48 protein-coding genes, 1 tRNA gene and 1 pseudogene are annotated in these 51877 nt (G+C 63.6%); 27 read left to right on the forward strand and 23 right to left on the reverse strand.

The annotated features are described in order from the left end of the window. The first annotated feature begins 418 nt into the window (after positions 1-418). The 3 genes from WH265_RS10990 to plsY all read left to right on the forward strand — a co-directional run bounded on the left by WH265_RS10990 (position 419) and on the right by plsY (position 2849). Positions 419-1480, forward strand: a complete 1062-nt coding sequence (locus WH265_RS10990) for an aldo/keto reductase (protein WP_339558313.1) — start codon at positions 419-421, stop codon at positions 1478-1480. A 177-nt stretch (positions 1481-1657) separates the two neighbouring features. Next, positions 1658-2149, forward strand: coding sequence for an aminoacyl-tRNA deacylase (locus tag WH265_RS10995; RefSeq protein WP_116926894.1), 492 nt, complete (start codon positions 1658-1660; stop codon positions 2147-2149). 67 nt (positions 2150-2216) lie between these two features. Further along, positions 2217-2849, forward strand: a complete 633-nt coding sequence (gene plsY / locus WH265_RS11000) for a glycerol-3-phosphate 1-O-acyltransferase PlsY (RefSeq protein WP_182340780.1) — start codon at positions 2217-2219, stop codon at positions 2847-2849. Positions 2850-2948: 99 nt separating this feature from the next. Here plsY and WH265_RS11005 read toward each other — a convergent pair whose 3' ends face one another. Continuing rightward, positions 2949-3659, reverse strand: a complete 711-nt coding sequence (locus tag WH265_RS11005) for a retropepsin-like aspartic protease family protein (RefSeq protein ID WP_339558314.1) — start codon at positions 3657-3659, stop codon at positions 2949-2951. A gap of 274 nt (positions 3660-3933) precedes the next feature. On the opposite strand from WH265_RS11005, the gene WH265_RS11010 reads away from it, so the two are divergent. Beyond that, positions 3934-6075 carry a TonB-dependent receptor gene (locus tag WH265_RS11010; RefSeq protein ID WP_339537863.1) on the forward strand — a complete coding sequence of 714 codons (2142 nt, stop codon included), beginning with the start codon at positions 3934-3936 and terminating at the stop codon, positions 6073-6075. Positions 6076-6150: 75 nt separating this feature from the next. Here WH265_RS11010 and WH265_RS11015 read toward each other — a convergent pair whose 3' ends face one another. Further along, positions 6151-6636 (reverse strand): YajQ family cyclic di-GMP-binding protein, encoded by a 486-nt coding sequence (locus tag WH265_RS11015; RefSeq protein ID WP_021026760.1) that lies wholly within the window; start codon positions 6634-6636, stop codon positions 6151-6153. A 65-nt stretch (positions 6637-6701) separates the two neighbouring features. Between WH265_RS11015 and murB the strand changes: the two genes are divergently transcribed. Next, the gene (gene murB / locus WH265_RS11020) at positions 6702-7802 is read left to right on the forward strand and encodes a UDP-N-acetylmuramate dehydrogenase (protein ID WP_339558315.1); all 1101 of its coding nucleotides are present in this window, start codon (positions 6702-6704) and stop codon (positions 7800-7802) included. Positions 7803-7826: 24 nt separating this feature from the next. Here murB and WH265_RS11025 read toward each other — a convergent pair whose 3' ends face one another. From WH265_RS11025 to WH265_RS11050, 6 genes are all read right to left on the reverse strand, one after another. Then, complete coding sequence (locus tag WH265_RS11025) at positions 7827-9056, reverse strand: MFS transporter (RefSeq protein ID WP_339558316.1); 1230 nt, start codon at positions 9054-9056, stop codon at positions 7827-7829. A 138-nt stretch (positions 9057-9194) separates the two neighbouring features. Then, entirely contained in the window at positions 9195-9971 is a 777-nt protein-coding gene (locus tag WH265_RS11030; protein WP_021026757.1) for an ABC transporter ATP-binding protein, read from the reverse strand. 19 nt (positions 9972-9990) lie between these two features. After that, complete coding sequence (locus tag WH265_RS11035) at positions 9991-10704, reverse strand: ABC transporter permease (RefSeq protein WP_339558317.1); 714 nt, start codon at positions 10702-10704, stop codon at positions 9991-9993. Then, positions 10701-11387, reverse strand: coding sequence for an ABC transporter permease (locus tag WH265_RS11040; RefSeq protein WP_339519553.1), 687 nt, complete (start codon positions 11385-11387; stop codon positions 10701-10703). The genes WH265_RS11035 and WH265_RS11040 overlap by 4 nt, the downstream gene beginning before the upstream one ends. A 211-nt stretch (positions 11388-11598) precedes the next feature. Then, positions 11599-12360, reverse strand: coding sequence for a transporter substrate-binding domain-containing protein (locus WH265_RS11045; RefSeq protein ID WP_116926885.1), 762 nt, complete (start codon positions 12358-12360; stop codon positions 11599-11601). Between the two features lie 281 nt (positions 12361-12641). Further along, the gene (locus WH265_RS11050; protein WP_339558318.1) at positions 12642-13148 is read right to left on the reverse strand and encodes a hypothetical protein; all 507 of its coding nucleotides are present in this window, start codon (positions 13146-13148) and stop codon (positions 12642-12644) included. Positions 13149-13535: 387 nt separating this feature from the next. On the opposite strand from WH265_RS11050, the gene WH265_RS11055 reads away from it, so the two are divergent. The 3 genes from WH265_RS11055 to WH265_RS11065 all read left to right on the forward strand — a co-directional run bounded on the left by WH265_RS11055 (position 13536) and on the right by WH265_RS11065 (position 17944). After that, positions 13536-15080 carry an acetolactate synthase large subunit gene (locus tag WH265_RS11055; protein ID WP_339558319.1) on the forward strand — a complete coding sequence of 515 codons (1545 nt, stop codon included), beginning with the start codon at positions 13536-13538 and terminating at the stop codon, positions 15078-15080. A 49-nt stretch (positions 15081-15129) separates the two neighbouring features. Continuing rightward, complete coding sequence (locus WH265_RS11060; protein WP_339558320.1) at positions 15130-15561, forward strand: DUF2946 family protein; 432 nt, start codon at positions 15130-15132, stop codon at positions 15559-15561. A gap of 208 nt (positions 15562-15769) precedes the next feature. Then, positions 15770-17944, forward strand: coding sequence for a TonB-dependent copper receptor (locus WH265_RS11065; RefSeq protein ID WP_339558321.1), 2175 nt, complete (start codon positions 15770-15772; stop codon positions 17942-17944). A 70-nt stretch (positions 17945-18014) separates the two neighbouring features. Here WH265_RS11065 and WH265_RS11070 read toward each other — a convergent pair whose 3' ends face one another. Beyond that, complete coding sequence (locus WH265_RS11070; RefSeq protein ID WP_339558322.1) at positions 18015-18485, reverse strand: CopD family protein; 471 nt, start codon at positions 18483-18485, stop codon at positions 18015-18017. 79 nt (positions 18486-18564) lie between these two features. After that, a complete protein-coding gene (locus WH265_RS11075; protein WP_339558323.1) occupies positions 18565-19062 on the reverse strand; it encodes a flavodoxin family protein in 498 nt (165 codons plus the stop codon). A gap of 119 nt (positions 19063-19181) precedes the next feature. Here WH265_RS11075 and WH265_RS11080 point away from each other — a divergent pair, with 119 nt between their 5' ends. Next, complete coding sequence (locus tag WH265_RS11080; protein WP_339558324.1) at positions 19182-19607, forward strand: PaaI family thioesterase; 426 nt, start codon at positions 19182-19184, stop codon at positions 19605-19607. Positions 19608-19663: 56 nt separating this feature from the next. On the opposite strand, the gene WH265_RS11085 is transcribed toward WH265_RS11080, so the two are convergent. After that, positions 19664-20452: an enoyl-CoA hydratase/isomerase family protein gene (locus WH265_RS11085; protein ID WP_339519566.1), complete on the reverse strand. Its 789-nt coding sequence runs from the start codon at positions 20450-20452 to the stop codon at positions 19664-19666. Positions 20453-20507: 55 nt separating this feature from the next. Further along, positions 20508-21497: a Bug family tripartite tricarboxylate transporter substrate binding protein gene (locus tag WH265_RS11090; protein WP_339558325.1), complete on the reverse strand. Its 990-nt coding sequence runs from the start codon at positions 21495-21497 to the stop codon at positions 20508-20510. A 212-nt stretch (positions 21498-21709) separates the two neighbouring features. Here WH265_RS11090 and WH265_RS11095 point away from each other — a divergent pair, with 212 nt between their 5' ends. Then, complete coding sequence (locus tag WH265_RS11095; RefSeq protein ID WP_339558326.1) at positions 21710-22504, forward strand: crotonase/enoyl-CoA hydratase family protein; 795 nt, start codon at positions 21710-21712, stop codon at positions 22502-22504. Positions 22505-22519: 15 nt separating this feature from the next. On the opposite strand, the gene pdxR is transcribed toward WH265_RS11095, so the two are convergent. Further along, on the reverse strand, positions 22520-23962 hold the full coding sequence (pdxR, locus tag WH265_RS11100; RefSeq protein WP_339558327.1) for a MocR-like pyridoxine biosynthesis transcription factor PdxR: 1443 nt from the start codon (positions 23960-23962) through the stop codon (positions 22520-22522). A gap of 109 nt (positions 23963-24071) precedes the next feature. Here pdxR and WH265_RS11105 point away from each other — a divergent pair, with 109 nt between their 5' ends. From WH265_RS11105 to WH265_RS11115, 3 genes are read left to right on the forward strand one after another with little or no spacing between them, the layout of a single operon-like run. Continuing rightward, positions 24072-24509 carry a carboxymuconolactone decarboxylase family protein gene (locus tag WH265_RS11105; protein ID WP_339558328.1) on the forward strand — a complete coding sequence of 146 codons (438 nt, stop codon included), beginning with the start codon at positions 24072-24074 and terminating at the stop codon, positions 24507-24509. Positions 24510-24542: 33 nt separating this feature from the next. Further along, on the forward strand, positions 24543-25268 hold the full coding sequence (locus WH265_RS11110; protein ID WP_339558329.1) for an NmrA family transcriptional regulator: 726 nt from the start codon (positions 24543-24545) through the stop codon (positions 25266-25268). A 58-nt stretch (positions 25269-25326) separates the two neighbouring features. After that, positions 25327-25962 carry an FMN-dependent NADH-azoreductase gene (locus tag WH265_RS11115; RefSeq protein ID WP_339558330.1) on the forward strand — a complete coding sequence of 212 codons (636 nt, stop codon included), beginning with the start codon at positions 25327-25329 and terminating at the stop codon, positions 25960-25962. Between the two features lie 394 nt (positions 25963-26356). Here the strand turns inward: WH265_RS11115 and WH265_RS11120 are convergent, their stop codons facing one another. Both WH265_RS11120 and lexA read right to left on the reverse strand, forming a co-directional pair. Then, entirely contained in the window at positions 26357-26947 is a 591-nt protein-coding gene (locus tag WH265_RS11120) for a hypothetical protein (protein ID WP_339558331.1), read from the reverse strand. Between the two features lie 144 nt (positions 26948-27091). Then, positions 27092-27808 (reverse strand): transcriptional repressor LexA, encoded by a 717-nt coding sequence (gene lexA, locus WH265_RS11125; RefSeq protein ID WP_021024923.1) that lies wholly within the window; start codon positions 27806-27808, stop codon positions 27092-27094. 114 nt (positions 27809-27922) lie between these two features. On the opposite strand from lexA, the gene WH265_RS11130 reads away from it, so the two are divergent. Further along, complete coding sequence (locus WH265_RS11130; protein ID WP_339558332.1) at positions 27923-28948, forward strand: asparaginase; 1026 nt, start codon at positions 27923-27925, stop codon at positions 28946-28948. Between the two features lie 96 nt (positions 28949-29044). Here WH265_RS11130 and adk read toward each other — a convergent pair whose 3' ends face one another. From adk to WH265_RS11165, 7 genes are all read right to left on the reverse strand, one after another. Further along, positions 29045-29701, reverse strand: a complete 657-nt coding sequence (gene adk / locus WH265_RS11135) for an adenylate kinase (RefSeq protein WP_021024925.1) — start codon at positions 29699-29701, stop codon at positions 29045-29047. Between the two features lie 217 nt (positions 29702-29918). Then, a complete protein-coding gene (kdsB, locus tag WH265_RS11140; RefSeq protein WP_021024926.1) occupies positions 29919-30713 on the reverse strand; it encodes a 3-deoxy-manno-octulosonate cytidylyltransferase in 795 nt (264 codons plus the stop codon). A gap of 185 nt (positions 30714-30898) precedes the next feature. Further along, positions 30899-31495, reverse strand: coding sequence for a hypothetical protein (locus tag WH265_RS11145; protein ID WP_339558333.1), 597 nt, complete (start codon positions 31493-31495; stop codon positions 30899-30901). 163 nt (positions 31496-31658) lie between these two features. After that, on the reverse strand, positions 31659-31856 hold the full coding sequence (locus tag WH265_RS11150; RefSeq protein WP_027010813.1) for a Trm112 family protein: 198 nt from the start codon (positions 31854-31856) through the stop codon (positions 31659-31661). Positions 31857-31864: 8 nt separating this feature from the next. Beyond that, positions 31865-32986 (reverse strand): tetraacyldisaccharide 4'-kinase, encoded by a 1122-nt coding sequence (gene lpxK / locus WH265_RS11155; RefSeq protein WP_339558334.1) that lies wholly within the window; start codon positions 32984-32986, stop codon positions 31865-31867. 55 nt (positions 32987-33041) lie between these two features. Beyond that, positions 33042-33458 carry an ExbD/TolR family protein gene (locus tag WH265_RS11160; RefSeq protein ID WP_021026537.1) on the reverse strand — a complete coding sequence of 139 codons (417 nt, stop codon included), beginning with the start codon at positions 33456-33458 and terminating at the stop codon, positions 33042-33044. Between the two features lie 19 nt (positions 33459-33477). Then, positions 33478-34098 (reverse strand): MotA/TolQ/ExbB proton channel family protein, encoded by a 621-nt coding sequence (locus WH265_RS11165; RefSeq protein ID WP_021026538.1) that lies wholly within the window; start codon positions 34096-34098, stop codon positions 33478-33480. Here WH265_RS11165 and WH265_RS11170 point away from each other — a divergent pair. From WH265_RS11170 to WH265_RS11230, 13 genes and pseudogenes are all read left to right on the forward strand, one after another. Then, positions 34088-34384: a hypothetical protein gene (locus WH265_RS11170; RefSeq protein WP_339558335.1), complete on the forward strand. Its 297-nt coding sequence runs from the start codon at positions 34088-34090 to the stop codon at positions 34382-34384. The two genes, WH265_RS11165 and WH265_RS11170, sit on opposite strands and share 11 nt — an antisense overlap. Before the next feature lie 328 nt (positions 34385-34712). Then, positions 34713-36068, forward strand: coding sequence for an exodeoxyribonuclease VII large subunit (gene xseA / locus WH265_RS11175; RefSeq protein ID WP_339558336.1), 1356 nt, complete (start codon positions 34713-34715; stop codon positions 36066-36068). Between the two features lie 216 nt (positions 36069-36284). Next, positions 36285-36866 carry a superoxide dismutase gene (locus WH265_RS11180; protein ID WP_021026539.1) on the forward strand — a complete coding sequence of 194 codons (582 nt, stop codon included), beginning with the start codon at positions 36285-36287 and terminating at the stop codon, positions 36864-36866. 240 nt (positions 36867-37106) lie between these two features. Beyond that, on the forward strand, positions 37107-39359 hold the full coding sequence (locus WH265_RS11185; protein ID WP_339558337.1) for a TonB-dependent receptor: 2253 nt from the start codon (positions 37107-37109) through the stop codon (positions 39357-39359). Positions 39360-39388: 29 nt separating this feature from the next. Next, positions 39389-39946: a sigma-70 family RNA polymerase sigma factor gene (locus tag WH265_RS11190; RefSeq protein WP_339519596.1), complete on the forward strand. Its 558-nt coding sequence runs from the start codon at positions 39389-39391 to the stop codon at positions 39944-39946. 10 nt (positions 39947-39956) lie between these two features. Next, on the forward strand, positions 39957-40964 hold the full coding sequence (locus WH265_RS11195) for a FecR domain-containing protein (RefSeq protein ID WP_339558338.1): 1008 nt from the start codon (positions 39957-39959) through the stop codon (positions 40962-40964). A gap of 164 nt (positions 40965-41128) precedes the next feature. Further along, positions 41129-43606, forward strand: a complete 2478-nt coding sequence (locus tag WH265_RS11200; protein ID WP_339558339.1) for a TonB-dependent siderophore receptor — start codon at positions 41129-41131, stop codon at positions 43604-43606. Positions 43607-44801: 1195 nt separating this feature from the next. Beyond that, positions 44802-46214: an insecticidal delta-endotoxin Cry8Ea1 family protein gene (locus WH265_RS11205; RefSeq protein ID WP_339558340.1), complete on the forward strand. Its 1413-nt coding sequence runs from the start codon at positions 44802-44804 to the stop codon at positions 46212-46214. A gap of 290 nt (positions 46215-46504) precedes the next feature. Beyond that, positions 46505-47485: a protein-methionine-sulfoxide reductase catalytic subunit MsrP gene (gene msrP / locus WH265_RS11210; protein WP_339537891.1), complete on the forward strand. Its 981-nt coding sequence runs from the start codon at positions 46505-46507 to the stop codon at positions 47483-47485. A 13-nt stretch (positions 47486-47498) separates the two neighbouring features. Further along, positions 47499-48137 (forward strand): sulfite oxidase heme-binding subunit YedZ, encoded by a 639-nt coding sequence (locus WH265_RS11215; RefSeq protein ID WP_339519603.1) that lies wholly within the window; start codon positions 47499-47501, stop codon positions 48135-48137. A gap of 111 nt (positions 48138-48248) precedes the next feature. After that, positions 48249-48959: a response regulator transcription factor gene (locus WH265_RS11220; RefSeq protein ID WP_339558341.1), complete on the forward strand. Its 711-nt coding sequence runs from the start codon at positions 48249-48251 to the stop codon at positions 48957-48959. Beyond that, positions 48956-50440: a sensor histidine kinase gene (locus WH265_RS11225; RefSeq protein ID WP_339558342.1), complete on the forward strand. Its 1485-nt coding sequence runs from the start codon at positions 48956-48958 to the stop codon at positions 50438-50440. The genes WH265_RS11220 and WH265_RS11225 overlap by 4 nt, the downstream gene beginning before the upstream one ends. A 98-nt stretch (positions 50441-50538) precedes the next feature. Beyond that, positions 50539-51487: pseudogene (locus WH265_RS11230) on the forward strand (IS481 family transposase). Positions 51488-51612: 125 nt separating this feature from the next. Here the strand turns inward: WH265_RS11230 and WH265_RS11235 are convergent. Next, positions 51613-51703 (reverse strand) — tRNA-Ser (locus WH265_RS11235). Positions 51704-51877: the final 174 nt, after the last annotated feature.

Genomic DNA, 51877 nt, shown 5'->3' on the forward strand with positions numbered 1-51877 from the left:
CGCGCCTGTGCCCGCGCGCGGCGGGGGGGCCCCTCCCCACGCCCCCCCGGGCCCGGCCGCCCGCGCGCCGCCGGGGGGGGGGGGGGGGGGGGGGGGGGGGGGGGGGGCGGGGGCGGCTGGAACATCGTGGGCTGTTGCTATAACTGTATTGAACGGATTAATGAATTCGATAGTTTTTTATAAATAATAAAAGATGAAGCTTCGGCAGAACTTACGGGAGATTGGCGGCTGATGCGGATCAAAAGAGCGATGAATAGCGCTTGACAGCGCCTCGATCTGCTGCGCTGTGCTGCCTGGGTGGCGGTGATGCCGGTGTCGATGGGCATCTCTGCCTGGCGCGCATGGCGGCCATGGCCAGCGAGGTGTCAAAAAATGCTTTTACACTTGGTTTTTTGACCGACACCGCTGAATTTTTCTTATGCAAGACATCCAACTTGGCCGCAGTGATTTGAAGGTATCGCCCATTTGCCTGGGCACGATGACGTTTGGCGAGCAAGTGAGCGAGGCGGATGCGCATGCCATGCTCAGCCATTCGCTGGAGCGTGGCGTGTACTTCTGGGACACAGCCGAGATGTACTCGGTACCCGCCCGCGCCGAAACCTATGGTGCGACGGAAACCATCATCGGCAACTGGTTCAAGGCCAACCCGGGCCAGCGCGACAAGGTGGTGCTGGCCAGCAAGGTGGCAGGCCCATCGCGCGGCATGCCCTGGGTGCGCGAAGGCAAGGGCATGACGGCGGCCGACATCGTGGCCTCCTGCGAGGCCAGCCTGCGCCGCCTGCAGACCGATGTGATCGACCTCTACCAGATCCACTGGCCCGAGCGCCATGTGCCCGCCTTTGGCAATCTGTACTACGACCCGAAAAAGGAAATCAGCGAGACGACGATTGGCGAGCAGCTTCAGGCCTTGGCGGGCCTGGTCAAGGCCGGCAAGATCCGCCACATTGGCCTGTCCAACGAGACGCCTTATGGCGTGCATGAGTTTGTGCGCCTGGCCGAGCAGCATGGCCTGCCGCGCGTGGCCAGCGTGCAAAACCCGTACTGCCTTATCAACCGCAGCTGGGAAAACGGCCTGGATGAAACTTGCGACCGCCTGGGCGTATCGCTGCTGGCGTACTCGCCCCTCGCCTTTGGCCTGCTGACCGGCAAGTATGACGACAGCGGCATTACCGGCCCCCAGGCGCCGCAGGGCGCGCGCATTGCCAGTTATGAATCGGTGCGCAAGCAGCGCTGGGGCCGCCCCGAGGCGCTGGATGCCGCCAAGCGCTACAACCAGCTGGCGCGCGACCATGCTCTGACCCCATCCGCGCTGGCCCTGGCGTTTTGCTACAGCAAATGGCAGGTGGGCAGCACCATCATCGGTGTGCGCACGATGGAGCAACTGGACGAAGACCTCAATGTCTGGGGCACGCAGCTGTCCGAGGACTTGCTGCAGGAGATTGACGCACTGCGCTGGGCGCTGGGCGATCCGGCGCAATAAGTCTCCAACAGGTTCTGAGGTCCCTGAGGGGCTGATGAAAGGCGCTGACCTGCAGGCCCTGGTGCAAACCAGGGCCTTTGGCGTTGCCAAGACCGCTATGCTTGGCGGCGCCCTCCGCTTATTTTTCGAGACAATAGGGGCAGATTTTGGGTGGCGCATGCCGCCACCCCTCCAGCCATGAGCAAAAAAAACCATATCAGCGAAACGCCTGCCACCCAGTTTCTGAAGGCGCACAAGGTGGCATTTACCGAGCATCCCTACGACTATGTGGAGCATGGCGGCACGTCCGAGTCGGCCCGCCAGCTGGGGCTCGATGAGCATGTTGTCGTCAAGACCCTGGTGATGCAGAACCAGGATGCCAAGCCGCTCATTGTGCTGATGCATGGCGACTGCAAGGTGTCGACCAAGAGCCTGGCGCGGCAGATTGGCGCCAAGAGCGTGGAGCCCTGCACGCCCGAAGTGGCCAGCCGCCACAGCGGCTACCTGGTGGGGGGCACCTCACCGTTTGGCCTGCGCAAGGCCATGCCGGTCTATATCCAGGAGACGATTCTGGCGCTGCCGCGTATCGCCATCAACGGCGGGCGGCGTGGTTTTTTGGTGCAGATCGACCCCAAAGCATGCGTGGAGGTGCTGGGCGCCCAGCCGGTGCAATGCGCGCTGGCAGAATGATGCCTGTTTTTGACCTAGATATACCAGTGCGCGCCGGCCGCCCAGGCGCGCAGACAAGGGGAGCAATTTGAGTACCGTTTATTCCATCCTGGCCACCATCCTGGCCTACCTCATCGGTTCGCTGTCGTTTGCGGTGATCGTCAGCCGCACGATGGGCCTGAGTGACCCGCGCACCTATGGCAGCAAAAACCCGGGTGCCACCAATGTGCTGCGTTCGGGCAGCAAGGCAGCGGCCGTGGTGACCTTGCTGCTCGATGCCGCCAAGGGCTGGCTGCCGGTGGCGCTGGTGGTCTGGTTGGGCAAGCCCTATGGCCTCGAAGAAGGCACTGTCGCTCTGGTGGGGATTGCGGCATTCCTGGGCCATTTGTGGCCGGTGTTCTTCAAGTTTGAAGGCGGCAAGGGCGTGGCCACCGCACTGGGCGTGCTGCTGGGCTTTAGCGGTTGGCTGGGTCTCTTGGTCTTGCTGGCCTGGGTGGCGGTCGCTGCCATCTGGCGCTATTCGTCGCTGTCGTCGCTGGTGGCGGCGGTGCTGGCGCCGGTGTTCTACATCCTTATCGGCGGCGAGCTCTGGGATTTCCATGCCGAGATCTTTGTCGCGATCCTGGTGATGTCGGCCTTGCTGGTCTACCGCCACAAGCTCAATATCCAGCGCCTGGTGGAAGGCAAGGAATCCAAGCTGGGCCAGAAGAAAAGCAAGTGATGCAACGCGCTGCCCATGGGCAGACTCGGCAAAAGGGCTGAACCCCCATGGCGGGTTCAGCCCTTTTGTTTTGCCCGCGTTCGGCGCTGCTGCGCGCCGCTATTTGATCCGGTCCAAGGTCATCTGCGGACCGGCGCGCTTCATCTCAAAGGCATTGAGAAAGCTGTTGCCCAGCAGCACATAAGGCATGTTGGCCGAGGTGACCACGGCATCGACATTGCGCAGCTCCACATCGGAGATGCGCACGCTGCTCAGCTTCAGATGCCAGCCGTTGCTGACGCCATTGGCCGTGCCCATGCGCACTGCACGGCCCTGTTTGTAGTCAATGCCCAGCTTGAGCGCCTCGCTCATCCCCAGGCTCACGGTGGTGGCACCGGTATCGACCAGAAAGCGCGTCGCCTTGCCATTGATCATGCCGGCCGTCATGAAGTGGCCGCTGGCATCGGCCGCCAACACAATGCGGCCCGTGTTGCTGACGGGCAGCGCCGCATCGGCCACGCTGACCGGCGACTCGCCCATGCGCAAACTGTGCAGGGCGCCCGCGATGCTGACCTGAGCCTGCCCATCCTTGACGCTGACCACCTGCACCTGCTGGTAGCTGCTGCCCGCTGCCACGGCCTTGGGCGCCCGGCCGTCGATGACGAGCAAGGCCTTGTCGCCCAGAATGCCGGCCAGCGCCACCGAGCGGGGGCCTTCGGCAGCCTCCTGTGCATGGGCCGCCCAACTGGTGCTGCCGCACAGGGCCAGTGCCAATGCCCAGCGGTGCAGGCGGGTAGGGGTGGGGCAGGGCTTGGGGACTGAAAGCTTCATAGGTCGCGGGGCAGCATGGTGGTGCATACGGGCAGGGCGGTGCCGCGTCTAGCGCGGGTCACAGGCAGGTCGGCTGCTTTACATCCTAAAGCATGCGAGCCGCAGCAAAAGCTGCGATTTATTTTTTTGACCCAAAGTCTAGCCCGTTGTTTTTTTGATAAGTAAACACCCGCTTAAGGTTAATATATTGCTATTGATAATCGTTATCATTAGCATCCCTGACTCAAATTTACAAGCCGTTTACCAAGCGGAATTATTGTTTCAGGAGTTTTCAATGATCCAAGCCCTTCGCAGCGAGACGCTCGCGCGTACAAGAGGCGAGCGCGCCGGCCTGTCGGTCGCCGCGCTGTTGATGATGGCCGCCGTGCCAGCCATTGCACAAGAGCACACCTTGCCAACGGTCCAGGTGTCTGCCGACCAGTTCGATCCCGATGATGTGCGCCCCGAAGGCGTGACCACGGCGACCAAGACCTATATGGCGCCCAAGGACATTCCGCAGACCATCGACACCTTGGAAGTCAACAAGTACAAGAGCTATGGCATCAATGACCTGTCGGTCATGCTCGATGGTGTGCCGGGCGTCAACACCAGCTATGACATGCGCGGCGAGGGCGTGATGATCCGTGGCTTCAATGCCGACAGCGGGGACATCTACCGCGATGGCGTGCGTGAATCCGGCCAGGTGCGCCGCAGCACCGCCAATGTCGAGCGCATCGAGATCCTCAAAGGCCCGGCCTCGGTGCTGTACGGCCGTGGCGCGGGCGGCGGTGTGGTCAACATGGTCAGCAAGCAGGCGCGCTTTGATGGCGTCAGCAGCGTGACCTTGCGCGGTGGCTCCTGGGAGAACGTGGGTGGCACCATCGACATCAACCGGGTGATCAGCCCCAATGTGGTCATGCGGCTGACGGCCGACCGCGAGCAGGCGCACAGCTTTCGCAGCGGCATCCGCAACCGCAACGAGATGGTCTCGCCCAGTATCCTGGTGGATACGCGCACGGGCCTGCGCTGGACCGGCCAGTACACCTATGACAATGTCTGGCGCGTGCCGGACCGGGGGCCTTCCTACGACCAGATGCCGCCGGGCATGTCGCTGCGCCAGGGCTTTGCCCAGCCGGGCGACTTTGTCGAAGACCGCCTGCGCGTGCTGCGCTCGGACCTGTCCTATGAGTTCAACAAGGCCTGGAGTGTGCGCTGGGTGGCCAGCAAGCGCGAGGCCAGCCAGGACTTTGACCACTACTTTGCCGGTACCTACTGCAACCCCCAGGGCCTGACCCCGGCGGGCGCCAAGTGCGCCAACCCCGGCCTGCTGCGCCAAAGCTATGCCTGGCAGCAAACCGAGAACCGCACCACCACCCACACCGTGGACTTGACCGGCAAGCTGGACCTGGCTGGCATGCGCCATGAGTTGCTGCTGGGCGTGGAGCACAGCGAGGAAGAGCGCGCGCCGCGCCTTTTCAGCACCGCCAACAGCAATGGCTATATCGACCCGAACAACCCGGTGTTCGATGCGGTGCGCCCGCCCCAAGGCGCGCCATCGCAGCAGAATCTGCACAAGGGCACGGCCCGCGCGCTGTATGTGCAGGACTTGATCAGCCTGAGCGACCAGTGGAAGCTGCTGCTGGGCGCGCGCTATGACAACTTTGACTTCAACAGCACCAACCAGCTGACCAACGCCAGCCGCAGCACCGATGGCAACTCGGTCAGCCCCCGTGCGGGCCTCGTTTGGCAGCCGGTGCGCGAGCACAGCCTGTATGCGTCCTGGAGCCGCAGCTTCTCGCCCTATGGCGGGCGCGGCATTCTGTCGGTGGATACCGGCGCTGGCGCGGTGCTGGACGACGAGCCCCAGCATTCGCAGCAGTTTGAGATGGGGGTCAAGAGCGATTGGCTGGACGGCGCGCTGTCCACGCAGCTGGCCGTCTACCAGCTGGAGCACTACAACATCCGCTACCGTCCCGATCCGGACAACGACCCCTTCACCTGGGCCGTGCGTGGCAAGGAGCGCTCGCGCGGCATCGAGTTCAGCGCATCTGGCCGTGTGGCACCGTTTTGGTATGTGCGCGGCGGCGTCGGCATCATGGCCGCCAAGGTCACCGAGAACAAGGCCAACCCCGCGCTGGAAGGCAACTACCTGGCCAACACCGCGCGCCGCAACGGCAATGTCTTTCTGCGCTATGCGCCTGCGGGCAACTGGTATGCCGAGCTGGGTGTGACCCACACCAGCGCGCGCTACACCAATGACGCCAACACCAGCCGTGTGCCCGGCTACACCCGCTGGGATGGCCTGGTGGGCTGGCGCGCTGCGCCCTGGACCGTTACCCTGGCAGTGTCCAACCTGACCAACAAGGAATACTGGCGTTCCAGCAGTATGCCCGGCACGCCGCGTGGTGCGCTGCTGAGCGCGAACTACCAGTTCTAAAAGGGTAGGCACCATAAAAACAGGCCGCGCTGCAATCCCTGCAGCGCGGCCTGTTTGTGTTTGATCGAGTGCGGATCAGTCGCGGAAGTTGTTGAACGACAGCGGCACGTCGGTCACGTCTTTTTTCAGCAGCGCCATCGCCGCTTGCAGGTCGTCGCGCTTGGCGCCGGTGATGCGCACAGCATCGCCCTGGATGGCGGCCTGCACCTTCATCTTGCTGTCCTTGATGAGCTTCTGGATCTTCTTGGCCAGCTCCTGCTCGATGCCATTGCGCACCTTGATCACTTGCTTGACCTTGTCGCCGCCGACCTTTTGCACATCGCCCTTGTCCAGAAAGCGCACATCCACATTGCGCTTGGTCAGCTTGTTGCGCAGGATGTCTTCGACCTGCACCAGCTGGAAGTCGGCATCGCCGTACATGATGATCTCTTTGTCCTTGAGCTCGATCCCGGCCGACGTTCCCTTGAAGTCGAAACGGGTGCCAATTTCCTTGGCGGAATTCTCAACAGCGTTTTTCACCTCGACGAAGTCGGCTTCGCAAACCGTGTCAAACGATGGCATAAATACTCTCCTTGCAGGCCAGGCTGAGCGCCTGAGTGGGTCGCGACAAGTGCGACAATCTAGCGATGTTAGTCGAGAAAAATGCCCCGCTGCAGCAATACAACACCTTTGGCATCATGGCGCGGGCCATGAACCTGGTGCGCGTGCAGGCCCCGCAGGATATCCGTGATTTTTTGGCCCAGCCCCCGTTGGGCGCCAGCCGCCAGGTGGTGGTGCTGGGGGGCGGCAGCAATATCGTCATCACTGGCGATGTCGAGCCCACCGTCTTCAAGATGGAGATCATGGGCAAGCGCCTGGTCGAAGAGACCGACAAGCACTACATCATTGAAGTGGGCGCCGGTGAAGTCTGGCACGAGGTCGTGGCCTGGAGCCTGGCCCAGGGCTACCCCGGGCTGGAGAACCTGGCGCTGATCCCCGGCACCGCAGGTGCGGCGCCCGTGCAGAACATTGGCGCCTATGGCGTGGAGCTGCAAGACCGCTTTGACTCGCTCGACGCGATCGACCTGAGCAATGGCGAGCACTTCAGCCTGCAGGCGGCGCAGTGCGCGTTTGGCTACCGGGATTCGGTCTTCAAGCATGCGCCGGCCGAGACCATGCCGCTCACCATGATTGCCCGCGCCACCGGCGTGGCCGAGCCCCGGGGCATGGGGCTGGCGGGCCGCGCCGTGATCACCCATGTGCGGCTGCGCCTGGCCAAGGATTGGAAGCCCGAGCTGGGCTACCTGGACCTGGCCCGCAAGCAGGCCGAAAAAGGCATTGCGCAGCCCACGGCCCAGGACCTCTTTGACTGGGTGGTGGAGATCCGCCGCGCCAAGCTGCCCGATCCAGCGCAGATCGGCAATGCCGGCAGCTTTTTCAAGAACCCACAGGTCACTGCCGACCAGTGCGAGGACATCATCGCGCGCGAGCCCAAAATTGTGCACTACCCCATGCTGGACGGCAGCATCAAGCTGGCTGCGGGTTGGATGATCGATGCGTGCGGCTGGCGCGGCAAAAGCATTGGCAAGGCCGGTGTCTATGACCGCCAGGCCCTTGTGTTGGTCAACCTGGGTGCGGGCGAGGGCAGCGTGACCGGCGGCGAGGTGGTGACCTTGGCGCGCGCGATCCAGACCAGCGTTTATGAGCGCTTTGGCATCCAGCTGGAGCCCGAACCCGTCGTCTGGTAGCTGCGTTAGCGCGGGCTGAAGTGCTCAGCGCTTGGCCGGCGGTATCCAGCGCGCCAGCGCAGCCGCCGCGCCCCAGGCCAGCAAGCCGATGCAGGCGATGCCGCTGGCCAGCGACAGGCTGCCTGCCAGAAACGACAGCAGCGCTGGCCCCAGCGATGAGCCCAGGTCGGCCGCCAGACGCCATAGCCCGAGAAAATGCGCCCGCGCATGGCGCGGTGCGTGGTCGGCCCCCAAGGTCATGATCAGGCCCGAGCCAATGCCGTTGCCAAAGCCCAGTGCCATGGCCGCCAGCAGCAAGGTCGTCACGCTAGCCGTCAGCGGCATCAGCAGCATGGCTGCGCCCATCACCAGCATCGATGGCACGGCCACCCAGCGCCGGCCTTTGAGATCCATCAGCTTGCCCGCAGGGTAGAAGACCAGCATATCGATGGCGCCTGCCAGCCCGTAGACCAGCGAGGCGGCAGCCGGTGCCAGCGCAAGATGGTCGGCCCACAGCGGAATCACCACCTGGCGCGAGGCACGCACGGCGCTGACCAGCAGCACGCCCAGGCCCAGCGTGAGAAACAGCCGGTGGTGATCGCGCAGAATGCCGGCGATGGACGGTGCCTCGGTGGGCAGCGGCTGGCCTGGCAGCGCGGCGGGCGCCGCCAGATCGGGCACGCGCAGGCCAATGGCTGCAGCGCAGAGAACGCCCACAATGCCCACCGCAAAAGCGGCATGCAGGCCCCAGCTATGCATGGCCCAGGCGCCGATAAAGGGCCCGATGAACATGCCAATGCGCATCACCCCACCCAGGGTGGACAGCGCCCGCGCGCGGTAGGACACCGGCACGGCCTCGGTCAGATAGCTTTGCCGCGCCAGGTTGTAGACCGCCTGCGACATGCCCACCATCAGGCAGCCCAGCGCAAACAGCCACAGCTGCTGGGTGGCCAGGCAGATGGCCATGCCGATGGCGCTCCACAGGCCAGCGGCCACAATCGCCCAGCGCTCACCCCAGCGGGCTGTTATCAGCGATGCCGGGATATTGCTCAGCAAGGAGCCAATGCTGACCAGCCCCACCACCAGCGCGGCGATGGAGACTGAGGCGCCCAGGTCCCGCGCCATCAGCACGATCACCGGCAGCACCGCACCTTCGCCAATGCCAAATAGCAGCGAGGGCCCAAAGGCCGCCACGGCAATGCGGCGCAGCGAGAATGCTGCGTCACTGTCTAGGGCCGGGTCGGATGCGGGAGGAGGGGAGCTGGGCGTGCCCATGGTCGCGGTAAGGTGGGTATCAATCTGCGCTGGTTGCCTGGGGTGCTGTGTGGATCAGCACCTCAAGCGCAGATTGTGCGCCTGCCCGGCGCTTGGATAGCAGTGATCCTGTCGCGGGCAGAACTCGGCCTGCGCGGCTTATTTGAGGCTGCCCGAGAGGAAGCGTGCCAGGCGTTCACTCTTGGGGTTGGCCAGCACCTCGCGCGGCGGGCCTTGCTCTTCGATCAGGCCCTGGTGCAGGAAGATCACATGGTTGGAGACCTCGCGGGCAAAGCCCATCTCATGCGTCACGACCAGCATGGTTCGGCCTTCCTGGGCGAGGACCTGCATCACGCGCAGCACCTCCCCGACCAGCTCGGGGTCGAGGGCAGAGGTGGGCTCGTCAAACAGCATCACCTCGGGCTCGACCGCTAGCGCACGCGCAATGGCCACGCGCTGCTGCTGGCCGCCACTCATATGGTTGGGGTAGCTGTCTTCCTTGTTTTCCAGGCCCACCAGCTTGAGGTACTTGCGGGCGCGGGCGACGGCCTCGTCCTTGCTGATGCCCAGCACATGCACCGGCACTTCGATGATGTTCTGCATCACCGTCATGTGGGCCCAGAGGTTGAAGTGCTGGAACACCATCGCCAGCTTGCTGCGCAGGCGCTGGAGCTGCTTGGGGTCCACCGCGTCCAGCGCGCCATTGCGGCCGGTGCGCAGCTGCAGGCTTTCGCCAGCCACGATGATCTGGCCTTGCTGGGGCTGCTCCAGCAGGTTGATGCAGCGCAGAAAGGTGCTCTTGCCCGAGCCGGAGCTGCCGATGATGCTGATCACGTCGCCAGCGCAGGCGTTGAGCGAGACGCCCTTGAGCACCTGGTTGCTGCCATAGCTCTTGTGGATGTCCAGCGCCTGCAGTTTGTAGTTGGATGCGTTCATATCTCGATGCTCGAATGTCTTAGGCTTTGCGCGGGGCCAGGTAGCCCAGGAAACGGCGCTCGGCGAGGCGGAAGATGCCAATCAGGATAAAGGTGATGCTCAGGTAGATGGCAGCTGCCGCGATATAGGCTTCAAACGGCAGGTAGTAGTCCGAGTACACCCGGCTGGCAGCGCCGGTCAGGTCCACCAGCGACGGCACGGTCGAAGCCAGGCTGGTCGAATGCAGCATCATCACCACCTCGTTGCTGTAGGCGGGCAGGGTGCGGCGGATGGCACTGGGCATCACGATGCGGCGCATCAGCTGCCAGCGGCTCATGCCCATCGCGCGGGCCGCTTCCACTTCGCCCTTGTAGGTTTCGCGGATCGAGCCAGCGAGCATCTCGGCCGTGTAGGCCGCGTTGTTCAAGGTGAAGGCGAGGAACGCGCAAAAGAATGGCTCTTTGAAGTAGGTCCAGGGCCAGACCGCATCCCAGCGCGCCTGCACCCATTCGAGCTGCGAGAAGCCGTAGTAGATCAGGTAGACCTGGATCAGCAGCGGCGTGCCGCGCATGAAATAGGTGAAGGCGCCCACCGTTTTGCGCAGCAGCCAGGAGCGGCTGACCAGCGCGAGCGCGCCCAGCAACGCCAGCACAGCGCCAATGGCCAGGCTGGACAGCAGCAGCTTGAGGGTGGTGACCAGGCCCTCACCGTACAGCGCAAGGGTGTCGGGCTGAAAAATGACTTCCCAGTTCATAGCTGCACCTTTTCGGTTCCCAAGCTGTAGCGGGCATTGAGACGGCCCAGCGCCCACAGCGATACCGACGTGTAGACGAGGTACAGCGCAGCGGTGAAGAGGAAAAAGATAAAGGGCTCGCGCGCAGCGGCGCTGGCCTGCTTGGCCAGGTAGGTCATGTCTTGCAGGCCGATCAGGCTGACCAGCGCGGTGGCCTTGATCAGCACCAGCCAGTTATTGGTAAAGCCGGGCAGCGCATAGCGCACCATCTGCGGCAAGGTGATGCGAAAGAAGGTCTTGACCGGACTCATGCCGAAGGCCCAGGCCGCTTCCATCTGGCCCTTGGGGATCGCCAGGATCGCGCCCCGGAAGGTTTCGGTCATATAGGCGCCGTAGATAAAGCCGATCGTGAACGAGCCGGCTACAAAGGGGTTGAGGTCAACCGAGCTTTCGCTGCCCATCTTCTCGAGCAAGGTATTGAGGCCGATGGCGCCGCCGTAGAAGACCAGCAGCATCATCACCAGCTCGGGGATACCGCGCACGATGGAGGTGTAGAAGGTTGCCAATACCACCAGCGGTCGGCGGCCTGAGAGCTTGGCACTGGCGCCCAGCAGCCCCAGCACGGTGGCGATGGCAGCCGATGCCAGCGAGACCGCCACGGTGAGCAGCGAGCCCATCAGGATCGATTGAAAATAATCACTCATAGTTTTTGGCCTTAGGCGCCGTGATTGCGGTGCGCAATCGGGCCCATGGATGGCCTGGTGTTTGCCTTGGGGGGGCGCTGCAAAAAGGCTTGGCACCATGGAATTGCGGCGCGATTCATCCAGTATGAAGACTCTGGAGCAGCGCGCCGCTTGGTGTTAGCCCTGATCGAGGACGCGGTGGCGCCAGGGGCGCGACCGCGTTTTGCAAAGATCAGTTGCCGTAGGGGTCGAAGTCGAAGTACTTCTTGGCAATCGTGGCATAGGTGCCATTGCTGCGGATGGTCTTGATCGCTTCGTTGATCTGCTTTTTCAGGTCGCCCTGGTTCTTGCGCAGCGCAATGCCGATGCCATCACCGTAGTACTTGGTCTCGTACTGGTCCGGGCCCTTGTAGCCGTAGTCGGCGCCTTCGGGCTTGCGCAGGAAGCCGCCGTTGACTTCGACCTTGTCAGCCACGGTGCCGTCAAGGCGGCCGGACTTGATGTCCAGGTAGACCTGGTCCTGGGCTTCATAAGGCACGATGGTCGCGCCTGCGGGCTTGAGCTCGCCATTGGCCCACTTCTCTTGGGTCGAGCCCTTGAGCACGCCGATCTTCAGGCCCTTGGCCGAAGCCGGGCCCTTGTATTCCACGCTTTTCTTCAGCACCACGGCGCTGGGCGTCTTGTAGTAGCGGTCGCTGAAATCGACCACGCGGCGGCGCTCGTCGGTCATCGACATGGAGCTGACGATGACGTCGTATTTCTTGGCTTGCAGGCCGGGGATCATGCTGTCCCAGACCTGCTCGACAAACACGCACTTGCGCTTGATCTGCTCGCATACCGCCTTGGCGATGTCCACATCAAAACCGGTGACTTCGCCTTGGGGCGTCTTGTAGGTAAACGGTTCGTAGGTCGGGTCGACAGCTACTTTCAGGTCTGCAGCAAACGCAGGGGCGGCGATAGCGGCCACTGCCAGTGCGATCAAGGTTTTACGCATAGTGAATCCTCGGATCCGAATGTTGATAAGGTGGCTAGCATGCTAGTGCTTTTGCTGCCCGCCGTCGGGGTCTCAAATCGGCTTGTGGCGACCCGGCGACAGCTCTGTGCTGTGCTTTGTGGCAAAGCGGCGAGCTTGTGCGCATTATCACCAGCCTAAACGGCCATTGAGCGCAAAAATCGACGTTGAAGCGTCAATTTTTACGCCCTATCCAGGGAAACACTAATAAGTATGGGTTGTGACGGTCGATTCGATCGTCTATTTTGTCGAAACGTCCGCGCTTACTTCTTCCAGTAGCCTGGGCGAATCAGCAGACTGTGGACACGGTAGGGTGCCTTTTCCTCGATGCCGATGTCCATCGGTACATAGGCCTTGTCACACTGCAGCAGGTAGCTGGTGATGTAAGGGGTCGGGCTGGTCATCTGCGCGCCGACCTTGCAGCTGCCCACGCTTTGGTGCACATCGTTGAACACCTGCTTCATCTGGTCGGACGTAACCTGCTTGTTGAAGTCTTCGGTAAAAGTCTTGGCATCGGGCACAGCGGCCTTGCCTTCAAAGGCGGCGAGCAGCGCCTGGAAGCGCTGGGCCAGCGCCTTTTCAGCAGCCGGGTTGGGCGCAGGGGCCTGGGGCGCTGCCTCGGCTGCGGGCGGCGTGGCTGCCGCTGCTGGATTGGCCGCTCCCTGGCTGCTTTGGGCCTGGGCCGCCAAAGCGGCGCAGGCCAGCGCGGTGGACAACAGGGCGTGGCGGGACATACGGTGCATGCGGGTTTCCTTGGTGTGGTTTTGCATCGGGCCATCCTAGGCGCAGTGGGCGCGCTGGTGGTAACACTTGGTGTTCAGATGCTGGGGGATGAAAGGGGCTGCAGATGGCTTTTTTGGGGCCTGCCATGCAAGCCATCAAGGGTGAGCAGCGCAGTTGCTGCGCTTGCCGCCTTGCTCGGGTGCCCCACTGTGCACCTGCGCACCCCGACCCGCATGCCATCCAAGGCCGTAATAGCGCTTGAGAATTGGCCTACATGGTGGGTCGATGCAAAGCCGGGCAAGGCCTGTATCCATGCGCTTGTGCGGCGCGCGGCGGTGGCCGGGGCGGGCCCGCTTTCATCTTGGCGACCCGGTTTTGGCGCCGTTGCAGCTAAGGTGTCGCGCAGTGATAGGCAACCGTTTAAGGATATAGAGATGAATGGCGCACACAGTCTGGTCAAGACTTTGCTGGCTGCAGGGGTGGATACCTGCTTTGCAAACCCTGGTACCAGCGAGATGCACTTTGTAGCAGCTTTGGACCAGATCCCCGGCATGCACTGCGTTCTGGGCCTGCAGGAGAATGTGGTCACCGGCATGGCCGATGGCTACTACCGCATCGCCCGCAAGCCCGCCTGCACCTTGCTGCACTGCGGCCCGGGCCTGGCCAATGGCCTGGCCAATTTGCACAATGCGCGCCGAGCGCGCAGCGGCATTGTCAATATCGTGGGCGACCAGGCCACCTACCACCGGCCTTTTGATGCGCCGCTGACGGCTGATACCGATGGCCTGGCGCGCGCCGTATCGGGCTGGGTGCATACCAGCACGCACAGTGCGGACCTGGGCCAGGATGCGGCGATGGCGGTGCGTGCGGCCTCGACCTTTCCCGGTCAGATCGCCAGCCTGATCCTGCCGGCCAATGTGTCATGGGACGAAGGCGGTGTGGTGGCGCAGCCGCTGCCTGTGCCTGCGCCGCCCGCAGTGTATGGCCATGCGATCGATGAAGTGGCAAAGCTGCTGCGCCAGGCGGGCGGCAAGGCCTTGATTCTGCTGTCGGGCGCGGCGGTGTTTGCGCCGGCCCAGGCGCTGGTATGGCGGCTCGCGCAGGCGAGCGGCGCTGCCGTGCTGGCCGAGTACGGCGCATCGCACCTGCAGCGCGGCCAAGGCCGCATGGCGCTGGAGCGCGTGCCCTATGGCATGGAGGCCGCGATCCAAACCCTGGCCCGGTTTGAGCACATCATCCTGGTGGGCGCCAAGCCGCCGGTGGGCTTTTTTGCCTACCCCGGCCTGCCGTCGACCCAGTACCCGGCAAGCGCCCAGTTGCATGTGCTGACGCGCCCAGAGCAGGAGCCGCTGGCTGCGCTGCAGGCCCTGGTCGATGCGCTGCAGGCGCCGCAGGCCGCCATCCCCGATGCGGGCCCCCGGTCCGAGGCAGCGACTGGCGCGCCCACGCCCGAGGGCCTGGCCCGCACCGTGGCTGCGCTGATGCCCGAGGGCGCCATCGTCTCGGACGAGAGCATCTCCTACGGCCGGGGCTTTTACCCGCACACCCATGCCGCGCCGGCGCATGACTGGCTGCACCTGGCCGGCGGCGCGATTGGCGATGGCATGCCGGTGGCGACCGGCGCGGCCATTGGTGCGGGCAAGCAGCGCCGGGTGATCAATCTGCAGGCCGATGGCTCTGCGATGTATTCGTTGCAATCGCTGTGGACGCAGGCGCGCGAGCAGCTGCCTGTCACCACCGTCGTGCTGAACAACAGCCGCTACAACATCTTGATTGGCGAATACAAGGGCGTGGGCGCCACGCCGGGCGCCACCGCCATGCAGATGCTGGACCTGGGCAACCCGTCGATTGGCTGGGTGAAACTGGCCGAAGGCATGGGTGTGGAAGCGGCGCGCGCTACCAGCATGGAGGAGTGCGCCCGGCTGATGCAGGCCAGTTTTGCTAGATCCGGCCCCTTCTTGATTGAACTGATAATTTAATAAATTCTGAACATACAGGTTTGGAAGTCACCTACACTGCTGCCTGACCATGCTCCAACGCCTGCGCAGCCGCCCCCGCTTCTCCGCCGTCATCACGGCGGTTTTTGCGTTGCTGCTGCTCGTGGCATCGCTGGCAGGTGTGCAGGTGCGCGTGCTGGCGCAGCCGATTGCCGCCGTGCTGGCAGCCGATGTCTGCAGCGTCAATGCACCGGCACTGGAGTTGGCGCATGGCGAGCACCAGACCTCGGATGATCTTCTTGGCGATGGCAGCGACCCCTATGCCAGCCACAGCGCGCACAGCGCCCATGGCGCCGATTGCGTGCTGTGTATTGCGATGGCGCTGCCGCTGGCCTTTGCCGCCGATGTGCACCGGCCAGCTGCCCCTGCCTTCCACCCGCAGTGGCAGGCCCAGGCGGCTCACCGCCCCCAAGCGCCGGGCGCGCCACTGCCCGCGCGCGGCCCGCCTCCCGTCCTTGTCTAACGCACTTATGCCGCAGTGATGCTGCCGCTGCTCTCCGCGCCCATCGCGCGCGGGGAGGGCAGCCGCGCAGTCTCTGCGGCCCATGGGCCGCTTCGTCATGTCTGCTTAAGCCGCCTTCGCTGCGGCCGGCTGGGCATGGCTGCGTGCGCCCCCACCACCCATTGATGCAAGCCGCTGCGCCCAGCAGCGCTTGCTGCGAGAGACATTGATGACTTCCTACTTTTTGGAGGCAGCGCCGGGCCTGCGCCTGCCTGCCCCGCCGCGCGCCCGCTTGCAGCGTCCGCAGATGGCGCTATCCGCACTGGTCTTGGCCACCAGCGCTGCCTGGGGGCAAAGCCCTGCTGCACCGTCGCTACCTGCGGCCAGCGTGCCGGAGATCAGCCTGCAGGAGACCGTAGTAACCGCAGTGCATGAGCATTCGCCGCTGCAGGTGGTGGCTGATCCCAAGCAGCCGCGCCAACCGGTGCCGGCGAGTGACGCGGCCGACTACCTCAAAAGCATTCCGGGCTTCTCGGCCATCCGTAGTGGTGGCTCCAACAGCGACCCGGTGTTCCGGGGCCAGTTTGGCTCGCGCCTGCCGATATTGACCAATGGGCAGACCTTGTTGGGCGCCTGCCCGGCGCGCATGGATTCGCCCAGCTCCTATATCTCGCCCGAGACCTACGATGTGCTGACGGTGGTCAAGGGCCCGCAGACGGTGATCTGGGGGCCGGGCGCATCGGCCGGGGTGGTGCGCTTTGACCGCGAACGGCCTGAACTGGACAGCGGCCAGGTGCGGCTGTCTGCCAGCCTGCAAGGCGGCACGGCCGCGCGCAGCGACCAGAACATCGACCTGCTGGCCGGCAATGCCGCGTACTACCTGCGCCTCACCGCCAACCATTCGCAAAGCAAGGACTACCGCGATGGCGATGGCCAGCGCGTGCCCTCGCACTGGGACAAATGGAACACCGATGTCGCCATTGGCTGGACGCCCGATGCCAACACCTGGCTGGAGCTGAGCGCCGGCCAAGGCGATGGCGAGGCACGCTATGGCGGCCGGGGCATGGATGGCACCCAGTTCAAGCGCGAAAGCTATGGCCTGCGGCTGGAGAAAAAGAACCTGGGCGAGCGCTTGACCAAGCTGGAAGCGCAGCTCTATTACAACCGCGCCGACCATGTGATGGACAACTTCAGCCTGCGGCCCTTTGTGCCGGAAGGCGGCATGTCCATGCCGATGGCGGCCAATGTACGGCGCACCACCACCGGCATGCGGGTGGCGACGACCTGGCAGCTGGGCCCGCACACCGAAGCGGTGCTGGGCGTGGATGCGATGGGTAGCCCGCATGACAGCCGATCGGGCACGGAGATGCAGTCCTACCGTAGCAAGCCCTGGGCGCGGGATGCCAAGTTCAGTAACCAGGGCCTGTTTGCGCAGGCCACGCAGCACCTGGGTAGTGAAGACAAACTGGTGGCCGGCCTGCGGCTGGACCGGGCCCAGGCCTGGCGCTACCCCAGCGACAGCGGCATGGGTGGCATGGAGGGCATGGGCGATATGGGTACGATGGGTGGCATGCAGGCCATGGCCGGCATGGATGGCAGCATGGCCGCCACGGCCAGCAACCACCGCGAGCGCCGCGCCATGCCCAGTGGCTTTCTGCGTTGGGAACGCGCCCGCGCCGATGGCAGCACGCTCTACGCCGGTATTGGCCATGTGCAGCGCTTTCCGGATTACTGGGAGCTGATATCGCCCAGCAACAGCGCAGCCGACAAGGGCGATGCCTTCAACGGCCTGCAGCCGGAGAAAACCACGCAGATCGATGTGGGCGCGAGCTGGAAGGGGGCGGACTGGCAGCTCTGGACCTCGGCCTATGTCGGCCAAGTGCAGGACTATCTGCTGTTTGACTATGCAGGCATGGCCGCCAACGTGCGCAATGTGCAGGCGCGCACCGCTGGCGCCGAGCTGGGTGGCAGCTACCGGCTGACCCCCGGCCTAACGGCCCAGGCCACCCTGGCCTACAGCTGGGCCCGCAACCGCAGCGATGGCAAGCCGCTGCCGCAGGTGCCGCCGCTCGAAGCCAAGCTGGGCCTGGACTACCGGCAAGGCCCCTGGAGCGCTGGCGCGCTGTGGCGCTTGGTCGCCGCCCAGCACCGCTATGCCAGCGGCCAGGGCAATGTCGTGGGCCAGGATCTGGGGCCCAGTGCCGGCTTTGGCGTGCTGTCGCTCAATGCCGGCTACAAGATCAGCGAGCAGCTGCGGCTGACTGCTGGAATTGACAATGTCTTTGGCAAGACCTATGCCGAGCACCTGAACCTGGCCGGCAATGCGGGCTTTGGTTTCCCCGGTGGCGTGCGCATCCATGAGCCGGGTCGCACCTTGTGGCTGCGGGGCGATGTGAAGTTCTGATGCAGGCCTGCGCCGCTGCCAGCCAGGTGCTGGTGGCGGCGCTGCGGCTTGGCACTGTTTGAACAGGTTCTTACAGCGGTACGCGCAGAAAAAGCACAATCACCACGCCCAGCGCCAGGTTCAGCGCCACCAGCTGGCGGATCTGGCCCAGCGCCTTGCCGCCTGCCGGCCAGTCCTGGGCGTTGACGGCGCGGTCCAGGCGCTTGAACAGCGCAAAACGGATATGGCCAAACACGGCCATCATCGCCAGGCCCAGCACGGCCATCACCATCCAGGAGACGGGCATGCTGAACTTGGCACTGGCTTGCGCGGCCATCTGGTGGACCAGGCCCATCATGCCGATGCCCGACAGCAGCACGGCGGCGATGATGACCAGCACCACGGCAAAAAAGCGCTGGAGCACATCACGCATCAGCATCAGGCGCTGAGGGGGTTCGAGCTGCTGCAGCGCGGGGCGAAGAAAGAAATGCGCAAAGGCCATGCCGCCCAGCCAGACGATGATGGACAGCAGGTGCACGGTTTTGAGAATGACGTAGAGCATCGGGGGGCGCCGTTTAGTTTTGTGTGGGGATGCGCTATGGTACGCGCCAAGCCGCCCCGGCTGGAGATGCGGGCCTGCTTTAAAAAATGCCCATGGTTAGACCTGCTGCCATGGCTTCGCCCAGTTCGCGGCAGCGCTGCAGATCGTCTGCGCCAATCTGCTTGGTCGCGGCAATGGCCTCAGGCGTTTGGGCATGGGTGCAGACAATCAGCGGCTCGGCAATGGGCTTGAGCCGCCAGCCTGTGGCGATGCGGGCAATTTGGCGCGCCGCGTTGCTGCCATCGCTGCCAGCGCAGATGAGGGCGGCATAGGGGCGGCCCTCAATACGGTCCAGCGCCGCGTAGTAGCAGCGGTCAAAAAAGTCCTTCATCAGCCCGCTCATCGCAGCCAGGTTCTCGGGGCAGACAAACAGGTAGCCGCCGGCGTCCAGCACATCGGCAGGCCCGGCATAGGGCGCGCACAGCAGGCGCACTTGCACACCGGCCTGGCTGGCGGCAGCCGCACGCGCGGCCTCGGCCATCTGGCGGCTGCCATCCGTGTGGCTGTGGTAGACGATCAGGAGTTGGGGGCTGTCCATGGCGGCAAGCATAGTGGCAAAGGCGGCTGTCATGTGCAGGACGCGGGGCCGCGCATTGGGAGGCAGCGCATGCTAGATTGGCCCATCACGACCCCGTCCTGGCCACCAGGCACACCACCATGAACGCATTGTTTGAACGCATTTCTACCAGCTTCCATGCCCAAGGGCTGATGCAGACCCTGGGCGCAAGCCTGCTGTCCGTGCAGCCGGGGGAGGTGCAGATTGCGCTGCCCTACCAAAAGGCGCTGTCGCAGCAGCATGGTTTTTTGCATGCCGGCGCCGTCAGCAGCGTGGTCGACAGCGCGGCAGGCTATGCGGCGCTGACGGTGGCGGCCGAGGGCTATGAGGTGGTCACGGCCGAGTTCAAGATCAACCTGATGCGCCCGGCGATTGGCGAGCGCTTTGTCGCCATTGGCAAGGTGGTGAACGCCGGCAAGCTGCTGACGGTGTGCAGCGGCGAGGTGCTGGCCTATGGCGCAGATGCGGCAGTGCCACCCAAGGTGGTGGCGCTGCTGCAGGCGACGATTGTCAATGTGAAGTACTGATCTGACGCAGCAGCAGCCCACCAGGGCCGCTGCAGCTGCGCCTTCCGATCAGGTGCTCAGTCCTGCCACTGGAACAGCGGCGGCTGCTTGCCCACAAAGCGGGCAATCGCCTCCTGGTGGAAGGCGCTTTCGCGGCACAGCGTCTGGGCCAGCGCTTCTTGCTGGTAGATCTCGTCGCGCTGGGTCTCAAAGGCGCGGTTCATCACGCGTTTGGTGTAGCCCATCGCCTCGGTTGGTGCGCTGGCAAAGCGCTCGGCAAAGGCCAGCGCGTCGGCCAGCACGTCTTCGCTGGTGATCTTGTAGACCATGCCCATCTGCTGCGCCTCAGGGGCGGCGACGACGCGTGCGGTAAAGGCCAGCTCCTTGGCCGCTTGCAGGCCCACCAGGCGCGGCAGCAAATACATGCCGGCCAGGTCAGGCACAAAGCCGATCTTGGCAAACACGCAGCAGAACTTGGCAGAGGGCGCGGCCAGCACAAAATCACCCGCCAGGGCCAGCGACAGGCCGGCGCCAAAGGCGCTGCCCTGCACGGCGGTGATGACGGGTTTTTCCATGTCCAGCAGCTCGTCAAACCAGCGGTGCAGGCCCAGCATGCGGTTGCGGCTGTCAAACACATCTTGCTTGCCGGCAACGGCCGCTTGCATGCTCTTGATGTCGCCGCCGGCGCAGAAATGGCCGCCAGCCCCCGTCAGCACCACGGCCTTGATCGCGCGGTCATCGCGCACCTGCGGGATCAGGCGGCTGAAATCCTCGCGCATCTGCTCGTCGAGTGCATTGCGGGCCTGGGGGCGGTTCATCGTCAGCACGGCGGTGGTGCCATGCATGCTCAGGGTCAGGGCGGTCATATCAGTCGGTTTTCAACAATAAAACGGTAGGGCGGGCCAGGGGCGGGAGCGGGGGCTATTCGGCGCGGATGCCCAGCTTTTGGGCCACCGGAATCCAGCGTTCGCGCTCGGAGGCCACAAACTGCCCCCATTCTGCGGTGCTGGCCGCAATCGGCTGCGCACCTATGCGACGCAGGCGCTCTTGCACATCGGGCTTGGCCAGGGACTGGTTGATGGCCCGGGCCATGCGCGCCACCGCGTCAGCCGGCGTGCCGCTGCGGGCGACCACGCCAAACCAGGCGCTCGCCTCAGTGTCGCCAAAGCCCAGCTCGGCCAAGGTGGGCACCTGGGGCAGCGCTGCAAAACGCTGCTTGTCCAGGATTGCCAGCGGCACGATGCGCCCGCCAATGGCCTGCTGCATGCAGGAGGGCAGCGCGTCGAACATGATGTCCACATTGCCCCCCATCATGCTGGTGATGGCCGGTGCGCTGCCGGAGAACGGCACATGCGTCACCTGAAAGCCCATGCGCTCGGCGGCATATTCGCCCGCCAGGTGGGTGATGTTGCCGCTGCCGGCCGAGCCCATGCTCAGCGTCTTGCCCTGGCGCTGTGCTTGCTGGGCGAGCGTGATCAGCGCGCGCAAGTCGCTGGCGCCCAGGTCCTTGCGGGTGACCAGCAGCAAAGGCGCCTTGCCCAGGCCCGCGACCGGCACAAAATCCTTGACCGGGTCATAGCTCATCTTGGCGTAGATGGCGCTGTTGATGACCAGCGGCGCATTGGAGCCGACAAAGAAGGTGAGCCCATCGGCGGGGGCGCGCAGCGCCGTCTCGGCCGCAATCATGCCGGCGGCGCCGGCCTTGTTCTCGATGACGATGGGCTGGCCCGTGCTCTGGCCCACATCCTGGGCCACGATGCGCGTGATCTGGTCGGCGGCGCCGCCCGCAGGGTAGGGCACGACCCAGCGCAAGGGGGCATCGGCCGCGCGTGCCAGCCAGGGGCTGGCCAGGCTGGCGGCTGCGCCCCATTGCACAAGACGGTGGTGGAACTGGCGTCGGGATACGGGCATCAACTGTCTCCTAGGCAGCATCTAGTTATCGGCATGTGGGACGCTGCCTGCCCCAGCATCCATGCAGGCTAGGGCCGTTTTTGGGCAGCGTCCAATACCAAATTGCACTCAGCTGATATGCAGGCGCATGCGGGCTTTAACCGTATGCTCTGGCTCATTCGGCGCACAGCGCTGACCACATCGAGACCTACCCGGAACCAGGAGCCCCTTCCATGACTGCATTTTTGAACTACGAACAGCAAGGCCATGTCGTCACCCTGACGATGTGCCAGCCCGAGCGCCGCAACCCGCTGACCGGCAACACGGCGGTGGCCGAGATCCTGGCCGCCTGCGAGAAGATTGCGGCCGACAGCAGCGTGCGTGCGGTCATCCTGACGGGCGAGGGCCCCGCGTTTTCGTCGGGCGGTGATATCAAGACCATGCAGCAGCAGTCCTTTGGCGATGTCGATGGCATGCGCATCCGCGATGACTACCGCCGTGGCATCCAGCGCCTGCCGCTGGCGCTGTTCAACCTGGAAGTACCCACCATCGCGGCGATCAATGGTGCAGCCGTGGGCGCGGGCCTGGATCTGGCCTGCATGTGCGATCTGCGTGTGGCCTCGGACAAGGCCAAGTTTGCCGAGAGCTTTGTGAAGATGGGCATCATCCCCGGCGACGGAGGTGCCTGGTTGCTGCCCCGGGTGATTGGCATGGCGCGTGCGGCCGAGCTGTCGCTGACCGGCCGCATGATCGATGCCGCCACCGCTTTGCAGTGGGGCCTGGTGTCGCAGGTGGTGCCACCCGAGGAGCTGCTGAACGCCGCCAACGCCTTGGCCAGCGAGATTGCGGCCAACCCGCCCCAGGTCACCCGCATGACCAAGAAGCTGATGCGCGAAGGCATGCACCAGAGCCTGGCGTCGTTGCTGGAGCTGTCCGCTGCCTACCAGGCGCTGGCGCACCAGACGGCGGACCACCGTGAAGCCGTGAGCGCGTTCCTGGAAAAGCGCACGCCTGAGTTCAAGGGCTAAGTTGCCGTTCGCCCCCTAGCCAAAAGCCTGTTGCATCTGCCGAGCCAGTTGCAGGGCCTGCGCCTCGCTGCAGATATTGGCAAAGCCCATCAACAGGCCTTGGCGCGGCGGGGCATCGATATACCAGCGCGACAGCGGATGCGTGGCCAGGCCTAAGACGCGGGCGCGCTGGGCCACCAGGCTGTCGTTGTCGCCGTCCTGGATTTGGCCGAGCAAGTGCAGACCGCCGGGCTGCAGGTCAATGCGCAGGCGATCGCCCAGCACTTGCTGAAAACTGCGCTGTGCGACTGCGCGGCGCTCGGCATACAAGAGCCGCATCTTCTTGAGGTGGCGGGCAAAGTGGCCCTGGGCCATGAAGTCGGCCACGCTGGCCTGCAGCAGGTAGGGGCAACCGGCATTGAGGTTGGAGCTGACGGCCTGAAAGCGCGGCACGACCTCGAGCGGAACCACCGCGTAGGCCAGGCGCAGACCGGGAAACATCACCTTGCTGAAGGTGCCGGCGTAGATCACGCGGTCCTGCCGGTCCAGGCTTTTGAGGGCGGGCAGGGGCCGGCCCTGGTAGCGGAACTCGCTGTCATAGTCGTCTTCGATGATCCAGCTGCCGGCTTCGTGCGCCCATTCGAGCAGCGCCATGCGCCGCTCCAGCGACAAGGTCACGCCCAGCGGGCTTTGGTGCGAAGGCGTCACCATCGCAAACCGCGCATAGGGGCTCAGCTGCCGGCCCGCATCCACCTGCAGGCCCTGGGCGTCGACGGGCACCGGCACGATCTGCACGGCGGCATTTTGCAAAAACGGCCGCGCCAGGATATAGCCCGGGTCCTCGAACCAGAAGGCATCGCCAGGGCTGGCCAGGCTGCGCAGGCTCAGCTCCAGGGTGTTGCGCAGGCCGGTGGTGACAAACACCTGCTCGGGCACGCAGGTCACGCCGCGCGACACCGCCAGGTAGGCCGCTATGCGCTGGCGCAACTCCTCATCGCCTTGCGGGTTGGGGTAGGCGAGGCGGAAGGGCTCGCTGCTGCGCAGGCGGTGGGTGACCAGCCGGTTCCAGACCTTGCGCGGAAAGGCATCGATCGCTGGCAGGCCCAGCTGCAAGGGGCGCGGCTGCAGGCCGTCGTGGTCTACGATATCGGCGGCTGGTGGCTGGGCCATGGCTTGCGGCGCCGGGGCCGTGGCAGCCGGGGGCAGGCTCGGCGAGATGACGGTGCCCGCCGCCCCGCGTACCTGGAAATAGCCTTCATCGGCCAGGATGCGGTAGGCCAGATCGACGGTGCCGCGCGCCAGGTTCAGCTCGGTGGCCAGCGCCCGTGCCGCAGGCACCCGGTCGCCGGCGCGCAGATGGCCTTGCGCAATGGCGGTCTTGAAGCGCTGGCAGATCTGCAGGTACATGGGCAGCTGCAGGCTGCGGTCGATCTGCAGCTGCAGCGCTGGCACAGGGCGGGAATTGGAAGGGTCAGACATCATGGCCTAGTCATTTTTGCATTTCTTGGCTCTTTTGGCTTGGCCAAGACCATCGCATACTGGCTACCAGCAACGGAATTCACCGACGCAACCCTGGATGGAGATAGCTATGCAAACCCGACTCGACTTCTACACCGCTGACCCCGCCATCATGAAGGCCCTGATGGGCGTGGAAAACCAGATTGCCAAGGGCAGCCTGGATATTCTGCTCAAGGAACTGGTGCGCCTGCGCGCCTCGCAGATCAATGGCTGCGCCTTCTGCCTGGACATGCATGTGACCGATGCGGTCAAGGCCGGCGAATCCAGCCGCCGCCTGGCGACCGTGGCCGCCTGGCGCGAGACGCCTTTCTTCAGCGACCGTGAGCGTGCTGCGCTGGAATGGACCGAGGCGCTGACGCTTGTCTCGCACGACCATGTGCCCGATGCTGTCTGGGAAGCCGTGCGCCCCCACTTCACGGATGCCGAACTGATGGAGCTGACCGCCGTGATCACCTCGATCAACAGCTGGAACCGCTTTGCAATCGCCTTCCGCAAGATGCCCGTTTAAGAAGCTAGCTCTTGGCGTGGCGCAAGGCGGGCTATGAAAATCCTGGTTCTGGGCGGCTGCAGGCCGCTGGGCGCGAAGGTGGTCAGCAATCTGCGGCAGCTGGGCTACCCGGTGGTCGCGGATGCAGACACCAATATGCCAGCAGCGCTGCATGGTGTTGAAGTGCTGATGGATGTGCGGGAGCCGCCTGTGCTGGATACGACCGACGCGCTGGAGGGTTGGGCGTGCGCATGCCGCCAGCTGAATGCCGCCATTGCGGCTGCCGCTGTGGCGCACCATATTGCGCTGTCGGCCTTGGGGGTCCAGCGCTTGCAAGGCAGCCGCTACTACCAGGCCCTGGCGTTGAGAGAGCAGCTGACCCAGGCGGGCAGCACGCCCTACACCGTGCTGCGTGCCGCACCCCTGTACGAAAGCCTGGCGCAGCTGGCACAGGGCGGCGCAGCCGACACGGCGCTGACCATGCCCCTAGCGCGTATGCAGGCGATGGCCGCAGAGGACCTGGCGATGCTGGTGGCCGATGCCGCGCTGGCGCAGCCGTTGGATGGCTGCATGGAGGTGGCCGGGCCCCAGAAGATGGCGATGGCCGACTGGATGCAGCATTACCTGCGCTTGCGCGGCGACCCGCGGGAAGTGCTGGGCGATGCCCACGCTCTGTATCGGGGGGCGTTGCTGGACGGTGACAGCTTGCTGCCCACGGGACCCGCTCGCCTGGGACGGACCACGCTGGCGGCCTGGGTCTGCAAATGCAGGGCGGCTTGATGCCCCAGGCATTGGCTGGACACCGGGGTGTGATTATTTTCAAACGATTGGACGACTGATGACCCGTACCTTGCTCTTGAACTGTGGCCCCCATGGCCAGGCCAGCCATGGCTACCAACTGGCGGCCGATATGCTGGGCGAGCTGGGCCTAGCGCAGCATCCGCTGCTGGAACGTGATCTGGTGGCCACACCGATACCGCCGATCAGCCGCGACTACGCGTTGGCGATCACCGCCAATGCAAGCGCAGATGCACCCGCGCTGGCCTGGTCGGAAACGCTGATCAAGGAGCTGGAAGACAGCGATCTGCTGATGATTCTGACCCCCATGCACAACTTTGCGGTGCCGGCCACGCTCAAGCTCTGGCTGGACCATGTGATCCGTATCCACCGCAGCTTTGCATCCACGCCCGAAGGCAAGATTGGTTTGATGAAGGACCGTCCTAGCTTGGTATTGGTGAGTTCCGGCGGCTTCCATACGGGGCCCCGGGCCAAGCAGGAAGACTTTTTGACGCCCTATCTGCGCTATGCGCTGGCCTCCATTGGCATCCGCAATGTGCATTTTGTGTTGCTGCAAGGCCTGGTGTTTGGGCCTGACGCGGTGGCTGCTGCGCTGGATGGCGCAAGAGATGCGTTGCGCGAGCAACTGGCCCCATTCAAGCAGCAGGCGCTGGAGGCTTTGGCTGCTGCGCGCTGACAGGACAAGAGGCTGGCGCAAGTGGGCAGCAGACAGCGATGGCTGGCAGCGCGGGCTGCCGAGCACGCGGGCCTTGTGTCACCATGGCCTGGTCTGAGCGGCAGGAAGGGATGCTGCTGGCTGGGCAGCTCTGAGCCGCTGTTGCAACCGCCCTGCATATTGCCCGGAATTTCTCAGCGCCGTTCTGGAATCCCTCCGGTAGGCCGTTGTCTAGCCGGCCGCACCTAGCCGGCCGCACCTGGCCGGCCGCACCAACTGGCACATCGGGCCGCCTGCGGCATGGTGGCGCGTCAGGAATGCCGAGCCCCATGCCCAAACCCTTGGCCCGCCTGGCTCTGTTTGCAGCGTTCAACGCATGCTGGCGGCCAGACTTGATGCCCGCCTGGGCACCGGCTTAGACCGCGTGCAGATGTTCCAGCCGTTCCAGGCGTTCGAGCTCGGCACAGATATCGGCCATGCTGCCCGACATGGCCCAGCGCATACCCTTTTGGCGGTGCAGGCTGGCCGGTTGGGCCCAGTACATCTTGATGGGGGCATCGTTGGCGGCCTGGGCGCTGCAGCGCTGCACTGACAGGAAGGGGCGGGTGTGGGACTGTGCGCCTACCGAGAGGCGGCGGCGCGCAGCGGGTTTGCGCGGCAGGCGGATGCGGTCAATGGGGCGCTGTGCGGGGGCCTCATCGGCAGGGGAGTCTGCGTGGGGCTTTTCCATGCCGGACGTGTCCACGCGGGACGTATCCACGCCGGACATGTTCAGGCCCTGGCCATCGAGCAAGCTCAGCTGCTGGGCGGCGCCACGCTGTACAGCGGCAGAGGACGCGGTGGCAAAGCAGTGCACCTGGGCGGCGAGCTGGCCGTCATTGGCGGCGCCATGGCCGGGTCGGCGGCGGTTGCTGCGCACAATGGCACGCTGGATGGACTGGAACCAGGGCAGGCCAGCGACGAGGGAAAAGGGCGCAAGCGCGCACAATGCATCTGCTACAAGCATAGGAGACTCCTTGGTATACGGGTAACAGCAGGATTGCGCAGGGCGAGCGCATCCCCCAGGGCTGTGGGCCAAGAGCCCACAACGCCCGCTACCTGGGGTTGCGCAGAAAAGGGAGGGCCGAAGTGGCCGGAAGGGCCGCTAGGCCTAGTTCAGCATCGTGTTGCGGATCAGGCCCACGGCAATGCCTTCGATCTCAAAGGGCTCGCCGGGCTGCACGATGATGGGCAGGTAATCCGGGTTTTCGGCCAGCAACTCAATGCCGTCCTTGGTGCGCTGCAGGCGCTTGACGGTGACGTCATCGCCCAGGCGCGCCACAATGATCTGGCCGTTGCGGGCCTCGCGCGTGGCTTTGACGGCCAGCAGATCGCCATCGATGATGCCGACATCGCGCATCGACATACCGCGCACCTTGAGCAGGTAATCGGGCTGCTGCTGGAACAGGCCGCCCTCCACGGTATAGGTTTGGTCGACATGCTCTTGCGCCAGGATGGGCGAGCCGGCCGAGACGCGGCCGATCAGCGGCAGGGCCAGCTGGGCGAGCTCTTGCACCACGCGGCCGAGGCCGGCGGTGGCATTGGACACGCCTGCCAGCGGTGAGGAGAAGCGCGTGCCGCGAGCGGCATTGATGGAGCGCACGGTATCGCTTTGCAGGCGAATCCCCCGGGAGGTGCCGCTGACCAGCTCGATCACGCCCTTGCGGGCCAGCGCCTTGAGGTGGTCTTCTGCCGAATTGGCCGATTTGAAGCCCAGCTTGCTGGCAATCTCGGCGCGCGTTGGCGGGGCGCCGGTGCGCGAAATGGCGGTCTGGATCAGGTCCAGAATTTCTTGTTGGCGCGCGGTCAGTTTGGGATGGTCTCGCATAAGATCTCCGTGTGATCTGCGGTGCCGGGCAGAAGCAAAGCCACTGTGCATCCCAACACCTGTATATCAATCCAGTACCTGTATTTTTAACCAGTTTTTTGCAGGAGGCAAGCCTTGCAGCCAAAAATTTTGATCATCGGCACCGGCGGCACCATTGCCGGCATGGCCGATGATGCCGAGAAACCCGGCCAATACCGCGCAGCCCAGCTGTCCATTGCGGCCTTGCTGGCGGGTGTGAGCGGCATCGAGACAGCTGCGGCAGGCCCGCTGGATGCGGTGCAGATAGCGCAAATTGATAGCAAGGACATGAACGACGAGGTCTGGCATGCACTGCTCAAGCGCTGCGATGCGGCCATGCGCGATGAGACCGTGCGCGCTGTTGTTATCACCCACGGAACCGATACGCTCGAAGAGACGGCCTGGTTCCTGCACTGCGTTTTAGGACGCCTGGCCAAGCCCGTGGTGCTGACCTGCGCCATGCGCCCGGCCAATGCGCTGATGCCCGATGGCCCGCAAAACCTCAAGGATGCCGTGGCCGCCGCAGCGGCGCTGGATGCGGATGGCCAACCTCTGCTGCGGGAGGTGGTGGCCGTGACGGGCGGCGGCGAGCTGCACAGCGCGCGCTGGCTGCAAAAGCTGCACCCGCACCGCTTGCTGGCCTTTTCATCGGGCGAGCAGGGCCCCTTGGGCTGGGTGGATGGCATGACCGTGCGCCTGCGCCAGGGCTATGCGCCGCAAGCTGAAGATGTGGCGGGCGACTACACCGGCAGCGCCTGGCTGGCCGCCTTGCCTGCCCCCGCCAGCGCGCCCTGGCCCTGGGTGGAGATCGTTACCAGCCATGCCGGTATGCGCCCCGGGCTGGTGGACGCCCTGCAGGCCCAGGGCATCGACGGCCTGGTGGTGGCGACCACCGGTAATGGCACCGTGCATCAGGTGCTGCTGGAGGCCATGGTGCGTGCACGCCAGCAAGGTTTGCCGGTATGGCGCAGCAGCCGCTGCAGCGATGGCGTGATCAGCGATGCGGTGTTGCCCGGGGTGGCCGATCTGCAAAAAGACTTGGCGGTGGCCTTGACGCCCTACAAATGCCGGGTGAGTTTGCAGCTGGCGCTGGTGCAGGCACAGACCCAAGCCAAGGGTTAGCGCAGGTACCGAAGGCCTGCTTGCTGATGACGGGGACAGGCATAAAAAAGCCACTGTCGCAAGACAGTGGCGGTGCGGATAAGTCCGAGCGACTTATCAGGCCTGCAGCGCGGCAATGGCGCGTTGCGTGATCTCTTCGACCGAGCCCATGCCGCTGATGGCGCGGTACTTGGGAGCGGCGGCTGGGTCTTGTGCGGCCCAGCTGCTGTAGTAGTCCACCAGGGGGCGGGTCTGGTTGCTGTACACATCCAGGCGCTTCTTGACGGTTTCTTCCTTGTCGTCTTCGCGCTGCACCAGGGCTTCGCCCGTCACATCGTCCAGGCCTTCGGTCTTGGGCGGGTTGAACTTGACGTGGTAGGTACGGCCGGAAGCGGGGTGGCTGCGGCGGCCGCTCATGCGCTCGATGATGGCTTCAAACGGCACATCGATTTCCAGCACATAGTCGAGCTTGACGCCAGCGGCCTTCATCGCGTCGGCCTGGGGAATGGTGCGGGGGAAGCCGTCAAACAGGAAGCCATTGGCGCAGTCGGCCTGGGCGATACGTTCCTTGACCAGATTGATGATCAGATCGTCACTGACCAGCTGGCCGGCGTCCATCACGGCCTTGGCCTGCAGGCCCAGCGGCGTGCCAGCCTTCACGGCGGCGCGCAGCATGTCGCCGGTGGAAATCTGCGGAATACCGTATTTTTGGCAGATGAAGGCAGCTTGCGTACCTTTGCCGGCGCCGGGTGCTCCCAAAAGAATTAATTTCATGACGGTCCTTGGAGAATAAAAAACTTGCACGGCAAAAGCGGGCACTAAAGCCCGCTTTTACACAAAAAAACTGGGCTTGAGCATATCACGCATCAGGGGATTGTCAGCGAACTGGCGCCAATACCGTGTCTCGGCTGCGCAAGACAGGCATGCTGCGCCTTTTAGCTTACGGTGTGCTTGCATCGGTGGCCGTTGCGGTGCAGGGCAGGCACGCGGGTTACATCACCGCGCCCAGCAGCTGGCGCACGCGCACCAGGTCTTCGGGCGTATCAACGCCCGAGCCGGGGATCTGCCGCGTCACATGCACGGCGATGCGGTGGCCATGCCAGATCGCGCGCAGCTGCTCGAGCATCTCGATCTGCTCGGTCGGGGCCTGGCTGAGCGTGGGGAAGGTATGCAAAAACTGGGCGCGGTAGCTGTAGATGCCCATATGGTGCAGCGGCGCAAAACCGGGCGTGCCGGTGGTGCCGGGGTTCTTCCACCAGGCGACATTGACAAAATCACGACCCCAGGGGATGGGCGCGCGGCTGAAATAGCTGGCCAGGCCCTGGGCATCGAGCACCACCTTGACGACATTGGGGCTGAGCAGCGACTCCAGATCAGCGATTGGGTGCGCGACGGTGCCCATGCTGGCCTCGGGCCGCTCGCTGAGCAGCGCCGCGACCGCATCGATCAGCGCCGGCGCGATCAAGGGCTCGTCGCCTTGCACATTGACCACGATGTCATCACCACCCAATTGCAGCAGGCTGCAGGCCTCGGCCAGGCGGTCACTGCCACTGGGGTGCTTGGGCGAGGTCATCACCGCTTGCACGCCATGCTTTTTGCAGGCGTCGATGATGCGCTCGTCATCTGCTGCCACCACCACGCGCTGGGCAGCGCTCTCTTGCGCGCGCCTGGCCACGCGCACCACCATGGGCAGGCCGGCGATATCGACCAGGGGCTTGTTGGGCAGGCGCGAGGAGGCCATGCGCGAAGGAATCAAGACAGTAAACGGCGCGGGAGCGGATGCCATGGTGCTAAAGGAGAGGAGAGTGAAGCTGACGTAAATTGTAGCGAGGAGGGTGGCCGGCGAGGTGCAGCCGGCAAGGTGCGGCCGGCGAGGTGGCCGACAAGGTGCAACCAGCGAGTCGCAGCCGACCAGGCCCGACAGCGGCAAGCCACCTACCCAGGCAGTCGCCGCTGCTGCGGCGCCCGAGCTCAGGGCGCAGGCTTGACAGGCGTATTGGTCTCGTTGCTGCCAAACAGAATGGCTTCGATGGGGCGCAGCTTCTTGGCGTCGATCATCTCGCGCAGCTTGGGCAGGATGGCGACCAGGCCGTCATAGCCCTGGGCTTTTTCCAGTTGCAGCTGCAGCCGAAAGCCCTTGAGCCCCAGGCCGCTGACCAGCTGGCTGGCAGCGGCATAGGCCTTGATATAGCGCTCGCTGGGATTGCTGATGGCGGCAGCCGCGTGGGTGGCGGTGGCCTGCGCTGCAGCTGGGGCGGCTGCGGCAACGGGCGGCGGTGTGGGTGCAGGGGCGGCCAGGCTGTCAATGATATCGCTGGCACTGGAGGGCCATTGGCCCGCGTCGCTGGGGCGCAGCAACTCCAGCAGGCCTTGCTGCAGCAGCTGCTTGATGTCTTCGAGCACCTGCAGCTGTCCGCCCACCGACGGCGACAGTGCCATCACCTGCTCAATGCTTTTTTGCCCATCAAACATGATGAAGGCCGGTCGCATGCGGTGCGGCAACGAGGGATCCCGGGCGCGCAGCGCCTCCATGCCTTTGTCGGTTTTCTTGAGAATCAGGGTATGCATGGCAATGTGCTGAAAGTAATGGATGCAATCCACAAGGCTTGCCCGCAGGGGCGGCGTGCCTAAAATTTCAGCAAATTGTGTCTTTTTTTTACAAAACCGCTATTGGGGTTTGCCTGTGCGGACGGCCATGCCGGCCCTGGTGGGGCCGCAACTTCATCAAAGCTTAATCTGCCGCAGCTAAGGCGTCGATTTCTTCGTCGCTGAGCGGGCGCGCTTCGCCTTCGAGCATGATGGGCATGCCATCGCGCACCGGGTAGGCCAGGCGCGCGCTGCGCGAGACCAGCTCCTGGCGCTCGCGGTCATAGCGCAGGGGGCCTTTGGTGACGGGGCAAACCAGCAGTTCGAGCAGTTTCGGGTCCATAGCAGCAATCAGTCTTTCTTAACAGGGGGCGATGCGGGCTGGCGCTGGCGCAGCAGTGCATCGGCATGCTGGCCAAAGGCCGGGTCGATGGCGACCTCCAGCGGCACAGCCAGCGCATGCGGGGCAATGCGCCAGAGCTTGTGCGCATCCTTTTCGGTGCACAGCAGCACGGGGGCATCGGGTGCGCCTATTGTAGGTGCGCTGGTCGCGGCGATTCCGAGGCTTGCCAGCCAGGCCGGGTCGTCCAGCGGCGCATGGTCGGGCAGTGCATCGCTGCGGGCGAGCTGCAGGCCCTGGGCTTGCAGCATCGCAAAAAACTCCTGCGGATAGGCAATGGCGGCCAGCGCATGCACCGGCCGGCCGCGCAGATCGGCAAGCGCATGGCGGCGGCCATCCTGGCCAACGGCATAGTGGGCCAGGCTGCGCTGCAGCGGCCAGGCCGCTGCACCTGTGGCGGCCAGCTGCTGGGGCGCTGGGCCGGCGTAGAGCGCAATATCCAGCCGCCGGGGCCAGGGCTCGCGCAGCGGCCCGGCCGGCAGTTGCCAGCCATTGCCAATGCCTTGGGCGTTGAAGACGGCAATCTCCACATCGCGGGCCAGTGCCAGGTGCTGCAGGCCATCGTCGCAGACCAGCACATCGACCTCGGGGTACGCCTGCAGGGCGGCCTGGGCGGCCGTGGCGCGCAGCGCAGCCACATACACCGGCACGCCACTGCGCTGGGCGATCAGCAAGGGCTCATCGCCCACCAGGCGCGGGTTGCTGCCGGGGGTGACGGCTATCGCGTTGGGATTTTTGCTGTTGTCGCGCCCATAGCCGCGCGAGATAACCGCTGGCCGCCAGCCCCGGGCCTGCAAGGCCTGCACCAGGTGCAGGGTCACAGGCGTCTTGCCGGCGCCGCCGGCAATCACATTGCCGACCACCACCACGGGCACCGGCGCGCGGTAGGCCTTGCAAAGGCCGGTGCGGTAAAGGGCGCGGCGCAGCGCGCCCAGCGCCGCATAGCACCAGGACAGTGGCAGCAGCGCTATGGCCAGCAGGCCTTTGCGCTGCCAGGCATCGGTGATGCGCGCCGAGCGGGGGCGCGTGGCAGCAGCTGAGGGCGAAGGATTGGGAGGGGGCGGGACGGTCATGCAGGCTGCATGCTAGCACTGCCCAGGCGCGGGGCCTGGAGTTTAGAACAGGTTCTTAGCGTGCGGCCGTCTGGGTGGCAAAGGTGATCTGCTGCAGGCCAACGCGGCGGGCGGCTTCCATCACCGAGACCACCGACTGGTGCGGCGCCAGCGCATCGGCGCTGATGATGATCACGCTGTCCTTGCCAGCGGTGGCGGCATTGCGCAGCGCCTCGGCCATGTCGGCCACGGTCTTGCCTTCCAGCGCGACCTTGCCCACGGCATAGCGCCCATCGGCAGCGACGGAGACGATGATTTCCTTGGGCCGGTCGCGCAGCTGCTCGGCATTGGCGGTCGGCAAGGTCAGCTGCAACTCGGTGAATTTGCTGTAGGTGGTCGAGAGCATCAGGAAGATGAGCACGACCAGCAGCACATCAATGAACGGGATCAGGTTGATCTCGGGCTCGGTCGTGGTGCGGGGGCGAAAGTTCATGCTGGCTCCTGCCCGGCGATCAGCTGCGGCGCAGCTTGTTCAGGTGGCGCAGAAACTGCTCGGCCGACAGCTCCAGGGTGAGCAGGTAGCCATCGACCCGGCTGCGGAAGTAGCGCCAGAAAATGAGGGCAGGGATGGCCACCATCAGGCCAAAGGCCGTGTTGTACAGCGCAATCGAGATGCCGTGGGCCAGCATGCTGGGGTTGTTGCCGCCACCGCTTTGCGAGCCAAAGATCTCGATCATGCCGATCACCGTGCCCAAAAGGCCCAGCAAAGGCGCAGCCGATGCGATGGTGGCGAGGGCCGTGAGGTACTTTTCGAGCTTTTGCGCTTCGCGGCGGCCGGTGCTCTCCAGCGTGGCGCGCAGGTCGGCCTCCGAGATGCGGGGCTCCAAGGTGATGGTGCGCAGGCCGCTGGCCAGCACCTCGCCCAGCGACGAGTTCTGGCCGAGCTGGTTTACCACTTCGGCGCTGGGCACCCCATTGGCAGAGACGGACATGGCTTCCTGCAGCAGGTTGGCCGGGGCGACTTTGTCAGCTTTCAGGGCCACAAAGCGCTCAACGATCAATGCCAGGGCCAGGATGGAGCAGGCAATCAAGGGCCAGATGGGCCAGCCTGCTGCTTGGATGATGGAAAACAAGATTCTCTCTCCGCTCTTTCTTTTTCAGCGGCCATTATGGCCCAAGGCCACTGCCGGTCCGCCTAAAATCGGCGCTGGCGCTGCGTCCAACCCACAGTCCCGGGATGCCGGAAAGGCCCAGTCATCCACAAAAAATGTGGATAACTTTGTGGGTAATGTGTCATCAGCCGGAAAAATTGCCCAATTTACGGGGTTTTTCTTAGATTGCTTAAAAAATAAGCTGATAAAAATATCGAAAAATCAAAAGCTTGTACGTAGGTTCAATATTTTGTGCTACAGAGTATGACGTATGCATGACGCTGTCACAGAGCCGCTCTCTTGTGGACTACTGCGTGTTGGAGGTGTGGGAAAAGGCGATTTTTGAGCCTTCCATGGCCTCTATGTCGTTGCTGTGACGGGAAAAAATGCCGCTGCCAGTGGTTGCTTTGGCAGCTAATTGGCAGCCCCTTCCGATAATGGAGCCTCTGCATCTGGCAAACGATGGCGAGCCCGCTGGATCCCTGGCGCAAGCTCCAGCCGCTACCATGTCTGCTGCATGCCGCGCTGCGGCGTAACCAACACCCACCTCTCCTGATTTCTGCCGCGCCGAGCCTGGCGCCAAGCCGGCCATTTTTATGGACACCACACACTACCCGCCCACTGCCGCTGCCAATGCCGCCCCCAGCCCCCGTATCTGGGAGGTGGGCGCGCTGTGCCGGGCGGTGGCCGATGTGCTGGCGGCGCGCTTCAACCCGGTGGAGGTGCGCGGGGAGCTCAGCGGTTTCTCGCGCGCGGCCAGCGGCCACTGCTACTTCAACCTCAAGGATGCCAACGGCCAGGTGCGCTGCGCGATGTTCCGCCGCTCCGCACAGGCGCTGGACTTCAACCCGCGCGACGGCGAGCTGGTCGAGGTGGTCGGCAAGCTGGGGGTCTATGAGCAGCGTGGTGATCTGCAGCTGATTGTCGAAGGCATGCGCCGGGCCGGGCAGGGGGCGTTGTTTGAGCAGTTCCTGCGCCTCAAGGCGCAGCTCGAATCCGAAGGCCTGTTTGACAGCGAGCGCAAGCGGCAGCTGCCGCTGATGCCGCGCGGCATCGGCATCGTCACCTCGCTGGGCGCGGCGGCGCTGCACGATGTGGTGACCGCTTTGCGCCGCCGCGTGCCGCAGCTGCCGGTAGTGCTGGTCCCTGCTTTGGTGCAGGGCGCGCAGGCGGCGCCATCGATGGTGGCGGCGCTGCAAAAGCTCTACCGCCTGGCCGACGCCCAGATCGCCTATGACGCCCGCCTGAGCATTGACGCGCCGGCGGTGGCCATCGATACCATCTTGCTGGTGCGCGGCGGTGGCTCGCTGGAGGACCTCTGGGCCTTCAACGACGAGCAGCTGGCCCGCACCGTGGTGCAAAGCCCGGTGCCGCTGGTGAGCGGCGTGGGGCATGAGACCGACTTCACGATCGCCGATTTCTGCGCCGATCTGCGCGCGCCCACGCCCACGGCCGCTGCCGAGCTGGTCAGCCAGCCGCGCGATGTCTGGCTGGGCGCGCTGCAACTGGCGGAGCAGCGCCTGGCCGATGGCGTCGAGCGCCATCTGGACCGCCAGCAGCAGCGCCTGGACATGGCTGCGCGCCAGATCGGCAGGCCTTCGTCCTTGGTGCACGGCCAGCAGCAGGTGCTGGACCGTCTGGGCCGCCGCCTGCAAAGCGCTGCGCAAAGCCAGTTGCATGGGCAGGACAAGTGTGTGCAGCACCTGGCCAGCGTGTTCCCGACGGTGGCCGCGCGCCATCTGGAGCGCAGCGAGCAGCGCCTGGCGCAGCTGCATGCGCGGCTGGAGTTGCTCAACCCGCGCCAGGTGCTGTCACGGGGCTATGCCTTGCTGACCGACATGCAAGGCCAGGTGGTGAGCTCGGTAACTCAGGCGACACCGGGCAAGGCCCTGCATGCCGAGCTGGCCGATGGCAGTGTCGATATGGTGGCGACCCAGCGCTTGCTGGTCTAAGTTGGTTCGGTGTGCAGGCGATCGATTGGCGGTGGATTCTGACGCCGTGCCGTCTGGCTCGCATGCTATCGTCGTCATAGTAAATGGGCTGAACCCGTATTCATAAACGGGTCGATTTTCCTTTTTACAATCGACTACTGAGGCTGCTGGCTGGCCGGTGTTTGCCAATACCGCCTGGCCCGGCTTTGAAACCATACCAACCACGAGGAAACCACGATGGAACGCACTCTGCCACCACTGCCCTATGCGATTGATGCCCTGGCCCCTGCTTACAGCCAGGAAACGCTGGAATACCACCACGGCAAGCACCACAAGGCCTACGTGGACAAGCTCAACGAGCTGCAAAAGGGCACCGAGTTCGAGAACCTGGAACTGGAAGCCGTGATCAAGAAGGCGACCGGCGGTATCTACAACCAGGCCGCTCAAATCTGGAACCACACCTTCTTCTGGAACTGCATGACCCCCGGCGGCGGCGCTGAGCCAAGCGGCGCGCTGGCCGATGCCATCAACAAGAAGTGGGGCAGCTACGCCGAGTTCAAGAAGGCCTTCCAGGCTTCGGCCGTGGGCAACTTTGGCTCGGGCTGGACCTGGCTGGTCAAGAAGCCCGATGGCTCGGTGGACATCGTCAACACCGGCGCCGCTGGCACCCCGCTGACCACCGACGACAAAGCGCTGCTGACCGTTGACGTCTGGGAACATGCCTACTACATCGACTACCGCAATGCCCGCCCCAAGTTTGTTGAAACCTTCTTCGACAAGCTGGTGAACTGGAAGTTTGCGGAAAGCAATTTCGCCTGATAGCGGCTGCTCGGCTGGATGGCCGGGCACACCCGATCAGAGAAAAGGCCGGATGGTGCACTGCACCGCATCCGGCCTTTTGCTTTTTGGGGGCAGGGCGGTGCAGCAACGCCAGTGCCCAGTCTGTCAGCTACAGGCAACACTTGCCTCTGACAAAGCCCCTGATTTGCGCCAGTTTGCCGGGGCGCTCAGATGCATGATTGATAATCAGTCTCATTTGCTTCTTGGCTGGTTGTCTGTATGTTTTTTGCTTCCCGTTTTGCGCTCCACCCGGTGGCTGGCGCAGTCGCTCTGCTGGTGTCTTTTGCTGGCGCCCCCGCTTTGGCCCAAACCCAGGAGGGCGCTGCAGACACCGCTCCCGCCACCGCCGCAGTGGCGCCAGCTGCCGGCGAAGACAGCGTCTTGCCGATGGTGACCGTCAACGCCAGTGCCGATGCATCGGCGCAGGGCCTGTCCAAGGCCTATGCCGGCGGCCAGGTCGCGCGCGGCGGCCGCGTGGGCATTCTGGGCACCGAAGACATCATGAACACGCCGTTCTCGACGACGGCCTACACCCAGGATCTGATCCGCGACCAGCAGGCCCGCAGCGTGGGCGATGTACTGCAAAACGATGCCTCGGTGCGGGTCTCGCGCGGTTTTGGCAACTTCCAGGAATCGTATTTTGTGCGCGGCTTTGTGCTGGGCTCGGACAGCATTGCCTACAACGGCCTCTACGGCCTGCTGCCGCGCCAGTATGTGTCGGCCGAGCTGTTTGAGCGCGTAGAGTTGCTGCGCGGCGCCAGCGGCTTTTTGAATGGGGCATCGCCCGCCGGTGACAGCATTGGCGGCGCCCTGAACCTGCTGCCCAAGCGCGCCTCGAACGAGCCGCTGACGCGGGTCAGCGTGGGTGGCTCCAGCGGCGCGCAAGGCTATGCCGCGGCCGACATCAGCCGCCGCTTTGGCCCCGACCAGGCCACCGGCCTGCGCCTCAACGTGGCCAAACGCAAGGGCGATACCACGATCGACGACGAAGGCGTCGATCTGAGTGTGGTGTCCTTGGGGATGGACTGGCGCTCCAGCAATCTGCGCCTGTCGGCCGATGTGGGCTACCAAAGCCACAAGCTGACCACGCCACGCCCCAATGTGACCCTGGGCGCCGCGGTGACCCAGGTGCCCAGCGCTCCGGACAACAGCCGCAACTTTGCCCAGCCCTGGACCTATTCGAACGAGCGCGACAGCTTTGGCTCGGTGCGCGCCGAGTACGACATCAACAGCCGGTTCACTGCCTGGGTGGCCGGCGGTGCACGCTTTGGCCGCGAGCGCAACTCGCTCGCCAGCCTGACCCTGAACAATGGCAGCACCGGCAGCGGCACCCAAGGGCGCTTTGACAATACCCGCGCCGATGACATCTTCACCGGCGAAGTCGGCCTGCGCGGCAAGCTGACCACCGGCAGCATTGGCCACAGCATCGTGCTGGCAGCCTCGGCTTTCTCGGACAAGCGCAAGAACGCTTTCTACTCGCAGCCCGCAGCCGGTGCGCTGGCCACCAATCTCTACAACCCGGTCTACGGCGCGGCACCGCCCTTGGGCACCAGCTCGAACGATCTGGATGACCCGGCCGTGCAGGCCCGCATCAAGCTGTCGAGCCTGGCCTTGTCGGACACCTTGTCGATGTTCGACGAGCGCCTGCTGCTCACGCTGGGTGTGCGCCACCAGACCATCGAGACGCAGACCTTTGCCTACAACACCGGCATTGCAGCGCCCAAGGTGGACAAGAGCCGCACGAGCCCGATGGCGGCCGTGGTCTTCAAGCCGGCAGAGCGGGTATCGCTCTACGCCAACTACATCGAAGGCCTGACCCCGGGCGAGATTGCACCGGCGCTGTCGTCGGGCTTGCCGGTGGCCAATGCCGGCGCGGCGCTGGCGCCCTATGTCTCCAAGCAAAAGGAAGTGGGCCTGAAGTGGGACGGTGGCGATATCGGCGCGGGCCTGGCCTGGTTCACCACCGACAAGCCGCGCGTGTTCCGCAATTCCATCTCGGGCGTCTACGGCCCTGAAGGCATGGACCGCCACCGTGGCCTGGAGCTCAATGTGTTTGGCCAGGTCACACGCGGCCTGCGTGTGCTGGGTGGCGTCACCTGGCTGGATGCCAAGCAGCTGGCCGATGGCAACAACCCCAATGCCGGCAAGCGCGTGATTGGCGTGCCTCGCCAGCAAGGCAATCTGGGCCTGGAATGGGATGTGCCCGGCCTGCGTGGCCTGACCCTGGATGGCCGCGCCGTGGCCACCGGCAGCAGCTACGCCAATGCGACCAATACCTTGCAGGTGGCAGGCTGGACCCGCTTTGACCTGGGCGCGCGCTACCTGACCGAAATCGATGGCCGCCTGGTGACCCTGCGTGCCCGCGTGGAGAACGCAGCCAACCGCAACTACTGGGCCTCGGTGGGTTCGACCGGCTACCTGGTGCTGTCCAACCCGCGCACCTTCACGGTCAGCGCCAGTGTGGACTTCTAAGCGCTGACAGCCGGACTGCGGTTTGCCCCATGACTGCGACCAGCCCCGTGCCCCTGCAGCCTGCGCCCGTGCTGCCCGATATTGCCGCACTCTACGTGGAGCACCACGGCTGGCTGCAAGGGTGGCTGCGCCGCAGGCTCGGTGATGCGCACCAGGCAGCAGACCTGGCGCAAGACACCTTTGTGCGGCTGCTGAGCCCCGCTGCCAGCCATGGTGATGCCAGCGCGGCTACGCCGCCGGCCGCTGCGCTGCGCGCCCCGCGTGCCTACCTGGCCACGGTGGCCAAGCATGTGCTGGTCAACCACCTGCGCAGGCAGTCGCTGGAGCAGGCCTATCTGCAGGCGCTGGCGGTGTTGCCCGAGCCCGAGGCCATCTCGCCCGAGCGGCAACTGGCCATTCTGCAAGCCTTGCAGGAGGTCGATGCGATGCTCGATGCACTGCCGGCCAAGGTAAGGGCGGTGTTTATCCTCTCGCAGATCGACGGCCTGACCTATGCCGAGATTGCCCAGGTGCTGGGCGTGGGCCTGCGCTCGGTCAAGCGCTATATGGCCCAGGCCATGGCCGAGTGCATTTTGCTGGCGGACTGAGGTTGCCGCCATGAGCGTCTGGAATCCGCCGCCCGCGCCCGTGCCCGCGCCTGCGGCCACGCCCCTCATCACCCGCGAGGTGGCGATGCAGGCGGCCGAATGGTTTGTGCGTCTGCAAGAGGAGGCCGGCAGCGCCGATGCCCAGGCCGCGCTGGCACGCTGGCGGGCGCAATCGCCTGCGCATGAGCGTGCCTGGCAGCGGGCGATGGCCGTCAGCCTGCGGGCGGGCTCCATTCCAGCATCGCTGGGCTCGCCCGCGCTGTCGCGGCCCGAGCGCCGTGCCACGCGCCGCGATACCGTGCGCGCGCTGGCAGTGCTGATCACGGCAGTGCCGGCGGGCTGGCTGGCCTGGCGCATGGCCCCGGTGCAGCAGTGGACGGCCAGCCACGCCACCGCCACTGGCGAATGGCGCAGCTGGACGCTGGCCGATGGCAGCCGCATGGTGCTGGACACCGCCAGCGCCGCCGATGTGCAGTTCGATGCGCTGCAGCGCCGCATCCATCTGCGCGCTGGCGCGCTCTATGTGGAGACGGCCCCCGATCCGCAGGCCAGCGCAAGGCCATTTATGGTGACCACCGAGCAGGGTGAGATACGCGCACTGGGCACGCGCTTTAGTGTGCGCTGTGGCGATGGCTACAGCGATGTGGCCGTGCAGCAGGATGCGGTGGAGGTGCGGCCACGCGGCGGCGCTGCAGCACTGCGCTTGCAGGCCGGCCAGCAACTGCGCTTTAGCGACAGCGAAGCAGGGCAGCCACAGCTTGCCCAGGCCGGGGCCAGCCAGTGGACGCAAGGTGTGCTGGCGGCCGACAACATGCGCCTGGATGCCTTTTTGGCCGAGCTGGGCCGCTACCGCAAAGGCTGGTTGCGTTGCGACCCGCAGGTGGCGGCGCTGCGCATCTCGGGCGCGTTCCAGCTGGCCGATACCGACGCGGTGCTGGCCAACCTGGCCCATTTGCTGCCGGTGCAGATCAGTGCCCGAACCCTTTACTGGATCACGGTGCTGCCCTTGTCGCACTGAACTTTACACAGCACTTTTATAAATTTTCTGCCAAGTTGGCCCCTTTGGGTGCGGTCGGCTGTCCTGCATAGAGACAGCGAATTCATCTGTACCGACCCCAAGCAGGAAGCCTTATGCCAACCGTTTCTTATCGTCCTCACCCCACCCCAGCGGGAGCGCAGCCCATGCCATCGACCCTGGCTCGCGCGGTGCAAGCCGCCGTCATCACCATGGGCGTCAGCGCCATGCTGGGGCTGGCCGTGCCGGCCCATGCCCAAACCGCCGCCGAGCAGGCCACTGCACCTGCGGGCGCGGTGCAATCCTTGCAGGTGCCGGCCGGGCCACTGCCAGCCGCGCTGGTGGCCTTTGCATCGCAAACCGGTGTCAGCGTCAGCGGCACGCCCGAGCTGCTGAGCGCCGCACAATCGCCCGGCGTGCGCGGGCAGCTGCCCGTGGCCCAGGCACTGCAGCTGCTACTGGCGGGAACCGGGCTGGAGGCCGTGCCTGCGGGCGACCGCTCTTATGTGCTGCGCAAGCGCGCGGCGGCCAGCCCGGCCCCGGTGGCGGGCGAGATGGTGCTGGCGCCGGTGGTGGTGCAGTCCCAGGCCGACCGGGTGGCCGCTTCGGAGCACACGGGTTCTTACACGGCAGCGGAATCCAGCACGGCAACGCGCATGGGCTTGTCCTTGCGTGAGACACCGCAGTCGGTGACGGTGATCACTCGCCAGCAGATGGACGACCAGGGCCTGAGCAACCTGCCCGAGATTCTGGACAAGGTGACTGGCATCACGGTAGGCCGCAATGACAGCGAGCGTGCCACCTTCTACTCACGCGGCTTTGCGGTCGAGAACTTCCAGTTCGACGGCATGCCCAACACGATGAACTCGGCCAACCAATACACCACATCGCTGGCGGACAGCGCCATCTACGACCGGGTGGAAGTGGTCAAGGGCGCTACCGGTTTGCTGACTGGTGCGGGGAACCCAGGCGCGGTCGTCAACCTGGTGCGCAAGCGGCCGACCAAGGAGTTCCAGGCATCACTGGAAGGCGGTGTGGGCTCCTGGAGCAAGCAGCGTGGTGTGGCCGATGTATCAGGCCCCTTGAATGCGGATGGCAGTGTGCGTGCCCGCGTGGTGGCCGCTGCGCAAAATGCCGATTCGCATGTGAACTATTACAGCCGCGATACCCGCAACTTCTACGGCATCGTCGAGGCCGACCTGGCGCCGCGCACCACGGCCGCGCTGGGCATTGACTATATGCAGACCCGTGCTGACGGCGCAAGCTATGGCCATCTGCCGCTGTTTTTCTCGGATGGCCGGCAGACGCATTTCCCGACCTCGCTCAACCCGGCTGCGCGCTGGTCGTACTGGAACAACGACAGCACCAACCTGTTTGCCGATCTGAAACATGTGTTTGACAACGGCTGGAAGCTGGAGCTGGCTGGCAGCCATCTGCGCCAGAGCCGTGATGTGAAGGTGGGCGTAGCGGCCTATGGTTCGCTGGACAAAGAGACAGGGCTGGGCCTCAATATGCTGTCGGCCAAGATTCCCACGACCTCGACCACCGACTCGCTCAATGCGGTACTGTCGGGCCCGTTCGAGTTGCTGGGCCGCAGCCATGAACTGACCTTCGGCGCAGGCTGGTCGCGCGAGCGCCGTGGCGCGCCCGGTTATTCCACCGGCTATGACCCGGTGGGCAACTACTTTGCATGGCAGGGCGATGCACCAGAGCCACAAATGGATCTGGAGAGTGACCGCGATACACGTGTGACAGAAAAAGGTGCCTTTGGCGCTGTGCGCCTGCGCCCCACCGATGCGCTGTCCGTCATCCTGGGTGCGCGGCTGAGTTGGTATCGCCTGCATGACGGTGAGACCGATCTGGCGACTGGCGCCTATACGCTCAATGACAAGCTCAAGGTGAACCACAAGGTTATTCCCTATGCCGGCCTGGTCTATGACTTCAGCAAGCAGTGGTCGGTCTATGCGAGCTATACCGATATCTTCAACCCGCAGACCTACTACAAGGATGCGGGCGGTGCGGCGCTGCCGCCGCTCACCGGCAAGAGCCAGGAGATCGGCATCAAGGGTGCGCTGCTGGATGGCAAGCTCAACACCTCGGTCGCGCTGTTCCACACCCAGCAAAACAATGCCGCGCAGTATGTGGATTCCAACCCCGCCACTGGCGAAGAAATCTACATCGCGGCCAAGGGCGTCAAGAGCCGGGGCGTGGAGATGGAGGTCTCCGGCCAGGTCACCCCGGCCTGGAATGTGTACGCGGGCTATACCTACCGCGAGTCCACCTTGGGCTACCAGCCCGATGTGATCCTGAGCGCCGTCAACACCAACCAGCCCAAGCACCTGGTCAAGCTCAGCACCAGCTACCGCCTGCCCGGCCAGTGGAACCCCGTGACGGTGGGCGGGTCGCTCAGCTGGCAGAGCGAGACTTACTACCAGCAAGCGGGCGACACCCAGTGGCGCGCCACCCAGCCGGCCTACACCTTGCTGGGCCTGATGGCGCGCTGGGAGGTGGACTCGCACTTGTCGGTAGCGCTGAACCTGAGCAATGTGCTGAACAAGACCTATATGCCGGGCATGGGCTCGTATGGCACGGGCGTGTATGGGGATCCGCGCAGCTATTACCTGTCGGCGCGCTATAAGTTCTAAGCGCCTGTTCGCCGTCGTTTGCGCTGTAGCGCCAACAAGGCCAACAAGGCCAACAAGGCCAAATGGAGGAGCTGCGGACTGCTGTTGGGCAAGCTCGCAGTTTTTCCTCCATCGCTTGCGCATCACCAGCCACTTGAGGCTGCGCTGGACTGCCCTGCGTTAGGGCATCACCCTCCACCTGTGTCGTCCACTTTGCTTGGCGATCTGCACGGTGACCTGTCCATCCAGAATGTCTGGGCCACCTAGCTGCACGCTCACAGCGTCGCGATTTTTATGCCTGCAACAGGCAGATCGCTGCGCCGGATATGTTCCACATCGAAAAGTACGCAGGCACTGTGCGCCACTTGGGCAACTAGTGGAGCGGTATGGCCCACAGGCTCTGCTTCTGATCCGGCGCAGCGCGGCACAGAACATGACATACGGCTCCACCTTGCACGGAGCCTTCCCCTGCATTCACTCTCCTGCACCTCACTGAGGGCGTTGCAACGCTCGCAACTGACATCGTTCAGACAGCGATTCTGATTCACCAAGATGCTGAATGCAGTGGGTAGGGGACTTTGAACAGGTCTTCACTGTCTCACAGCGAGGTCGTACTGATGAATACCGAGTGCCTTGTTTCTATCGAGTCTTAAGTGGATTGCTTCGCAGTAATCTGCATGGTGATATTGCATCAAAAGGTTTTTATAGCAAGTGCGGAGTATGCCTATATAAGTGTAAGTATTTGTTTGGATTTACTAGTCAGTCCCCACGATTTTTCAGATGCAGCTTGGCGACAACTATCCGGTCACAGGTGCGGAGCAGGTGACAGTTTGTAGAGAATCAAAAATGAGATTTAGGAGCATGCAGGCATGAAGGTGTGGGGTACGCGAAGCATGTTCTGATAAATTTTGATCGGCTAAATGTATGGCTTGAGTAGATCGTCTTATTGAGTTGGTAGCAATTACAGACAATTGATGTGAGCACCAAAAATTTCAGTCTATTAGTATCGGCCCATCCTAGTGGAAGGTTGGTTCAATGTTCAGTGGATTGATGACTGCCTTTTAGGCAGAGGAGGTGAGCAATGTCTACATAATTTATAGTTGGCTACCAACGTTCTGGCCTGCAAGTGCAAAGTATCCTTAAGCGTGCTGGATATTATTATTGGTTGTGATCAATCTACGCTGATATTAATCAGCTGGATTGTGGGAGATGAGCGATGGAAAAAGCAAAATTCGAGACATCATCAGGGCGCAGAGTTTTCATACAACGAGCCGCAGCTGGGGCATCTGTCTTATCAACTGCGGGGCTTGTCTATGCCAATGATGATTTGCCTATGCAAGACGAAGTACGTCAGTCTGGTTTGGCGGGGGATATCTATGATGTTTTACGAGAGAGCATTCTCATTGGTGCGTTTGCAGTCCCGGTGATCGGCGGATTTTTGTCATTTTTGGGTGCATCGTTTATACCCAGCTCTGGTGAGTCACCGGAGCAGATGTGGAACCGCCTGATGAGAGCCAGGATTTCAGAGGCATTGTTGAGATTGGCTCAGAGGGATCTGGTCGGTCTTTCTGAAGTCAGTCGCCTCTATAAGATTGCTATTGAAAGTGGAAATAGTGACGAAATTAGGGCTCAAAGCATCGCTGCCAATACGCAATTTACGGCCATGGTTCCGGGGTTTCAAGTCAGAGGAGAGGAGGCTGCGCTGCTGCCTCTGTTTGCGATCGCTGCTACCCTTCATTTGGCATTGCTGAGAGATATGGTGCTCAAAGGACGAGATATTGGTCTGAGTGACGGGCTTGTGGCTAGATACACAAGTGAAATGGTTGTGCTGATCAGACGGTATACCATCTATGTGGATACCCATGCCTCGTACACCATCGATAAAGCGCGCAGAGATAACCCGCACTCTACCGTCGGCTTGGCGCAAAACATGCCTTTGTCCGCGATGCTGATAGAGAAAACAAAATATCAGTTGACGGTGCTTGACCTGCGAGATACCTGGGCGAATCTTGATCCGATTCGCTATCCTGGTAAATCTCGTATTAAACTCGATCGCGAGATATTTACGCCCGTCATTGGCTGGTTGGGGCGAAAAAATAGCAGGCCTGATGTTATTCCAGTGTGGAGGCGTCCATCCTCCCCGCTGAGTAGCCTTGAGGTCTGGGATAGAATGCAATGGCGCACGCGTTTTATATTCGGTTTTGATGCGATGTATGAAGATGGCAGTGTCATGAGTTCCGGCTCCAGAATCAGTAATTCCCACAATGTGCGGGTGGGAAAATATATCAATAGGGTTACTGCGGAAGCTACAGCAGGTGTGTATCAAATGAGATTTCGTAGCAATGATGGGCGCTGGACGAAAGTAGGTAGAGATGCTGATGATGACACGCCTATCAGGAGGTTTGATAGTTCTTATTCTGGGCATCGGCTGTCCTCAATTCGTCACGTGGGTATCGGAATGGGGGCCGCTGAAGGAGCTGTCCGTGGCTGCGTACTCGGGTTTCAACTGATTCATCCCAGTGGCGCTCCCATGTCCCGCGAAGCCCTCAACAGCATGGCACCCAAGATTGCGCCGCAGGTGCTGAAGTGGCTGGAGGATGAAGCTATTCCCAACCATGGTTTAATATAGCGAAACTCAATGACCCAGCTTGAAAAAGAACGGTGAGCGTTCCTCTGCAAAATCTTTGCCCAGTGAAATGCATTTGGCCGCCGGCGTCTGCATGCGGACCACGGCATGGGGTTTTGCAGAGCGTCATTGGCAGTCAAGCAGCCGTGGTCCGCTGTATTTATAACTTTTTGTTTAACAAATACTGAGCAGCGCTTGAGATCTTTGCGCTGAAGATAGTGTCTATTAGAGGTAACCGAGGCAGGCCTGCTGGCCGGCCTCATCTGCATCTACCGACTTCAGGAGCGATACCCATGCTGATACGTACCAACAACGCGGGCTTTGACCACGGCAGCAGCAGCGACATCACGCCTCAGCATCTGTATCTGAGCCGTCGCGACCTGCTCAAATTCGGTGCGGCAGGCGGCACGGCGCTGGCCGCAGGCGGCGCCTGGGCGCAAGCGGCCAAGTCCGATGGCACGCAAGCAATCAGCACCGTTCGCTCTACGGTGCCCGGTGCGATATCGATGGAGACGCCCACATCCTTCCAGGATGCCAGCACCTACAACAACTACTACGAGTTTGGCCTCGACAAAAGCGACCCGGCGCGCTACGCCCACACCTTGCAGACAAGGCCCTGGACGGTGCGGGTCGAAGGCCTGGTCAACAAACCCAAGACCTTTGATATCGAAGAGCTGCTCAAGCTGAGCGCCCAGGAAGAACGCATTTACCGCCTGCGCTGTGTTGAGGGCTGGTCCATGGTGATCCCCTGGGTGGGCTACTCGCTGTCCAAATTGCTGGCGCAGGTGGAGCCCCAGGGCAGCGCCAAGTATGTGGAGTTCGTCACCTTGGCCGACAGCAAGATGATGCCTGGCCTGCGCAGCGGTGTGCTTGACTGGCCCTACACCGAGGGACTGCGCATGGACGAGGCCATGCACCCGCTCAGCCTGCTGGCCTTTGGCATGTACGGCAAGACTTTGACCCCGCAAAATGGTGCACCGGTGCGCCTGGTGCTGCCCTGGAAATACGGCTTCAAGAGCGCCAAGAGCATCGTGACCATCCGTGTGGTGGAAAAGCAGCCGGGCACCGCCTGGAACAAGGCGGCGCGCAACGAGTACGGCTTTTACTCCAATGTGAACCCCGATGTGCCGCACCCGCGCTGGAGCCAGGCAACCGAGCGCCGCATTGGTGAAGGCGGCCTGTTTGCCAAGCGCCACAAGACCTTGCTGTTCAACGGCTACGAAGCCCAGGTGGGCCAGCTGTACGCTGGCATGGATCTGCGCAAGAACTACTGACGCGTACATGCCGATGCCCAAGCCTTCACGTTTTTCTGCCAAAGCCGTGCAGCGGCTGCTGCTGCACTTGCTGTGCCTGGTGCCAGCGGCCTGGCTGTTTTATCTGGCCGCGACCGATGGCCTGGGGGCCAACCCGGCTGAGGCACTGCTGCGTTCGCTGGGCGACTGGGCCATCCGCTTTATCTGCTTTGCGCTGGCAGTCACCCCCTTGCGGCAGTGGCTGCGCTGGAACGGGCTGGCGGCCTACCGCCGCATGCTGGGCCTCTATGCCTTCTTCTACGCCAGCTTGCACTGGCTGGCTTATGTGGTGTTTGACATGGGGGTGGACTGGCCCGCGATCGTCGACGACCTGATCAAGCGCCCCTTTATCCTTGTGGGCACCTTGGCCTGGCTGATCCTGCTGGCGCTGGCCATTACCTCGGTGCCCAAGATCATCCGGCGCATGGGCGGCAAGCGCTGGCAGATGCTGCACCGCGCGGTGTATGGGGCGGCTGCGCTGGCCGTGCTGCACTTTTGGTGGATGCGCTCGGGTAAGAACAACTTTGCCGAGGTGTGGCTCTACGGACTGATCCTGGCTGGCTTGCTGGCGGCACGCTGGGTTTTTCAAAAGCGCAAGCAGATGCAGGCGGCGGCCAAGGCTGCCAGGGTCTGACTGGATTGGCCACTCAAGCGCGCTTGCCTCCAGTGTTTGCGGGCGCGGCGCCTGGGTTTGCCGCCAAGTGCCGATCCCAGCAGACCGCCCCATGTACCGCACAATGACAGCATGAACCCCAGCAAACGTATCTTGATCGTCGAAGACGATGCCCCCATCGCGGAGCTGCTGCAATTGCATCTGCGCGATGAAGGCTATGAGGTGGTGCACATGGCCGATGGCGACGCGGGCATGCAGGCCTTGGAGCGGGGCGGTTGGGATGCACTGGTGCTGGATTTGATGCTGCCCGGGGTGGATGGCCTGGAGATCTGCCGGCGTGCCCGCGCGATGGCCTATTACGTGCCCATCATCATCACCAGTGCCCGCTCCAGCGAGATGCACCGCATCCTGGGGCTGGAGCTGGGCGCGGACGACTACCTGGCCAAGCCCTTCTCGGTGCTGGAGCTGGTGGCGCGGGTGCGCGCGCTGCTGCGCCGCAGCCAGGCCTTGGCGCAGAACGCCCGGCTGGATGCGGGTGTGCTGGTGCTCGGCAATCTGGAGATCGACCCCATATCGCGCGAGGTGAAGCTGGGTGGCACCCAGGTGGAGCTGACACCGAGGGAGTTTGACCTCTTGCATTTTTTTGTGCGCAACCCCGGCAAGTTGTTTTCCCGGTTTGACCTGCTCAACCAGGTTTGGGGCTACCGCCATGATGGCTACGAGCACACGGTCAACACCCATATCAACCGCCTCCGAACCAAGATCGAAGCCGATCCGGGCAGCCCCAAGCGCATTCTGACGGTATGGGGCCATGGCTACAAATGGGCGGAGGAGACGCCATGAGGCTCGCATCCACCACCTTGGCCCAGCGCCTGACCCTGGTCTTTGTGCTGCTGCTGCTCGCCTGCAGTGCGGCGACGGTCTGGCTGCAGATGCGGGTGTCGGATCAGCGCGAGCAAGAGGTGGTGCAGCGCCTGTCGCAGGATTTGGCCGCACGCATCGCTCGATACCCGGAGCTGATGCGTGCCGATGGCCTGAATGCCGGCGCCAGCCGCGAGCTGTTTGGCAAGCTGATGCAGGTCAACCCGAGCGTCGAGGTCTACCTGCTCGACGACAGCGGCGCCATCCAGGCCTACGATGCGCCGCAAGAAAAGATACTGCGCCAAAAGGTTGATCTGGAGCCCTTGCAGCGCCTGTTCAGCGGCGCGGCGCTGCCCGTGCTGGGAGACGATCCCCGCAGCATGACCGAGCGCAAGGTGTTCAGCGCCGCGCCCTTGATGCAGGGCGGCCAGCGATCTGGCTATGTCTATGTGATCCTGCAAGGTCAGGGCCGTGACAACCTGGCTGCCCGCGTGAGCAGCGACGGCGCGCTGCGCACACTGCTGTGGTCGCTGCTGGTCGTGGTGGTGCTGGGCGCGGTCGCGGCAGCTGTGGCCTTTGGCCTGATTACCCGGCCGCTGCGTCGCCTGACGGCCGCGGTGCAAGAGCTGCAAACCGATGGCCTGGCCGACCTACCCCAGGCGCAGGCCAAGCTGCAAAAAGCCGCCCATGGCGGAGCCGATATAGCGTTGCTCAGCCAGGCCTTTGCACAGCTGGCGCAACGCACCTGGGAGCAGTGGCAAAAGCTGCGCAGCCAAGACCAGCAGCGGCGCGAGCTCTTCGCCAATATCTCCCACGACCTGCGCACGCCTTTAACGTCATTGCATGGCTATCTGGAGACCTTGCAGATCAAGGCCGATGTGCTGTCGCCCGACGAGCGCCGCCGCTACCTGGGCATTGCGTTGGACCAAAGCCGCAAGGTCGGTGATCTGGCGCAAAAACTGTTTGAGCTGGCGCGCCTGGAATACGGCGTGGTCAAGCCCGAGCCCGAGCGCTTCTTTCTGCCCGATCTGCTGCAGGACGTGTTCCAGAAGTTTGAGCTGGCCGCCGAAGCCAAGGCACAGCGCCTGCACGCGGTGATCGATCCGGATCTGCCCCCCGTCACCGCTGATCTGGGCATGCTCGAACGCGTACTGGTCAACCTGATCGACAACGCCATCCGCGCCACGCCGCCAGGCGGGGATATTCAGGTGGAGCTGCGTGCCGCAGAGCAGGGCCGCATCAGCGTGACCGTGCAGGACAACGGCCCAGGCATCCCCCCCGCGCTGCGCGACAGCCTGTTCGAGCGCCCCACCTTGAGCCGCATGCACAGCCGCAGCGATGGCCGCTCTGGTGGCTTGGGGCTGATGATCGTGCACCGCATTCTGCAGTTGCACGACAGCTCGATCGAACTGCTGAGCGGGGCAGGGGAGGTGGGGGCGCGGTTTAGGTTTTATTTGCGCTAGGTGTGAAGGTTCAATAGGTTGTATCCGGTGTTCATCCGGGTTGGATTTGAGAGACTGGAAGTCGCCAAACACCCAAACCACTCAGGATAGCCAACCGGATGAACACTCATAAGCATGCCCGACTTACCTTTGCCCGGAGACTGGAGATGGTCAAACAGATGACCTTGCAAGGCTTGGATGCCTCTCAGGCCGGAGCCCTTCAAGGCGTCACCGCACATACCGCTCGCAAGTGGCTGGGCCGCTACCTCTCGGGCGGCGAAGCAGCCCTGGCCGATGCTTCCTCCAGGCCCATTTGCTCTCCCAAAGCCATCTGCGATTCCAAGGCCTTGCTCATTGTTGAGCTACGCAAACGCCGCATGTTGCAGTCGCGCATTGCTAGCTACGCAGGCGTCTCGGCGTCCACCGTGAGCCGGGTATTGGCCCGTGCGGGCCTGTCTCGACTCAGCGATCTGCAGCCGACCGAGCCCGTGGTTCGCTATGAGCACGATGCGCCTGGAGACATGCTGCACATCGATACCAAGAAGCTCGGGCGCATCGTTCGGCCCAGCCACCGCGTCACAGGCAATCGGCGCGATTCGGTCGATGGTGCGGGATGGGGAGACACTGTTCGTGGCCATTGACGACCACGCACGCATTGCCTTTACCGCTATGCATCCGGACGAGAAAACGCCGCAAGCCGTCGCCTTCCTGCGCAACGCCGTGGCGTACTATGCGGGGCTTGGAGTGAGCATCAAACGCCTGCTGACCGACAACGGTGCGGCATTCCGCTCAAGGGAGTTCGCTGCGGCCTGCAACGCCTTGGGCGTGCAGCACAAGTTCACCAGGCCGTACCGGCCACAGACCAACGGCAAGGCCGAGCGATTCATCCAATCGGCGCTGCGCGAGTGGGCCTATGGTTGGACATACCAGAATTCAGCTGAGCGAACACAAGCCTTACATAGCTGGCAGCATTACTACAACTGGCACAGGCCTCACAGCGGCATTGGTCGAATTACCCCAATGGCCAGGCTCAAATCTGCAAACAACCTCTTGACAGTTCACAGCTAGGGCTACTGAAAAGCGTCACGCTAGAAACAAGAAAGGCTGCAAACCGAAATTTGCAGCCTTTGTTTTGTGCGCTATCTAGTAGCGCTAGATTCAAAAGCCCTTGCAGCGTTTGAATCGGTCATCTGTGGCGGAGAAGGCGGGATTCGAACCCGCGGTGGGCTATTAACCCACACACGCTTTCCAGGCGTGCGACTTAAACCACTCATCCACCTCTCCGCATGTTTTGTACGTTTTATATCCTGTGGTGGCCAGGAAATAAAAAGCCAAGCGTGGACAGCTTGGCTGACAATTTCACCTGTTGACTGGCGGAGAGGGCGGGATTCGAACCCGCGGTGGGCTATTAACCCACACACGCTTTCCAGGCGTGCGACTTAAACCACTCATCCACCT

The sequence above is a fragment of the Comamonas sp. MYb396 genome, assembly GCF_037479555.1.
GTDB lineage: Bacteria > Pseudomonadota > Gammaproteobacteria > Burkholderiales > Burkholderiaceae_C > Comamonas.

Bases quoted from the DNA above. Each gene is read 5' to 3' on its own strand.
- xseA (WP_339558336.1), top strand. From the start codon at position 34,713: ATGGACACCACACACTACCCGCCCACTGCCGCTGCCAATGCCGCCCCC.
- WH265_RS11065 (WP_339558321.1), top strand. From the start codon at position 15,770: ATGACTTCCTACTTTTTGGAGGCAGCGCCGGGCCTGCGCCTGCCTGCC.
- WH265_RS11015 (WP_021026760.1), bottom strand. From the start codon at position 6,636: ATGCCATCGTTTGACACGGTTTGCGAAGCCGACTTCGTCGAGGTGAAA.
- WH265_RS11095 (WP_339558326.1), top strand. From the start codon at position 21,710: ATGACTGCATTTTTGAACTACGAACAGCAAGGCCATGTCGTCACCCTG.
- msrP (WP_339537891.1), top strand. From the start codon at position 46,505: ATGCTGATACGTACCAACAACGCGGGCTTTGACCACGGCAGCAGCAGC.
- WH265_RS11115 (WP_339558330.1), top strand. From the start codon at position 25,327: ATGACCCGTACCTTGCTCTTGAACTGTGGCCCCCATGGCCAGGCCAGC.
- WH265_RS11170 (WP_339558335.1), top strand. From the start codon at position 34,088: ATGGAAAACAAGATTCTCTCTCCGCTCTTTCTTTTTCAGCGGCCATTA.
- WH265_RS11035 (WP_339558317.1), bottom strand. From the start codon at position 10,704: ATGAACTGGGAAGTCATTTTTCAGCCCGACACCCTTGCGCTGTACGGT.
- WH265_RS11110 (WP_339558329.1), top strand. From the start codon at position 24,543: ATGAAAATCCTGGTTCTGGGCGGCTGCAGGCCGCTGGGCGCGAAGGTG.
- WH265_RS11085 (WP_339519566.1), bottom strand. From the start codon at position 20,452: ATGACCGCCCTGACCCTGAGCATGCATGGCACCACCGCCGTGCTGACG.
- WH265_RS11055 (WP_339558319.1), top strand. From the start codon at position 13,536: ATGAATGGCGCACACAGTCTGGTCAAGACTTTGCTGGCTGCAGGGGTG.
- WH265_RS11145 (WP_339558333.1), bottom strand. From the start codon at position 31,495: ATGCATACCCTGATTCTCAAGAAAACCGACAAAGGCATGGAGGCGCTG.
- pdxR (WP_339558327.1), bottom strand. From the start codon at position 23,962: ATGTCTGACCCTTCCAATTCCCGCCCTGTGCCAGCGCTGCAGCTGCAG.
- WH265_RS11030 (WP_021026757.1), bottom strand. From the start codon at position 9,971: ATGAACGCATCCAACTACAAACTGCAGGCGCTGGACATCCACAAGAGC.
- WH265_RS11120 (WP_339558331.1), bottom strand. From the start codon at position 26,947: ATGCTTGTAGCAGATGCATTGTGCGCGCTTGCGCCCTTTTCCCTCGTC.
- WH265_RS11025 (WP_339558316.1), bottom strand. From the start codon at position 9,056: ATGGGCACGCCCAGCTCCCCTCCTCCCGCATCCGACCCGGCCCTAGAC.
- WH265_RS11040 (WP_339519553.1), bottom strand. From the start codon at position 11,387: ATGAGTGATTATTTTCAATCGATCCTGATGGGCTCGCTGCTCACCGTG.
- WH265_RS11005 (WP_339558314.1), bottom strand. From the start codon at position 3,659: ATGAAGCTTTCAGTCCCCAAGCCCTGCCCCACCCCTACCCGCCTGCAC.
- WH265_RS11190 (WP_339519596.1), top strand. From the start codon at position 39,389: ATGACTGCGACCAGCCCCGTGCCCCTGCAGCCTGCGCCCGTGCTGCCC.
- lpxK (WP_339558334.1), bottom strand. From the start codon at position 32,986: ATGACCGTCCCGCCCCCTCCCAATCCTTCGCCCTCAGCTGCTGCCACG.
- WH265_RS10990 (WP_339558313.1), top strand. From the start codon at position 419: ATGCAAGACATCCAACTTGGCCGCAGTGATTTGAAGGTATCGCCCATT.
- WH265_RS11090 (WP_339558325.1), bottom strand. From the start codon at position 21,497: ATGCCCGTATCCCGACGCCAGTTCCACCACCGTCTTGTGCAATGGGGC.
- WH265_RS11185 (WP_339558337.1), top strand. From the start codon at position 37,107: ATGTTTTTTGCTTCCCGTTTTGCGCTCCACCCGGTGGCTGGCGCAGTC.
- WH265_RS11205 (WP_339558340.1), top strand. From the start codon at position 44,802: ATGGAAAAAGCAAAATTCGAGACATCATCAGGGCGCAGAGTTTTCATA.
- WH265_RS11045 (WP_116926885.1), bottom strand. From the start codon at position 12,360: ATGCGTAAAACCTTGATCGCACTGGCAGTGGCCGCTATCGCCGCCCCT.
- kdsB (WP_021024926.1), bottom strand. From the start codon at position 30,713: ATGGCATCCGCTCCCGCGCCGTTTACTGTCTTGATTCCTTCGCGCATG.
- adk (WP_021024925.1), bottom strand. From the start codon at position 29,701: ATGAAATTAATTCTTTTGGGAGCACCCGGCGCCGGCAAAGGTACGCAA.
- WH265_RS11215 (WP_339519603.1), top strand. From the start codon at position 47,499: ATGCCCAAGCCTTCACGTTTTTCTGCCAAAGCCGTGCAGCGGCTGCTG.
- WH265_RS11220 (WP_339558341.1), top strand. From the start codon at position 48,249: ATGAACCCCAGCAAACGTATCTTGATCGTCGAAGACGATGCCCCCATC.
- WH265_RS11060 (WP_339558320.1), top strand. From the start codon at position 15,130: ATGCTCCAACGCCTGCGCAGCCGCCCCCGCTTCTCCGCCGTCATCACG.
- WH265_RS11160 (WP_021026537.1), bottom strand. From the start codon at position 33,458: ATGAACTTTCGCCCCCGCACCACGACCGAGCCCGAGATCAACCTGATC.
- WH265_RS10995 (WP_116926894.1), top strand. From the start codon at position 1,658: ATGAGCAAAAAAAACCATATCAGCGAAACGCCTGCCACCCAGTTTCTG.
- WH265_RS11070 (WP_339558322.1), bottom strand. From the start codon at position 18,485: ATGCTCTACGTCATTCTCAAAACCGTGCACCTGCTGTCCATCATCGTC.
- WH265_RS11180 (WP_021026539.1), top strand. From the start codon at position 36,285: ATGGAACGCACTCTGCCACCACTGCCCTATGCGATTGATGCCCTGGCC.
- murB (WP_339558315.1), top strand. From the start codon at position 6,702: ATGTTAGTCGAGAAAAATGCCCCGCTGCAGCAATACAACACCTTTGGC.
- lexA (WP_021024923.1), bottom strand. From the start codon at position 27,808: ATGCGAGACCATCCCAAACTGACCGCGCGCCAACAAGAAATTCTGGAC.
- WH265_RS11105 (WP_339558328.1), top strand. From the start codon at position 24,072: ATGCAAACCCGACTCGACTTCTACACCGCTGACCCCGCCATCATGAAG.
- WH265_RS11150 (WP_027010813.1), bottom strand. From the start codon at position 31,856: ATGGACCCGAAACTGCTCGAACTGCTGGTTTGCCCCGTCACCAAAGGC.
- WH265_RS11050 (WP_339558318.1), bottom strand. From the start codon at position 13,148: ATGCAAAACCACACCAAGGAAACCCGCATGCACCGTATGTCCCGCCAC.
- WH265_RS11080 (WP_339558324.1), top strand. From the start codon at position 19,182: ATGAACGCATTGTTTGAACGCATTTCTACCAGCTTCCATGCCCAAGGG.
- WH265_RS11195 (WP_339558338.1), top strand. From the start codon at position 39,957: ATGAGCGTCTGGAATCCGCCGCCCGCGCCCGTGCCCGCGCCTGCGGCC.
- WH265_RS11200 (WP_339558339.1), top strand. From the start codon at position 41,129: ATGCCATCGACCCTGGCTCGCGCGGTGCAAGCCGCCGTCATCACCATG.
- WH265_RS11010 (WP_339537863.1), top strand. From the start codon at position 3,934: ATGATCCAAGCCCTTCGCAGCGAGACGCTCGCGCGTACAAGAGGCGAG.
- WH265_RS11075 (WP_339558323.1), bottom strand. From the start codon at position 19,062: ATGGACAGCCCCCAACTCCTGATCGTCTACCACAGCCACACGGATGGC.
- WH265_RS11225 (WP_339558342.1), top strand. From the start codon at position 48,956: ATGAGGCTCGCATCCACCACCTTGGCCCAGCGCCTGACCCTGGTCTTT.